A 53,218-nucleotide genomic window follows, 5' to 3' on the forward strand; every position below is an offset into this window, starting at 1 on the left:
GCAATCGCCCGTCCCGCTGCACGCGATGAAAGTTCCGCGCGCCGGGTGATTGCTCAACCCGCGCCGAAGGGCGTAGATCAGCTACCGGCTCCGGTCGCAACTGGATGATAGACCAGTGGCAGGTCAAGAGGAAGGCGATCAAGCGCAAGCTGGAAGGCCTCTACGACGCCATTGCCGACGGCCTGCGCTCGCCAGGCCTCAAGGAGAAGCTTCTTGAGCTGGAGGGACGGATAGCCGCCATCGACGCCGAGCTTGGGCGCCCTGCCCCGGCGCCCGTCCGGCTCAACCCGAACCTGTCGGAACTGTATCGGCGCAGGGTAACAGAACTGGCGATCACGCTGGCCGATCCGGCAATTTCCCGACCGGCACGCGAAGTCGTTCGCGGTTTGATCGAGCGTGTTTCGGTGACGTGGGAAGACGGCCAAGCGGTTGTTGCGCTGGACGGTGCTTTGACGGCGTTGATCGGGTTGGCCCAGAACGCCAAAGGCCCCGCTGTTGCGGGGCCTTATGGGAGTTCGGTAAAGGTGGTTGCGGGGGCAGGATTTGAACCTGCGGCCTTCAGGTTATGAGCCGGAATTGGAAGAATCCAGAAGTCCAAGGAAATCAATGATGGATGCCTCATAGCCCGGATAGTATGCACTACATTCGTCCGCAAACATCCATTCTGATCGTATTTGAACGGCTGCCACTGGATTGGAAGCGCAAACAACGGTTGAGGTGGCGTTGAGGTAAAGCATCGATGATCCTCATCATCAATCGTTCGACTCACCTCATCATTTCTGTTTGCCCATGTCCGTGCGAGATGCCACCACGGAGAGCAAAGCCCGCGCAAATGGTGGGCTGACACTGTTGCCTATCATCCTATGGCTATGCCACTTGGTTGCATGAAAATCGTACCAGTCCGGAAACCCCTGAATTCTAGCAGCTTCTCGGACCGTGATGACTCTATGATCACTAGGATGGATAGGTCTTGCCGCTTGGAAGGAACCACGATCAGCACCAGTGCCAGCTCTCAGAACATTCGCCGGCCGTTCCCAAGACAGTCTAACATAACGGCTCACGGGATCCTTACCGCCAGGTAGAACCTTTGCAAAACGATCAACCACTTCTTGGGTATGACGCGTTAACTGGAAACCAGATGTCGTTTCCCTTTGAGCATCTATATATTCCGGTCGACCCAGAAAGTCCGGCCGAACATAAGCGTTCAGCATCTGAACGTATGGATTATCCAATCCACTCTGATCAATCCGCAACACGTCAGAAACTGCTGGACCGGGTAGTCCCGCTATTGCATCGCGGACCGTATAGTGCACGGCCGACTTCGCTGCGAGGAGATCGGCAACCTGAATACAATCAATTTCGCTTGGGTCATAACCTAGGACCACCAACCTCTTCCTAGTTGTTGCAGCACCGTAATCTGCCGCATCCAGAACAATCGGATCCAAAATCACATAAGGATACTTTAGCGCAGAGATGGCCGTGTTTAATACTCGGGTGCCATCATCGAGTAAAAGTCCTGGTACATTCTCCATCAAGAAGAACTTCGGCTTGAGCTCCTCGACCAAATGGAAAAAACGATGCAGAAGCATGTTCCTCGGGTCATCACTGCGGCGCTTTCCGATCGAGCTAAAGCCCTGACACGGGGGACCTCCGATCACGCCCGATAGCCGACCCTGCGCTCCAGACAGCTCCTTCAGTTCCGATGCCTCACGCTGCGCAAGGTCGCCGATCAGCAACTTACATGCAGGATGGTTACGTCGGTGCCCGTCCCCAAGCACGGGGTCGACATCAACGGCAAGCCGCGGGGTGAAGCCCGCCTGCACCGCCCCCAACGACAAACCGCCGACTCCGCAAAAAAGATCAATTATATCAGTCATTTAGCGGTCATTTCACCGACCATCCGTTGTTCGCCGGTGCAGAAACGCACGTACCACCGCCCACGATCACCTTGAAAGGCGTCTTGTGCAAGACCACCAACGCGGCCAATGTAACAAGAGTGATCGAGTCGGAGAGTTTCATGACGTCACCTAATAGATTCTTTGGGGGTCCGACGAAAGACTTCTTCGTGTCGATGCTCACCCGCGACATCGCGCTGGATGATGCGATCCTCGACCTTGTCGACAACTCTGTCGACGGCGCGATGCGCACTAGGCAAGATCAACGGGGAACCGAGCAAATGTACGCCGGTTGTCAGTGCCGCCTTACCATAAGTGGAACCACTTTCGAAATATCCGACAACTGCGGGGGCATACCAAAGGCTTACTTAGAGAACGCTTTCCGGCTGGGCCGCCCCAAAATCGATCTCGACAAGGGTATCCCGACGATCGGTGTTTACGGCATTGGCATGAAGCGGGCTATCTTTAAGATTGCGTCTGAAGCAACTGTGGAGTCCCACTCGGCCGACGCTGCAGTACGTGTCACCTATACCGGCGACTGGATGGCATCAGAAGACGATTGGTACGTACCTTTCACTGAGCTAGGCAAAGATGCAACTCTCGGTGTAAAGATAACTGCCGTCACCATTAGACCAGAAATTTCATCGAAGTTCACCGATCCTGGGTTCCTGGATGGCCTGGAAACTCAGATTGCCGAGCATTTCGCATATCTGATGAAAATGGGCTTCGAGATATTTCTGAACGAAAAGAAAATCAACCCTAGGATCGTTCAAGTCGTCGACGGAGGCGCTGGAAGCGTTCGCCCATACGACTACGAAGGCGTAACCGATGGCGTAAAGATGAAGGTTACGATCGGTTTCTATCGCAAGCTTACAAGGGAAGCCGAACTAGAAGAAGCTACCCAGGAAGGTGATCAACCCGTCGACAAGGCTGGCATCACGCTGATCTGCAATGAGCGCGTTATCTTGCACTCGGACAAAACGAACCAGACAGGTTGGGGAGTCGCGAGCACACCCAGATATCACCCACAGTTTCGTGCGATTTCTGGAATTGTTTCCTTTGAGAGTGATGATGCGTCGAAGCTACCTGTTTCAACGACCAAGCGAGATATCGAGCATTCATCAGCCTTGTATATCAAGGCACTAAATCGTTGCATGGATGGGATTCAGATATTCACGTCATTCACGAACAAGTGGAAGGGGCGCGAAGCAGAGACGGACCAGTATCTTCAAGAAGAGAAGTTCACCTCCGCTAGGACAGTTGCCCTCGCAAATAGTGAAGGTACTGTTGTTAGGGGCTCTGGCGGAGCCGAGAAGGTTTTCACTCCGGAGCTGCCCAAACCGCCCACAAAAACCACGCTCCGGCGAATTGCGTTCTCCCGCGAAACCTCTGAAATCGAGCAATTGGGGCTAGCACTTCTTGACAACGCCCGGGCACTTCCGGGTGATGTTGGGTTGGCGGCCTGGACGCGTGCATTGAAAGAGGTTGGCAAGCCTTGAGTGGTAGCGGTTTACCTTATCGACTCCGGCCGAGAAAGCATGTGGATCGCGAACTGTTTTCAGAGTTTGTGGCATGCCTCCTTTCGGGTCGCGATCCGACGAAGTACGTCTACGCCTCTATGGGAGGCCAGCACCTTGCAGACCATCGCTCGATTTATCGTAGATCTGGTCTCAAGGCACTTTATTCTTTTGATGCCGAAGGGAACGTAGTCGGTCGTCAGCGATTTAACCGCCCGTTCAACTCTGTGGTATGCGAACAGCACTATAGCGGAGAACTCCCCGGAAAAATCGATGCTATTCTTTCGCGATTCAACGCGGATAATCTCATAGTTTGGCTTGATTACACCGACCCGCACACGAGGTTCGCTCAACTTGGTGAAGTGGAGTTGCTTTCGTCGCGCTTTGATGCTGGAGATGTGCTGCGTGTCACCTTCTGCGCTGATATAACTCGGATTGAGAAGCACAAATCGCAACTTCCTAAAGCTGAGCGAACCGCGGAAGAGGAAAGAGCGGCTGTGCTTAAGCTGCATCTTGGAGAATACTTTCCGAATTCAATACAGTCAGTTCTGCCCTCTGAAGTCCCAGGAGCTTTCTCGATGTGTGTTAAACGCGCTATCGAGAAGGGTGTGGCGGCTGGAAGTCGGAAGTTGGTTCCGCTGCCTGTGCTGAATACCAGCTATATCGACAGCACCGCAATGTGTGTGGTCACAGTTCTATTTCAAGATAAGGATGAAACAGTAAAAGTACCAACAGGATGGGGATATGCTCCTGCGAGCTGGACTGATTTCATGATTATCGACATTCCAGACATTACGCCAAGCGAGAAAGCGATATTCGACCAGCTCATGCATCAGGATCTTGAAGCGCTCCATCAGACGCTGGGCTTCCGTCTCGACGACTCCGATCAACGCGCCGAGGTTCTTCTGGCCAACTATCGCAAGTTTCATCGGTATTATCCTACCTTTGAAAGTATCGCGAGCTAGACGGACTTTAGGCGAATCTACGTTGTAGGCGAGCGTTTCGCCAATGTGCTCCTGCTGGCTTAGCCTCTCCTGATCGGCCGATCTAGGCTTAGACAATGAATCTGGAGCTCTTTTCCCCGGAACGCCCCTCCCCACCCCACTTCCGGTCTCCGCCTCCTTTCCGGTCCCACCGCCATGCTTGCCTTGATCCAGGCGCGAATTCACGCCTCATGTCAGGACGAGCAAGACGGAGCGATGCATGGTCAAGAGACTGAAACTGAATGAGAAAACCGTCCGGGAGGCGGCGAACCTGGGGCGGGACTACCAGATCTTCGACACGGATGTGCGGGGGTTTTCGGTCACCATCTACCCTTCCGGAAACCGGGCCTTCACGCTGGACTACCGGGTCGCGGGGCGCCAGAGGCGGATGACCATCGGGCGCTGGCCGGAGTGGACCGCGACGGCCGCCCGGGAGCGGGCCAAGCAGCTGCGGCGCGAGATCGACGAGGGCGGCGATCCCCTCAGCCAGCGCCAGGCGGCGCGCGAGGCGCCGCGGATCAGTGATCTGATCGAACGGTATCTGGCGGAACACACGCCCAACCTCGCGCCCCGCAGCGCGGCCGACCATCACACCATCATGCACAAGCTGGTTGGCCCCGACTGGAACAAGAAGCTGGTGACAGAGATCACCAAGGCCGATGTTGAGAAGCTCCTGAACAAGATCGCCGCAGGCCGGGCCCGGCCGTCGAAGGCGAAGCCCAACAACCGGGCGCGCAAGCTGCAGGGGCCGAAGCCCACGCCGGTGCGCGCCAACCGGGTGGGCGAGGTACTGCGCAAGATGTTCTCGCTCTCCATCGAATGGGGGATGCGCACCGACAACCCAGCCAGCGGCTTTCGCCGCCGGATCGAGACGGAACGCGAACGCTTCCTCTCGCCCGAGGAGATCGCCCGTCTGGCCAAAGTGCTGGACGCGGCCGAGGACCAGCGTGCGGCCGGGATCATCCGGCTCTGCATGCTGACTGGCGCCCGGGTGGGCGAGGTGCGGCAAGCACGGTTCGAACAGTTCAACCTCGACCTGCTCAGCTGGTCGAAACCTGCCTCGACGACCAAGCAGCGCAAGATCCACCGCATCCCGGTTTCCGACGATGTCGCCGCCATCGTCCGCCAGCGCAGCCTGCTGGTGCCGCGGGGCAATCCGTGGCTGTTCCCCGGCGACACGCCCGGCCAGCCAGTCAAGGAAATCCGCCGGTTCTGGGTCGGGATCCAGAAGCAGGCCAACCTGCCTGGTGTCCGGATCCACGACCTGCGCCACACCTTTGCATCGCTCCTTGTCAGTGGCGGGGCCTCGCTCGAGATGATCGGCAAGCTTCTGGGCCATTCGCAGATGACGACGACCCAGCGGTATGCACATCTGATGGACTCGCCCCTCCGCCATGGGGTGAATGTCGTCGCCAGCATCTTCCGGCCGCGGCCGCAGCTGGTCCATGACGCCGACCAGGAACAGAAAAGCGCCTGACCGCGGCGCTGGGCCGGTCAATCCCGCTCGCGCAGCACCCGCCAGATCGGCGCGATCTTCTTCCTGGTGGTGCTTTCCTCGGGGATGTCGCCGTTGGGCGAATTCTGGGCGAACCAGTCCTGCACTTCGTTGATCAGTTCGCCCTGCGTCGCGGGCAGGCCCCGTTCGTTGATGCGGCGGAACAGCATCAGGTTCACCCCGTCCCAATCGTAGCGCGGAGCGGATCCCGGCGGCGATGCCGGGCGCCGCAGCAGATCGCGCTCGTCCTCGAACTTGTGGACCTCGTCGGCCAGCAGCAGCAGGTCGGTGATCTTCACCAGCACCCCATCGGTCGGGTCGGTGATGAACTGCCACTCGGTGGTTCCTGCAAGCCGGATCCGGTAGACCCGGCATTCCTCGTCGCTCGGCCCATGGCGACGAAACATCCGCATCATGTCGGCCGCGCTGACCTGCACGATTCCTGCCACGGGCTGCCTGCCGCAGATGACCGAGGCGATGCTGGTGTTCAGCGAAAGAAGGCCGGTCGCGGACCACCCGGCGACATCGGCAGCAGCGCAACCCCAGCGAGCAGATATCTCGGTCAGGGAATAGAATGGGCGGGGCGGCAGGTTCATCGCGGCGGTCTCCTTTCTGCAATCGATAAAACCCAGGTCAGAAAGGCATGCGGCAGGGATGCTGTTTGCAAACAGAGACTTGTCGGCGCGTGTTTGGATGTCGGCACCATTTCCCCGCCCCTCCCACAGGCGTGCGTTATTGTTCGGGCTGATTGCCCGTCATTGGCCGTCGGGGATCATGGGAATCGCCTTGATCTGACAGGTTCAGGCTACTCGCCTTTCGCGCGAATTTGCACTATCTCACCCTGACAGGTTCGGTCAGGGATCAAGAAGTGTGAACAAGCGTCTGGGCAAGGCAATCGACATCATGCGGCTGGCAGAAGTGGCCGCCGCGCAGGCGGACGGGATCAGCCTGGTGCAGATCACCGAGACCTTCGGCGTGAACCTTCGAACCGCGCAGCGCATGTCGAAGGCGCTGGAGGCGGCCTTCCCCATGGTCGAGATCCGCATCGACAAGGACCGGCGCAAATGGTGGAAACTGAACGAACAGAAACTGCTCCATGGGCAGGGCATTCGGGACAGCGAATTGTCGGCGTTGGAGATGGGCATTCGCCGCGCCGAGCGGGACGGAGCCCTGACCGAAGTTTCGGCGCTGACCTCGCTGCGGGACCGACTTCTGGCCACCATGCCGTCCTCCCACGCACGCCGCGCCGAGGCGGATGCTGAGGCGGTGCTGGAAGCCCGTGGCCATGCCTGCCGCCCCGGCCCCCGGGCCAAATATGACCCTCTGATCCTCGGGACCATCGAGGCGGCGCTGAAAGGGCCGTTCACGATGCAGATCGAATATGCCGGGGCACAGGACGCCAGCCCGCGGACGCGGCAGATCGAACCCTATGGCGTCCTGTTCGGCATGCGTGGCTACCTGATCGCCCGAGAGATCGGGAACGGAACGACCTATAGGCATTTCCGCCTCGACAGGGTCCGCAAGGCTCAGCTGCTGCCATCGTCCTTCAAGCGCGATCTCGATTTCGACCTGCGCGCCCATGCCGCCCGCGCCTTCGGGTCGTTCCATTCGGAGGCAGAGTTGGCCCCGGTCGAATGGCGGTTCTCGCCTGCGGCGGCGCCTGTTGCGCGCGACTTCCTGTTTCATCCCGACCAGGAGGTGACGACCGAGGGCGACGGCAGCCTGACCGTCCGCTTCACAGCCGGAGGGTGGCTCGAGATGGCCTGGCACCTCTACCAGTGGGGCGACACCGTCGAGGTGATCTCGCCGCCCGAACTGCGCGCCATGGTCGAGGCGCACCGTCGACCGGACTTCCCCGCCCTACCCTGACACCGCACCGCAGGAACGGCAGCGTCCCGTTCCGGCCCACCGTCGCAGCCATGTGTCGATGATTGCGGATCGGCGCGGCGATCCGCGCCAATCCGCAGAATCAACGCGCGCGCAATCACCGGAAATGGCGGAATGGCGCTGGGCGCATCTGCAATTCCGGTTTCCGGGCAGGCCAGCAATCCCCAATGAAACTTGGGCCGGAATGGCCCTTGGCCTGTCCGTTCCGGTCTCCGCCTAGGTTCCGGTCCCACCGCTCTGCTTGCCTCGCCCCGTCTCCGGCATCGACCGGGATCTGGATGGGAGTACGAGATGCAGACCACGACCGCTGCCCCCGAGGGCCAGCCCCTGAACCTTTTGGCGGATTGGATCAGCCGCGACCAGCTTGCGGGTGAGCTGGGCGTTGCCAGCGACACCCTCGCCCGGTGGGAAGCCCGTCACGAAGGCCCGCCCTGCACCCGGATCGGGCGCAAGGTGTTCTATCGGCGCACCTCGGTCGAGGCGTGGATCCGCGCGCAGGAACAGGTCTGCCCTGCGCCGAAAACCCGGGGGCGGCGCTGATGGCCGCCCCGCATCGCCCCGCCCGGCGCCCTGCGGTCGATCCCGCCTGGCGCGCGCAGCGCTTGGCTGAGGCGCGCACCGTCGTCGCCAATGTCGCGCGCCATTCCGACCACCTCGTCCGCCTCGCCTGTCAGGTGCTGACCACCCACGGACAGTCGGAACGGGAACGCCGCGATGCGCGCGCCCTGCTCTTCGCGATCGAGGCTCGATGCCCGGCCCGCCATCGCCGCGCGCAGGCCCTCGATCCTGAGGTCCGCCGATGAAGCGCCGTGGCACCCCCGAGGCCGATCTTCAGCGCGCGGTCGTGCAGGCGCTGCGCATCGCCCTGCCCCGCTCCGCCATCATCCATCACTGCGCCAACGAGGTCACCGAGGCCGGGCCCCGCGGGGCCAAGCGCCAGGCGATCCTCGTCGGCATGGGCGTCCATGCCGGGTTCGCCGATCTGATGGTCCTGTGCGAGGGCCGTGTCCTGTTCCTCGAACTGAAGGCGCCGAACGGGCGATTGCGGCCGGAGCAGGAGGCGTTTCGCGATGCCGTGCAGGCGCAGGGGTTCGGCTGGGCGCTGGTGCGCAGCCTCGACGACGCCCTGGGCGCGCTCGCCGATTGCGGTTTCACAACGCGCATCGCCCCTGCCCCGCGGAGGCCCGCGCCATGAGCCACGAGGCCACCAACTGGGCCATCAAGCAGCGCGGGCTGAAGCCCACGACCAAGATCGTGCTCTGGCACCTCTGCGACCGGTTCAACCCGGATTACGGTTGCTTTCCCTCGCAGGACCGGCTGGCGCATGACTGCGAGATCAGCCGCTCGACGCTGAACGATCACCTTGGGCAGCTGGAGGCCGTGGGCCTGTTGCGGCGCGTGCCGCGACTCGATCCCGTGACCAAGCGCCAGCTGCCGACCCGCTACATCCTGGGGTTCGAACCGGGCTTCACACCCGTGGCTGTGGTGCCGTGTCCGGAAATCGGACACGGAGAAACCGCGGATGCAGAAAGCCCCGACATGGCAGAGGGTTCGCCCATGAATGCCGCGGCCGTCGCCCTGCCGTGTCCGGATTTCGGACACGGGGTTGACGCCGGAGCCGTGTCCGATTTTCCGGCCGAGCCGTGTCCGGAAAGTGCCGAAAGCCGTGTCCGGAATTCGGACACTAACCCTGTAAGGGAACCTCTAAGGGAACCAGTAAAGGAGGAGGAGGGCGCGCAAGCGCGAGCGGCGATTTCCGATGAGGTTTTCGGGAAACTGCTCACAGCGCTGGGCCTCGATCCCACCGCGCTGCCCGGCTGGTGGCAAGGCTGGCCGCCCCGGCTGCATGTCCAGCGCTGGCGAGACGAACTTGGCCTGACCGAGGCGGAGATCATCGCCGCGGCCGAGGCCAGCCGCCAGGAACACCCCGAACCACCCGATGGGCCGAAGGCGCTGGACCGCGCCATGCAACGCGCCGCCCAACGCAAGGTCGAGGATGCCGGGCGCAAACGGCGCAAGCCCAAGACACCCCCTGCCCCGGCTGCGAAGCCGATCACCGACCTCCCCGCCTTCTATGCCGATCTGGTCAACTCCGACCGCTACCTGCCGGTCAGCGCGATCAGCAACACGATGCGCGATGCCATGCTGGCCCGGGGGCTGGTCACGGCCGAACGCCTGCGCGAGCGCGGGGTGCGGTGAATGGCATGGTGTCACGTCCCCGGCACGGACTCTCCCTCTGCGCAGGCGGCGGAGGCCTTGATCTGGGCCTCATGCTCGCCGAACCCGGCTATCACACCCGCGCCTTCGTCGAGTGGGAGGACTGGCCAAGGGCGGTCCTCATCGCCGCGCAAGCAGCCGGATACTTCGCCCCGGCCCCGATCTGGACCGATCTGCGCAGCTTCGACGCCCGCCCCTTCCGCGGCGCGTTCGGTGCGGTCCTCGCAGGCTATCCCTGCCAGCCTTTCAGCGCGGCCGGAAAGCGCGGCGGCGTCGATGATCCCCGCCACCTCTGGCCCGACGTTGCCCGCGTCATCGGCGAATGCCGCCCGGAATGGGTCTTCCTGGAAAACGTCGCCGGTCACGTTACCCTCGGCCTCGAGACCGTCCTGCGAGAGCTTTGGGGATTGGGCTACACGCCTGCGGCGGGCCTGTTCTCGTCGGCAGAGGTCGGCGCGCCGCATGAGCGGCTGCGGATCTTCATCCTGGCCCACACCGATGAGCCTGCATCCCGGCACCGGCAGCTACAACCCGGCCGGGAACAGCGACTTCACGAGGAAGGCCGAGGCGCTGGCGCTGGGCATCGCGAAGGCCCTGCCAAACCACTGGCCGACTCCGGCGGCGCAGAACTGGAAGGGCAGCAGCGAGGCCAGCATCACCCGCACCGATGGCAAGTCCCGGATGGACCTGCTGCACTACCGGGCGGAGCAGGGCTTCATCCGCCCGGCCCCAGTGATTTCGCCGGATGGGCCGCGGTCCTCGCCACACGCCCCGATCTCGCGCCCGCTCTGGGCTTCGATGATTGCCTCGCATGGGCGCGTCGCCTCGCGGCGGATCCTGAAGGGCCGGTCGCGGCGGCGGCTGAACCCGCTCTTCGTCGGATGGCTGATGGGCTGGCCCATCGGGCACGCGCTCTGCGCCTGCTCGGCAACGGAGTTCACCCTCTGGCAGCGGCACATGCGTGGCGCTCTCTCGCAGCTGCCCACGGCATCGGGCCCGTGGATCTGGCGGCCGACGGATGCCGCCCAGCGCCCGGCCCAGATGGATTTTCTTGAAGGATTGCAGCCATGAGTTTCCACGGCCGCGTCAGCGGCACCAAGGTCAAACGCGCGCTGGGCGTGCAGGCGGCGCTGGAATGGGCGTTCCGGATCGAACAGGCGCAGCTGGAACTGCCGCTGCCCCCGGACGTCACCGAGGAAGGCTTCGGCTTCGGCCTGGAATACGTCCTGCTGCAGCGCGCCGTGCTTGGCTGCAAGATCGATGGCGGCCAGCACAAGATCGGCGGCTACACCCACGAGGATGCCGAAGTTATCGCCGCCACCGTCGCCGGGATCCCCGACAGCCTCGGCGGCAAGCGCATGGCGATCCGCATCGCCGAACTTGCTCGCGCCGGGCTGACCCCGGACTGGATGCCTGGTGCCGTCCCGCGCTGCGTGCCGACCATCGTCAAGCAGAACCAGCACGGCACGCATGCGGGGGCCATCGTCGTCGGCACTGAGCGCATCCGCGTGCGTGGCGCGGGTGCGCGCGCCACATGGAAGACCATCGACATCTTGGCATGTCCGGTCACGTTCTCGCCCCATCCACAACAGATCGAGGCCGCCCGGCGCGGCTATGACGACTGGTGGCAGGCGCTGGGCTGGGTCCGCGAGGGACTGATCGCGGGCGGGATGCTGCGGGAGGTCGAGGTGACGGCGGCGATGCCGAGGGCGCGGCCTTGGCTGCCTTCGCAGCCCGAACCAGTGTCACCGCCTATGCAAACTTGATGAAGAGCTCCTCTTCCATCCCCAATTCAGATAAGGCCAGCTTCATTCGTTCAAACTTGTTGGTGGAGTCGATGTTGCCCTCGACGAAATATCCTTCCGCCACCCGAACGGCTTGCCGCAGCGTATCAGGCTCAGACGTCAGCTGTATGCGTTCACCAAGCTTGGTGCCCTGAAACGCCTCGGGCTGAAGCACCAAAAGCTGTTCAAGTACCTCGACGTACAGCTTGGCTACTTGCGTCACATTCAAGCGGGCACCAAGGAACACGGCATACTCCAGGCGCTTGAAACGGGGCTCCTCTGCATCGAAAATGTTGATCTCATCTCCGTTCGTCTCTGCGACGACTTCGATGGCTGGCGCAGGCCAGACCTCCAGAAAGCGCTTTGCGATACGATCTGCCCGGGCTTCGACCTGCTTGACGCCCCACCCGTCGAGGGCCTGAAGGTCGCGGTTGAGCCAAAGGCGACTGAACCGGTAACCCTGTTCGCCACCGTCTTCATTCATGTCCCGCTTGTCGACGAAGAGCTTGTTCCCCAAACGGCCGTTGTTCCCAGACAGCGTGAGGTTTCCAATCGTGTTGAGGTACTTCTCGCCGAGCAAGGCGTATTCGTCAGCGGCCAGAGTACTTCGCCATGCAGGCTCTGGGTTCTGCGGGAAGATATGCTCGACGGTGATTCCAGGAACCGTGACGTCCACCAGTTCCCTGTTGTTGTGGTTTTCCAAGCGGTCGAAGAAGTATGTCCTCGTCCGGCTTTTCGTGCTGTAGATGTCCTTCTCCCGCAACATCGCGATTACCTCGGCGTCCCGCGGGAAGCGCTGGCTGCCGCCGCGTTGCATCAAGGAACGTTCGATCGATATCAGATACTCTGCGGGGTCCACCCGGTCGTACAAACTCATGAAAATTTTGTTCAAGGCGTTTGTCGGCAAGCTTAGGATGAACCGGCGCCAGACGTAGCTCTGAACCAGCCGCAGGACGGCCGCGAACACGTCGCGGGAGATGATCCCGGCGGTGAAATCCCGATAGACTGGCATCAGAAACGGGAAGGCCACGTTGACCTCCAGCGTCCGGATGTAGCCCAGCTCGCGTCGGATCTCGGGGTCGCTTTCAAGGTCAGGGTTCAGCAGGCGCGCGTAGACATGGGAGAATTCGCGCAGCTCTTCGAGGGCATCCATAAGGTCGGCCGAGTTCGGCACTGGGTAGCGTTCCTTGAACTTGGCATAGACTGCCCCCTTGTTCGGAATATCCTTCTGCTTCAGCGTCAGAAAATCACGGATGAAATCTGACACTCGGCTCTCGTTCACCTCTCGATTCCGGGCGTTCGCCTCAATGGGCTCCCAGAACTTCCGGAAAACCTGCTCCTGCTCCTTCCGGGGCAATCCCATCAAAATGTAATTTCTGATCAGATCAGCCTGCGACAGCTCAAGGCCCGTCGAATTCAGGCTTTCGAAGATCCGCTGCGGATTGTCCTTCTGTCGATCGAGTGCGATGTCGACAAAGATCAGCTTCGACACGCCGCGCAGAACGACATCGAAATTGGGATCAGTTATGCGCGCTTGGAAGAAGCGGAAGTTTTCGATGAGCCGGGAATAGCCGCTCGCCTTGATCGCTTCTTTCGGATCCATGATCTGCGCCAGGGCCACCTTGTTGTTGTCAGTGGGCTTCAGCTTCAGTTTCTCGGCGTCTTCGGCGAATTCGTTGATCAAATAGGTCTTGTAAATGCGCTGGGCTTGCTGGTCCTTCCCCGTCGCCATAGCGTGCCGGTAAAGCGCTATGAAAATCAACGTCAGGGTGGTGAGGCGCTGCTGCCCGTCGATGATCGTCAGTTCGCGAAGACCCGAAGCCGTGTAAACGTCGTCATGGACATAGACGATGCTGCCGATGAAATGCCCTGACTGGGTGTCGTCTGCGCCGATAGCCAGGATATCGTTGAACAGCTGCTGGCACTGCACCCGGGTCCAGTCGTAGTTCCGTTGGTAGACGGGGATGGCGAAAGCTGTCTCGCTGCTGGCCAAGAATCGGTCGATGCGGGTTTCGGCAGCTTTCATGCAGTGGCTCCAGATTGCTCATGTTTTCTGGACCCTACGTGATTGATGGCATCGAGTCACCAGCTCGGCCGCCTGTTGGATCACGGTAAAGGTCGTCGGCGGCAATGCCGCCGCCGTCTCGAGGAAATCGAGGCTTGCCAAATGACACCCGTCGACCATGCTGGCGGCAGAAGAAGGGAGCGTCATGCGCCGCGCATCGGTTCCATCAGTTTCGAAGCAACCCGACTTCCCCGTCATCACGGACGAGGAAGCAGCGGCCCTCGCGCGCACCACCGTCAACCTGTTCCACGCCTGGGTCCTGACGGATGGCGAGGCGCGCGTGCTGCTCGGCGACATGGACGAGCATACATGGGAGCGCTGGAAGACTGGCGACATCGGTCCGATCGACCGTGACCTTCGAGCGAGGATGGCAATCCTGATGGGCATCCACAAGGCGTTAAGGTACCTCTTCACCGAGCCTGGCCGCGGCTACACATGGGTCTGCAAGCCAAACGCGGCCTTCGGAGGGCACAGCGCGCTGGACATCATGATGCGCGGCGAGGCCACCGACCTGATAAACCTTCGCAACTATTTGGATAGGGAACTGCTGAGTTTCTGAGGGCTCCTACGATACCATCAGCCCATCATGACAGCGACGTCTCGGCCGGTTGCAGCCCTCTGCAGGCATGGAGAGAAGTCTCTCCCTCGCTGCCAGTCAGCAGCCGTACGACACTTGTCGGTGTTGAAAGTTTCGACTAGGAAAGGAAGGCTACCCTTAGTGCATCGCACGCCATTGGCCACATTCTGTTGCTTGGACGCGGACGGTTGACGCAAGTAGAATTAACTGAATTGTGAGCCAACCATGACACGATGGAACAGTTCGCCCAGACCCGAGAAGGTAAGAAACTTTGGTTGACTGCATCAGTATCTTCTCTGGCGCCGGGGGCTTGGATGCAGGTGCACAGCAAGCTGGTGCGCGGATTGTTGCAGCGATCGAGATCGATCATGATTCTGCAGAAACGCTCCGGCAAAATGGTATTGGCCTCGAACAGAACGTCCTAGAAATCGACATTCGTCAGGTTGACTTCACTCAATGGCGTCAACAAGCCCCAAGTATTCTGATCGGCGGCCCGCCTTGCCAGCCGTTCTCGAAGAACGGTTACTGGGTGCGCAATGACAATCGTCTGATCGCCGATGATCCACGAAACATGCTGGGTCAATTCCTTCGTGCTGTCAGCGAAATGCAACCGTCAGGCTTTCTCTTCGAAAACGTTGACAGCATACTTCACCCTACGAACAAGTCATCACTCGACGGCTTCTTGGCCGTGGCAGAAGAACTTGGTTACACTTGTACATTGTTCAGGGCCAATGCATTGGACTTTGGCATCCCACAGCGCCGACGGAGGGTCTTTGTGTTCGGTATTCGTGGGAAGCACGCACAACTGCCTGATCCGCGGCCGACCCACACCGATCCAGTCGACCACAAGCGCAACGCCGATTTACCCCACTATGAGGGCGTTGGCAGGTTCATATTGCCGTTTGCCGGAGAAGCTTTCCGCGAACCGCAAGAGGACGCTTCTGCGGGAACGTATTTCGAGGAACTGCTCAACGTCCCTCCTGGAAAGAACTATATCGCACTCTCATCACTAGAACACTATTCCGGGCGAACTTTTCGTTCTGGCGGTCGCTTCTGGAACTTCTTGTTCAAACTGCACCCCGAGATGCCTTCGATTACCATCGCTGCCCAACCTGGACCATGGGTGGGTCCTTTCCACTGGGAAAACCGTCGGCTGCGAGTCCCAGAGATTGCCGCGATACAGACATTCCCGGAGGGCTATCGCTTCTTTGGCAGTCGACGCTCGGTGCAACGTCAGATCGGCAACGCAGTGCCGACGCTGTTGGGTCGCAGGATGATCGAACATCTCTTGAACCACCTTTCCTAACGAACGTGGGAGTTTCGTGAATGCTGGATCAAGGAGGAGTCACTACATCTCGTCAACGCGACCTCCCGTGCGCGTCAACGGACAGAAACAACCTGCTTCGCTCTTCCCTAATCCGCGCAATGCAAGCCTCGGAAAAGGCAGAGATGGAACTGTCCTATGTCGGGGCTGATAACAATAGTGGGACCGAAGATCATCGCCTTTCAACAGGATCCTACTACACGCCCTTTGACGCCACAAAGTTCTTCTGGAACAAATTCTTTGCTCAGAGTTACGAAGCACGCGGCGACAATCTCGACGAATGGATACATCGCACCCATTTCATTGAGCCCGCAGTGGGAGCGGGTGCCTTGGTCTTTGGATTGCTACTCAAACTTTGTGAACTAGGCGCTTCCGAAAATGTGCTTTCTCAGATTCGGATGGACCTTTGCGATATCAACTCATCGGCCCTTGATTTCGTGCGTGACCAGATCGACCAGATCGAAAGAGTCGCGCAATTCACGCTTCCAAATGTTAAACTGCACCACTCAGACTTTCTGCACTGGGAGCCAAAACTCGAAGAAGCGAGTGAACCTTTTGTCTTCGCGAATCCACCCTTCGTAAAGAATCCGCCAAACGCCTATTGGAAGAACTCGTTTGCAGACTTTTCGGAGAAAGCACTGCATATCACGCACCCACGTGGCTATGTAGCATTTATTGTGCCATTGTCCTTGTGCTTTTCCAGAGAATACTCCAATCTTCGCCGTCAAATCCGCGATGATGGGCGGGCGTTCGCGTTCAGTAATTTTGACAATATTCCTGACACGCTATTCAAGTCAGGTAAGCCGAAAAGTAAGAACAGCAACAAGTCGAATAGCCAGCGCTGCACTATCTTCACAGGCGTCCCATCCAAACATCCATCCCTTCAAGCAACTCGCTTGCTTCGTTGGCAAGCGGCTGAACGAGAAAATTTACTTTCTAGTCAGCCTGAACTCGTCGATATTTCTGGCTATGAAAGAGACGATCAATTTCCAAGGCCGGTTAGACAGGATCAAGTCCTAAGCTACAGCCGCGCACGTCCGTCGGGAACTCTAAGTGACCTAGTGACACCAACAGGTGAGTTTCTGGTCGCAGTTTCCACTGTTGCCCGAAATTTCATAGGCGTTCGGGAAGCCTACAGTCCGGGAACAAATCTGTTCAGTTTCCCCAAGGACCAAGACAGACTGCGATTCCTCGCTGCTATTTCCACTGACGAGTTCATGAACCACTGGCTGATGCTTGGGGATGGATTTCATGTCACTAGAGATAACGTGCTTAGCTTCCCGATGAATGCTTCTCTGGCAGCAGTCATTGATAGCAAGCTAGAGTGCATGGCGAGAGCGTGGGCGAATCGTGCGTTGTACCGTTCCGAAAAGCTGAACTCTGGTAGAGTTGTAACGTCGTACAATTTCCGGCCTGTCATGTCGTTGATGGCCTGAGGTCATTCCTGGAGACAATCCATGCCTTTGCAGACTAACGCCACAGGAGAAATCTTCCAAGGAAACGACCCCGCTCACCCAAATCCTGAGCAGGTACTTGAATTTCTCCGTCAATCCTTGATTTCAAACGGCTGGACTGGACAAGTATCGCCTGCTGAGCGCGCAGTGGGAAGCCGCGGGGTGAAATTCCTTGCGAACATTTCCAAGGCGGGGACGGCGTACACTTTGGAAATCTTCGTTTTTCGAAATCTTGCTTGGGCGCACCGGCGCGACAGTGAAAAGAGAATACAGCTTACGGAGGATTACGATCATCACGCAGATGAATTTCAGCGCGCGTATGACGGTAATCGATATTGCCTATTGCTTGGCATTTACGCACCAAGTCCGGATGAAGTAGTTTTTTGCGCGTGGAAGCCTTCCGGGTATCTTGAACATGCTAATCCAACTTCGTGCTATACAACAGTTGAAGTAATTCGCGATGCGTATCTGTTTGGATTCGGCAGCACACTCGATAAGAAACAGCGCCGAACCTATGCCTTTCGGCCGAACTTCTTTCATTACTACATAAGCAATATTTCACGTTTGCACTCTGAAGGTGCGATCGGCGATCCGCCGGATGAGCCAGAGGAAGATGCAGATCAGGCGCCCAGACTGTCTGGCGGATCCAACATCATCCGATATGGTGCGCCAGGCACTGGCAAGAGTTATGCGATTGACCAAGAGATCGAAGGGCATCGAAACTTTCGAACGGTTTTCCATCCCACCTTAGAACAGTCCGATTTTTTTGGATCGCTCAAGCCCGTAGTTGTTGATGAGAAGGTGCTGTATCGGTTTACTCCAGGCCCCTTCTGTTTGGCACTTGCTGACGCAGTTAACAATCCGACCCAGAGAGTTAACCTGATAATTGAGGAGTTGAATCGCGGTCCAGCTGCCGCGATCTTTGGCGACATCTTTCTATTGCTGGATCGCCAATCAAACGGCTCGGGCGTGTACGACATTGCGTCGCCGAGCCCTGAATTTACGCAGTGGTTCGAGACCACGACAGGAAGTATCGACGGACGGGTTCGGATGCCCTCCAATCTTTGGTTGCTTGCTACGATGAACAGTGCAGATCAGGGTGTTTTCCCTTTGGACACGGCATTCCGTAGGCGTTGGGCACAAGTCTATGAGCCTCTGAATTTCGACCAGGCCCCTGAAATAAGTTTCAACGTGGCTATACAAGGCGGAGGCAGTAACGAAGTGCCTTGGCGCGTGCTTGCCGTCGAGATAAATGCAATACTGACGCAGCGCCTTATGATCGCAGAAGACCGGCTGCTTGGACCTTGGTTTGTCAAGGCCGAGGACCGGAATGCTGATGGTTCCATTCCAGGTAAGGTACTCCTGTATCTGTGGGATGACGTGCTACGGCACCATGGTCGCGAAGAGATCTTCAGTTCCGATGTTCATACATACGGTGAACTAGTCTTGTTTATGTTGGAGGGTCGTCCAATTCTATCCAACGGCCTTTTGCTACGGCTTGCAGAGAGAGTTGTGGATGCTGGCCCAGCTGCATTGGGCGCTGATATCGCTGGGCGCCGGATAGGTGCTGATCCGGCCGAGGCTCAAAAAGATCCTGTGGCGCCTCCGCCCGAGGCGCAATGACTCAAGTAAATATTCTCGAGGATCGCTCTCCCTTGAGATGGCTCTCGAGCCAGCACCCTAGCGTGTTTCGTAACCTCTCTGAATTGGGCAGGGGTAGGATTGAGGACCGGGATAAACTCCATTTCTGCGGCCTTGTTCACCCGCCTGGTGAAGTACCAACTGTCTTCTTGCCGCGTGCTGCGTTACGGAACGTCTTTGCAGAAGATCTTGTTACAGCTCAACTGACAATGCGGACGCTGGCAAAGTTCAGTTACAGCAGTCGCATGCGGACGGATATGTCGTCCCGCGGCGTCCTTGGGGTTAGCCAGCTAGGCGTGGTGTTGGATCTTGCTGCCGACTACCGGGACTACGGTATCTATTACGAAACAGAGCGATACCCGACGATAGGAGCCGGAAAGCCAAACTGGTCAAAGACGCTTCGAAGAGAGTTTGGCTTTTGCGACGAGAATGGGGAATTGTGCCCGCCGCTCCGTATCCGAGGCCAGCGATCGCTGGATAGTCACGGCAGTGTCCTCTCCCAAGTTCAAGTCGCTGTTCTTCGCGAAATCCTTAACAGCCATGGTTGGTGGCTCACTCAGTTCGGCATGCAGAGTCTTTTGCGAAGTCGACAGGGTACCATGGTTCTGCCCCGCAACCGCTGGGCCACACTACTAAAGCAAGTTCGTCAATCACTCTACTCAGTGCGAGCACTGCGACTGTGCGGGCTTTTGATAGAGTATCTCGAAGAGCAGGCAAAGGCACAGGAGTCGAGTCTTCTCATCGGAGTTGAAGACTTCCACATTGTTTGGGAGGAGGCTCTTAGGCAGGTAATTCCAGGCGTGGAGCGTAGTTGGAACAGCCTACTGCCTGTACCTTTCTATATTTCTCGCGAAAGTCAGCTTGCAAATGAGGCCCGCGCGGGTCTGCGTACCGATATTGTTTTTAGAATCTTCGGAAAACTAATGTTGGCTGACGCAAAGTACTACGCTGCGGAAAATGCTAGTGATAGTCCCGGCATTTCAGATATTGTAAAACAACAAGCCTATCAGCGCGCCATCGAGTTTATCGACGGGAAGCCACTCGCCGGAAGCATGTTCATTTTCCCCGCGTCACAGTCGAGATCTGGAAAATTCACTCACATTGAGTTTAGAAATCAGAGCGGTGCGCGGGCGGATAATTTTCCAATAGTATCATGTCTGTATTTGTCGGTTTACGATGTCCTTCAGAACTACGTCAACAACAAGACTTTGCCTGCTGACTTGTTTGACAGCCAGATCCAAGCGATGCCCGTTTGATCCAAGTGGATTGGCGCTTTTTCTACCCGTTTGGCCACAGGTCTCGCTTAAAGATAACTCTCTCGGGTGACCTCCCCCCCTCCTCTGGTTCCTCCCCGGCCTTGATCGTATGCGGGGGGGCGCAGCGCGGTGGTTCGCTAGCGTGAGGCAGTTTCACCGGGGAAGCCAGGCGGAAGCCACCTTGGGTGCTGATGCCGGAATTCGTGAGTCAGATCAGCGGCTTGCGGAATCACGATCTGGCTAGGGTGGATTCCCGGCGGGAAGCCAGGGAAGCCACCTTTGGGGAAGCCAGGTGGCCAGAAGCCACCACAGAAAGCCAATTCATTAGAAGCCGTTGAATTCGCTTCACTTTTCGGCTTGACAGACCTGCCCCCATTGACCTACCCCTTGATCATCGAAGAATTGCGCCCGGAGGAACCCCCTCGCGGGCGCTTTTCATTTTCCGTCCCCCACATCCCGAGCCCGCCCCATGGACCTCGTCTTCGCGCCGAGCCAGGTAGAGTCCTGGCCGATTGCCCGGCTGCGCCCCTATGCCCGCAATGCCAAGATGCACGGCGACGACCAGGTGGCGAAGATCGCGGCCAGCATGGCCAAGTTCGGCTGGACCGTGCCCTGCATGGTGGCCGACGACGGCGAGCTGATCGCGGGCCATGGCCGGGTGCTGGCCGCGACCATGCTCGGGCTGACCGAGGTGCCGGTGATCCGGCTCAGCCATCTCGACGAGGCGGAACGCCGGGCCTATCGGATCGCCGACAACAAGCTGACCGAACTGGGCGAATGGGACGAGGCCCTGCTGCGCGACGAGATCGCCGGGCTGCTGGCCGAGGATTTCGACCTGACGCTCTTGGGCATCAGCGACGATGACCTCGACGCGCTTTTGCGGGATCCCGAGGCGCTGGGCGAGGATGGTCCGGTCGAAGGCGAGGACGAGGTTCCGGAGCTTCCGGTCACGCCGGTGTCGGTGCCGGGCGACATCTGGCAGCTCGGGTCGCACCGTCTGATCTGCGGCGACAGCACCGCGGCTTATGTGGTGGGGCGGCTGCTGGGCGATGTGCGCCCCCTGTTGATGGTCACCGACCCGCCCTACGGCGTGGAGTACGATCCCTCCTGGCGCAATCAGGCGGGTGCGGCAAAGACCAAGCGCACCGGCAAGGTGCTGAACGACGACCGCGCCGACTGGCGCGAAGCCTGGGCGCTGTTCCCCGGTGATGTCGCATATGTCTGGCACGGCGCGCTGCACGCGGCGACTGTGGCGGACAGCCTGGTGGCGGCGGGTTTCGCCATCCGGTCCCAGATCATCTGGGCGAAGGACCGGCTGGTCCTCAGCCGCGGCGACTATCACTGGCAGCACGAACCCTGCTGGTATGCGGTGCGCGCCAAGGGCAAGGGTCACTGGGCGGGGGACCGCAAGCAGACGACGCTGTGGCAGATCGCCAACCGGGATCAGGATGCCGACACGGTGCACGGCACGCAGAAACCGGTCGAATGCATGCGCCGCCCGATCCTGAACAACTCGTCCCCGGGTCAGGCGGTCTATGAACCCTTCATGGGTTCCGGCACCACGCTGATCGCGGCCGAAACCACCGGCCGGGTCTGCCTCGGCGTGGAACTGAACCCGGCCTATGTCGATGTCGCCATCGAGCGCTGGCAGTCCTTCACCGGTCAGGAGGCTGTTCTGGCGGAAACTGGCGAAACCTTCGCCGCCATCAAGGCCAAGCGGCTCCCGGCATGAACGCGCGCCTCCTGCCCGGCCGGATCGAACACTGGCCGCTGTCCCGCCTCCGTCCCTATGCCCGCAACGCCAAGACCCACGATGCCGATCAAGTGGCAAAGATTGCCGCCAGCATGGCCGAATTCGGCTGGACCGTCCCTTGCCTCGTCGCAGGCGACGGCGAGCTGATCGCAGGCCATGGCCGGGTCCTGGCCGCGGCCCAGCTAGGGCTGGCCGAGGCGCCGGTGATCGTGCTCGGCCACCTGACCGAGGCACAGCGGCGCGCCTATCGCATCGCCGACAACAAACTGACCGAACTGGGCGGGTGGGACGAGTCGCTCCTCCTCGAGGAACTGCGCGGGCTGCTGGCCGAGGATTTCGACCTCGGGCTGATCGGGATCCCCGAGGACGAACTGGACGCGCTGCTGCACGATACCGACGACCGTACGTCCATCGACGATGACACCGCCGACACCATCCCTGACGCTCCGGCTGACCCGATCACCCGCCCCGGCGATATCTGGGCGCTGGGCGACCATCGTCTGGTCTGCGGCGATGCCACCGACCCGGCCGTGGTGGCGCAGTTGATGGACGGTGCGCAGGCCGCGCTGCTGTTCACCTCCCCGCCCTACGCCCAGCAGCGCGACTATGGCGCGGCGAAAGAGAAGGTCGGCGATTGGGATGCGCTGATGCAAGGCGTCTTTACCGCGGCGCCTGTCACCGCCGGTGCCCAGCTGCTGGTGAACCTCGGCCTTGTTCACCGTGACGGTGAGTGGATCCCCTATTGGCAGGGCTGGCTCGACTGGATGCGCGCGCAGGGCTGGCGGCGCTTCGGCTGGTATGTCTGGGACCAGGGGCCCGGCTTGCCCGGTGACTGGAACGGCCGCCTCGCGCCCTCGCACGAGTTCATCTTCCACTTCAACCGCCAGCCCCGAAAGCCGAATAAGACCGTGGAAAGCAAGCACGCGGGCGAAACCCTCGGTGGCGGCGGCCTGCGCGGGGCCGACGGCACGGTCCATCGCAAGACCGGCACCGGCAACGCGATCCAGAGCCACCGGATCCCGGACAGCGTGTTCCGCATCATGCGGCACAAGGGCGGGCTGGGTGCCGCCGGATCGCACCCGGCCGTGTTCCCGGTGGCGCTGGTCGAGGCTGTGCTGGAAGCCTTCACCGACCCCGGCGACCTGGTGTTCGAACCCTTCTGCGGCTCCGGCAGCCAGCTGATCGCCGCTGAACGCACCGGGCGGCGCTGCTGCGCGGTGGAACTGGACCCAGTCTACTGCGACGTCGCCGTGCGGCGGTGGGAGATGGCGACGGGACGCAAAGCGAACCTCATAGGAGGCGATTAGCTTTCAACTTTCGAGGGCTTGGCCCATAAAGCACTTGGTGCAAACGGAATTCGAAGCTGACCTGCAAATGGAAGATGACCCCGCCATCAGTCCCGTCTCCTTCGTGGAAATGAAGGCGAGCGTCGGCTCTCTCCTTTTTCTATGGTCGTCCATCGAACGAGAGATCACCAAGCGCATCGAACAACTGGACGACGGGAAAAGCCGGATCGCGCCGCATACGCTGGCGCAGAAGATCGCGCGTTGGGAAAGCTTGCAAGCCGTCGTCTGTGACGAACGCCCCGAACATCGCGAACTGCTCACCGAGGTTCGCGCCCGACTCGTGATGGCGCTGGAACTCAGGAACCGCATCACCCACGGCCTGGTCGGTATCACGGCCGATCCGTTCGGCAATCGCAGGGACGCGCATCTTGAGACGGAATTGAACGGCGAGAAACGCCAGCATGCGCATTCCGACCTTGAGCACGTGATGCGCATCCTCTCCCATATGGTCTCGGCGATTGGCGCGTTGAGCGATGCGGCCAAGCAAAAGGATCCCCGAAAGGCTGAAAACGCCTATATCGGGATCCGGTTGAACCATCTGCCTTGACCGCCTAGCCTTGTCTCATGTCCGACGGCTGGCAGCACATCGAAATCAACGATCACGGGACCATCGTGGTCCTGCGTCCGATCTCGGACGAGGGTCGGGCGTGGTTCGAGGACAATGTGGGCGAGCCGGAACCGGGCGGGATCTACACCTGCGAGCCACGGATGGCGCAGGACATCCTTCAGGCCGCGGCCCGCGATCTGCTGTCGTGGCAATAAAGTACCGCCGCCCGGGCGGGGCGGCGGGGTAACGCGGCTGGCAGGGAATGATCAGGCGGGCAGCTTGTAGACCGTCCCCCTGCCCTCGACCTTCTCCGCGGCGATGGGCAGGCCCAGATTCTTCTTCAACGCTCCCGAGATCGAGCCACGGACAGTGTGCGCGAGCCATCCAGTCGCGTCGACCATCTCGGCAACCGTCGCGCCCTCGGGGCGCTGGAGCATGGCGATGATCTGGGCCTGCTTGGTGCCAGCGCGGATGGCGACCGGTTTCGCGGTGTCGGTATCGTAGGGCGTTTGAGCTGGTTGCGTTTTCGGCCTCGCCTTCCGCGCGTTGGCAACGGCGCTTGCCACCAGCGGTTCGATCCCGATGGCTTCCAGCCCGGCCTCGGTGGCAATCAGCGTGGTGCCGTGGCCGTCGCCGGTCTCGCGCCACATCGGCTCGCCGCGCCGCAGGTTTGCCTCGACCTCCTCGAGCCAGCCGCGGGCGATCATCTTGCCGACGACCATCTTGGCGGCGGCGCCGACCAGCCCCTCGGGCAGCGGCAAGGCAAGGTTGCCCGGCCGGGTCGCGGCGCGGGAGAGGATCAGGGATTGGGTGTCGGACGGGGTTGTCATGGGGGCCTCCGGGCGTTGCGGCGCGCGATGTGCACGCCTTCTACGGAGGCAAGCCCCGTCGTCGGACGGGGCGTCCGTTGCGCCACGCGGACGCGTCAGGCGGCGTGTTCGCCTTCCTTGAAGGCGCTGTCGGTGATCTGGCGCAGCAGGCCCGCGTAGTGCTCCAGCGTGCCGACATGGCCCCAGTGGATCTCGTCGGGGTGGGTCTCGAAATGGTCGTCGCTGAGGGCCTTCAGACGCTCGAGCATCGTGTCGATTTCGGCCTTGGCTGCGATGAAGGCGTCGAGGGCTTTGGAGTTGTCGTTGGCGCGGCGGGTCGTCATGGCGGGGCATCCTTCGGTGAGTTGCATCGTTCTGGTGCCAACACCATCGCTCTGACGGGCGAATGATCGTAGGCAAATCGGAGCAATATCTGTGCTTTCTGATCGTTCCGGTCAGATCAGGCGCATCTCGGCCAGCGCACGGCTGGCGGCACCCAGCTGGGCGGTGGGCAGTTCGATCTTCAGGTGCGACAGGACGTCGGACGCCTCGGCCGGGATCCCGCTCTCGCGCAGCGCCTGCTCAATGACCTCGGCGATGGCGTCCGGGCGGCTCAGATCGAACCCCTCGGGAAGGGCGGAATAATCGATGCGGATGGTGGTGATGGCCATGGTCATGTGTTTGGCTCCCTCAGCGCTTGGCCGCGGCGAGGCCCGCGACATAGGCCTCGATCAGCGCGGCGCGGATCGACCAGATGGCAACGTCGTGGAAATCCAGCCCGTCGCTGTTCCGGGTATCCAGCGTCTCGACGAAGAAGTGGCGCTTAGCGATGTCGAGCATCAGCGCATCGGGCGCGGTGGTGGCGGGTTTGGCGGTTTTGGTCATGGTCTGATCTCCGATCCGGGGGTGAGTTCCTGATCGCAGAATCGCTCTGACGGCGGAGACAATCAACGGGGATGATTGTCTTTTCCTGTTTATTTTCAATATCTTGATAGGCATCACAGCGCCATGAAAGGCATGAGCGAACGCGAGTACGCGGCGCATTCCGGCCTGTCCCGCGGCGGGGTGCAAAAGGCGCGCAAGAACGGGCGGCTGGTGGTCCATGACGACGGGTCGATCAACGCCGCAGCCTCGGATGTGCGTCGGGCCGAGATGACGGATCCCGACCAGCAACGCCGGTCTCTTGGTGGCGATGGGCTGGCCAGCGGCCCCGGGGACACGACTTCGTATATCAAGGCGCGCACGGCGCTGACGGTTTACGCGGCGCAGGAACGCCAGCTGGCCGTCCAGAAGAAGAAGGGCACGCTGGTCGACCGTGCGCGGGCGGAGACCCTCGTCTTCCGGCTCGCGCGGCAGGAACGGGATGTCTGGGTCACTTGGCCCGGACGGGTGGCCGCGCTGATGGCGGCGCAGATCATGGCGGAGGTGGAACGGCAATCCGGGGCATCGGTGACGATCGAGACCGCGATCATGCAGAGGGTGCTGGAAGCCCATGTCCGCGAACAGCTCGACGCCCTCGCCGACCTCCGGGTCTCCCTCGGATGACGACAACGATCTGACCGCGGGTCTCGACCTCGGCTTCGACGGCGCCGAGGACCTGCTCCGGGTCTGGCGGCAGGGGATGCGCCCCGATCCGAACCTGACGGTGTCGGAATGGGCGGATCAGCATCGCTGGCTGTCGTCGCGCGGCGCGGCCGAGCCGGGGCGGTATCGCACCGCCCGCGCGCCCTACCTGCGCGAGATCATGGATGCGCTGTCGCCCGGCCATCCCGCCCAGCGCATCACCTTCATGAAGGCCGCGCAGGTCGGGGCCACGGAGGCGGGCAACAACTGGATCGGCTTCGTCATCCACCACGCGCCGGGGCCGATGCTGGCGGTGCTGCCGAGCCTGGAACTGGCGAAGCGCACCTCACGGGGCCGTTTGGACCCGTTGATCGCGGATAGCCCGGCGCTGCGCGAGCGGGTGAGCCCGTCGCGATCGCGCGACGCGGGCAATTCGATGCTCTCAAAAGAGTTCCCCGGCGGCATCCTGGTGCTGACCGGCGCGAATTCCGCCACTGGCCTTCGGTCGATGCCCGCGCGCTATGTGTTTCTGGACGAGGTCGACGCCTATCCCGCCTCGGCCGACGAGGAAGGCGATCCGGTCACGCTGGCTGAGGCGCGCACCACCACCTTCTCGCACCGGCGCAAGGTGTTCATGGTCTCGACGCCCACGATCCGGGGGCTGTCGCGGATCGAGCGGGAATTCGAGGCGTCTGACCAGCGGCGTTACTTCGTGCCCTGCCCGCATTGCGGGACGATGCAATGGCTGCAGTTCGACCGCCTGCGCTGGGCGAAAGGAAAGCCCGAAACCGCCGCCTATCACTGCGAGGGCTGCGAACGCCCCATCGCCGAGCACCACAAGACCGACATGTTGGCCAAAGGCGAATGGCGGGCGACAGCGGTTTCCAAGGATCCGAAGGCCATCGGCTTCCATCTCTCGGCGCTCTATTCGCCCTTGGGCTGGAAAAGCTGGTCCGACGTCGCGCGGGAGTGGCTGGCGGCCCAAGGGTCTGACGAGACGCTGCGCGTCGCGCGCAACACGCTTCTGGGCGAGACTTGGGTCGAAAGCGGCGACGCGCCGGAATGGCAGCGGCTGGCGGATCGGCGGGAGGCGTGGAAGCCGGGCACCGTGCCTATGGCCGGGCTGTTCCTGACGGCCGGGGCAGACGTGCAGAGGGACCGGATCGAGGTCGATATCTGGGCCTGGGGTCGGGGCATGGAAAGCTGGCTCGTCGATCACATCGTCATCCCGGGCGGCCCCGACGACCCCGCCGCGTGGGACAGGCTGTCAGCCCTCCTCGGCCGGTCTTGGCAGCATGCCAACGGCGCCTTCATGACCGTGGCAAGGCTCGGGATCGACACTGGATACGAAGCGGCAGCCGTCTATGCCTGGTCGCGCAAGGTCGGCTTCGAACAGGTGGCGCCCCTGAAGGGCCTCGAAGGGTTCAACCGGTCGGCACCCGTGTCTGGCCCGACCTATGTCGATGCCACCATCGGCGGGAAAAGGCTCCGCCGCGGGGCGAGGCTCTGGTCTGTGGCCACGGCGACGTTCAAGGCGGAAACCTACCGGTTCCTGCGGATCGAACGCCCCTCGGACGAAGACCGGGCGCTGGGCGTTCTCGATGCGCCAGGGACCGTGCACATCCCCGGCTGGGCTGACACCGAATGGCTGAAGCAGCTGGTGGCCGAGCAGCTGGTCACGATCCGCAACAAGCGCGGCTATGCCCACCAGGAATGGCAGAAGATGCGCGAACGGAACGAGGCGCTGGACTGCCGGGTCTATGCCCGCGCTGCAGCGTGGATCCTCGGCGCCGACCGATGGGACGAAGCCACTTGGCGGCGACTCGAGGCGCAGGCGGGCGTCGAAACGCGCATGCCCTCGGCCACCGCGACCGACATCGCGACACAAGACCCGGCCCAGCCCAAGGCCGGAACCCTGACCACGCCACGTCGGAAACGGCGGGCCTACACCCCGAACTTCATGAGGGACTGATGGACCTGGAACGCATGCAGGCCCTGCTGACCGCGCTGCAGGAAGCCCGCTTCGCCGGGCTGCGCAGCGTCAGCTACGACGGCAAGACGGTGACCTATGGCTCGGATGCCGAACTGGCGGCGGCCGTTCGCGATCTCGAGGCACGGGTTGCAGCGGCTTCGGCCACGCCACGCCGCCGCCGCTGGGGCACGGTCGCCACGAAGGGTCTGTGACCATGGTGCTGGATGCCTTCCGCGCGCGGCTCGGGTCCATCATCGGTGGCTTCGACGCCGCGCAGTCCCACCGCCGGATGCGCGGGTTCCGTGCCACGCGGGCGCATGTGAACACGCTGATCGCCGCCTCGGGCGAGACGATCACCGCCCGGGCGCGCTGGCTGGTCAGGAACAATGGCTACGCCGCGAACGCTGTCGACGCCTTCGCGAACCATGTCGTCGGCGACGGCATCAAGCCCTCGTCGAAGATCGCGGATCAGGGGAAGAAGGAAGAGTTGCAGAAGCTCTGGCTTGCCTGGACTGACGAGGCGGATGCGGAAGGCTTGACCGACTTCTTTGGGCTTCAGCGCCGGGCCGCGCGGGAGGTGTTCCTGGCAGGTGAGGTGTTCCTGCGCATCCGGACGCGACGGCCGGAGGACGGGCTGACCGTGCCGATGCAGCTGCAGATGCTGCCCTCAGAAATGCTGCCCCAGGACATGACGCGCATCCTGCCCGGCGCGGGTTCAATTCGACAGGGGATCGAGTTCGACGGGATCGGCCGCCGCGTGGCCTATCACTTCCTCCGCCGCCATCCGGGCGACAGTACCGATCCGGGACTGGTGGGCGATACGGTGCGCGTGCCCGCGTCCGAGGTCATCCACATCCTCGACCCGGTCGAGGCGGGCCAGCTGCGCGGGGTGTCGCGCTTCGCCGCGGCGGTGGTGAAGCTCTTCACCCTCGATCTCTACGACGATGCGGAGTTGGAGCGAAAGAAGACCGCGGCGATGTTCGCCATGTTCATCACGTCGCCCGCCCCGGAAACCGCCCTCGATCCCGCCGAGGATGATCTGGAGGTGGAACCGGGCCAGGTGGTGCGCCTTGATCCGGGCGAGGATGTCACCACCCCTGCGACGCCGGATTCCGGGTCCACCTATGAACCCTTCCAGTACCGCACGCTTCTGCAGATCGGCGCGGCGCTGGGCGTGCCCTATGGCTATCTCACGGGCGACACGGCCAAGGGGAACTTCTCCAACACCAGGATCGCCCTCGTCGACTTCCGCCGCCGGATCTCGGCCTTCCAGCATTCGGTGATGGTCTATCAGCTCTGCCGCGCCGTCTGGACCCGCTGGATGGACATGGCCGTACTGGCAAGCGCCATCGATCTGCCGGGCTATGCGACGGAGCGGCGCGTCTGGCTCGCTTGCGACTGGCTCCCCACCAAATGGGACTGGATCGACCCGGCCAAGGATGCCGCGGCCGAGATCCTGCAGATCGAAGCGGGCCTGAAATCCCGCACGCAGGCCATCGCCGAACGCGGCTACGACGCAGAGCAGGTCGACAGGGAAATCGCGGCAGAACGGAAACGCGAGGCGGACCTAGGGCTCGACTTCCGGCGGCCGGGATCACCGGCGCAGGCGGCCGGTGGCAGTAGCGCGGATCAGGGCGGCGCAACGGACCCTGACAAGCAGGACCAGGGACAGAATGACGAGGGTGAGGACCGGGAAACCCGGCCCGCGGGGGACGAATGATGCACCACACCCAGATCGCCCAGCGCGTCTTCAACACGCCCTTGATGGTCGATCCCGCCAAGGCACTGGCCTTCCTGACCGGGCTTGGTCCCCGGATCACCGGCAGGGAAATCAGAGTCGAGGGGGTCGAAATCGCCTCCGAAGCGCAGGAGGCCGCCAGCCTGCCCGTCCGGGCGTCGTTGTTTGGTGATGACCTGACCAGCCGCCAAGCGCGGAACGGAAGCCAACCCTTCGGGGTCGTGGACGGGATTGCCGTGATCGAGATTGCAGGCACGCTGGTCCATCGCGGAGCATGGATCGGGCAATCCTCCGGTCTGACCTCCTATGAGGGCATCGCCGCCCAGCTGCAGGCGGCAATCTCCGACCCCGCCATTCGTGGCATTGCCCTCGACATCGACAGCTTCGGCGGCGAAGTCGCGGGTGCCTTCGACCTCGCCGACCGCATCCGGGCCGTGCGTCAGGTCAAACCCGTACAGGCTTTCGTCGCGGATCACGCGCTGTCCGCAGCCTATGCGCTGGCCTCCCAGGCCGACCGGATCATCCTGCCCCGCACCGGCGCTGTCGGCAGCATCGGTGTCGTGGCCATGCACAGCGACATGAGCGAGGCGCTCGACCAGAAGGGCATCGCCGTCACGCTGATCCATGCCGGGGCCCGCAAGGTCGATGCGAACCCTTACCAGCCGCTTCCCGAGGCCGTCCGCGCCCGGATCGCGGGCGAGTTGGAGGACCTGCGCCAGCTCTTCGCCGAAACCGTCGCTGAAGGGCGCGGCCGACGCCTGGACACCCTACGGGCGCTGGGCACCGAAGCCGCCGTCTTCCGCGGCGAGGCGGCGGTCTTCGCCGGTCTCGCCGACGAGGTGGCCGATCCGGTCACCGCCTTCCGCGCTTTCGCCGCCGCACCCCGCGGCACATCCACCCCCAGAGGAAAGGGCCCGATGATGACCACTGCCCCCGAAGATCATGCGCAGCCTCCGGTCGCGCCTGCTGCCAGCACGCCGCCGGAACCGGCCCCGCCCGCGGCAATCGCACCGCCGCAGACCGCGGCGGCCGCGATGTCGCCCGAAGCGATCCGCGCCGAGGCGGCCGAGGTCGCGCAAGTCTGCGCGCAGGCCGCGCGCCTCGGCATCCAGATCGATGCCGCCGATGCCGTGGCCAAGGGCGTGAAGCCCGAAGCGCTGCGCGCCAAGGTGCTCGCCGATCTCGCAGCCCGCAGCGATGCTGCGGGCATCATCGCCACCGCCCCGGCCGCGGGCGCGAAGGAAAGCCCCATCGTGGCGGCCGCCAAGAAATCGGCCGCCGCTTCGCGCTGACGCGCACCGCCCAGATCGGGCGCCCCCATCCCCCAACATCCTGGAGACTGAACCATGCCCGTCCTGACGGAACCGCCCAGCATGGGCGATGTCCTCAAATACGAGGTCAACCCGAACTACACCCGCGAGGTGGTGACGCTGCTGATCGGCACCAACTACCCCTCCGGTGCCGTCCTCGGCCGCGTCACCGCGAGCGGCAAGTACACCCTCTCGCCCGCGACCGGCGCCGACGGTTCGCAAACCGCAGTCGCCGTCCTGCTCTATCCGGTCAACGCCACGCTGGCAGACGCGGTGGGCATCATCGTCACGCGTGGCCCCGCCATCGTGTCGCGCGCCGCCCTCGCCTACGAGGCCACCGTCAACGACGCGGCCAAGATCGCCGCCAAGATCACCCAGCTGGCCGCGGTCGGCATCATCGCCCGCGACGGTGTCTGACGCTGCCCAACTGGCCGCACCAATCCCCTCATTCCCCCGGAGCCCCATCATGACCCTCGTCCGCAATCCCTTTGACGCTGGCGGCTATTCGCTGGCCGAGATGACGCAGGCCATCAACATCCTGCCCAACCTCTACACCCGCCTCGCCCAGATCGGCCTCTTCCGCTTCGAAGGCGTCAGCCAGCGGTCCGTCATCATCGAGCAATACGAGGGCGTCCTGAGCCTTCTGCCCTCCGTCCCCCTCGGCGGCCCCGCCACCGTCGGCACGCGCGAGGGTCGCTCGATGCGCAGCTTCGCCCTGCCGTGGATCCCGCATGATGACGTGATCCTGCCCGCCGACATCCAGGGACAGCCCGGCCTCGGGGCCTTCGACGCGGCCGATCCCCTCGTCGAAGTGATGAACCGCAAGCTGCTGCTGATGCGGCGCAAGCACGCCCAGACCCGGGAATACATGGAGATGAACGCACTGCGCGGCATCGTGAAGGACGGCGCCGGGACGACCCTCTACAACTACTTCACGGAATTCGGCCTGGCGCAGATCTCGGTCGACTTCGTTCTCGGCACCGCAGGCACCAACGTGCAGGGCAAGGTCCGCGAGGTGCTGCGCGCCATCGAGGATAACCTTCTGGGCGAGGCCATGACCTCCGTCCATGCGCTGGTCAGCCGCGAGTTCTTCGACAAGCTGATCGCGCATCCGAAGACCGAGGAAGCCTACAAGTTCTACGCCTCGACCGGCGCCCAGCCGCTGCGCGAGGATGTCCGCCGCAACTTCCCCTTCGGCGGCATCCTCTTCGAGGAATACTCCGGCACCGTCACCCTCTCGACCAAGGCCACCGAACGGCTGGTCCCGGCGAGCGAGGGGATCGCCTTCCCCTTGGGCACGATGGACACCTTCACCACCTATGGCGGCCCCGCGAACCTCCTGGAAACCGCCAACACCATCGGTCTGCCCCTCTATGCCCGACAACATCTCGACGAAAAGGGCCGCTGGATCGACGTCATGACCGAGGCCTCGATCCTGCCGGTGAACAAGCGACCCCGGCTGGCGATCCGGCTGCACACGTCGAACTGACGGATCAACCCATGTCCGTCTTTGCCGCCGCCATGGACCGCATCTTCACCCATGCCTCCATGGCGGCCCCGGCCCTCTGGATATCGGCCACGACGTCCGAGGAACGCCCGATCCGCATCATTCGCCGCGCCCCGGATCGCGTGACCGACTTCGGCGCAGGCCGGTTCGTCAGCGACACGATGGTGGTCGATGTGCGCGTGGCCGACCTGCCCGCCCCGCGGCCGGGCGACGTGATCGTCATCGGTGCCGACAGCCATGTCATTCAGGGCGAACCGCTGCGCGACCGGGAACGGCTGATCTGGACCCTCGATCTGAGGCCAGCATGAGGTTGAAGCTGGAAATCAGCCCCGACCTGGCCGCCCTGATGCAAGCGGAAATCGCTGCTGGCGAAAAGGCCGTGACCACCGCCATGCGCGAGGCGGGCGCGGGCCTGAAATCCGCCTGGAGCGGCCAGATCACCGGCGCTGGCCTTGGGACCCGGCTTGGAAACTCGATCCGGCTCGCCACATATCCGAAGGGCGGCGAAAGCCTGAACGCCGCGGCGCTGGTCTGGTCGAACGCCCCGGTGATCGTCGGCGCACATGACATGGGGCCGCTGATCCGGTCGCGCAACGGGTTCTGGTTGGCAATCCCCACCCCGGCCGCAGGTAAATCCACGCGAGGCGGTCGCATCACACCCGTCGAATGGGAACGCCGCACGGGGCTGCGGTTGCGGTTCATCTACCGCCGCAGGGGGCCGAGCCTGCTGGTGGCTGAGGGACGGCTGAACAGCAAGGGACGCGCGGTGGCGTCACGGTCGAAAACCGGCCGGGGCGTCGTCACCGCGCCGATCTTCCTCCTCGTACCGCAGGTCAAGCTGCGCAAGCGGCTGGACCTGGCGCGGGATGCCGAGCGGGCCATCGACGGCGTGCCGGGGCGGATCGTGGCGGGGTGGGTGGAGAGCAGGTTCTGAAAGAGACCGTCGACACATGAGCCGGATCGGCAAATATTGCCCATGATCCACACGGAGATTCCCATGGCCACCCGGAACGTCGTCCTGACAGAAGCGGAGTCCAACCTCGTCGACCGTCTGGTCTCGACTGGCCGGTATCAGAACGCGTCCGAGGCCTTGCGCGCGGGACTTCTTCTCCTCGAACGCGAAGAGGCCGAGATGACCGATATGCGTGCTCGCCTGACGGCGGGTCTGGACGAGGCCCGGCGCGGGGATCTGGCCGAGGGACGTGGCGAGGATGCCATCCGTCGGGCTTTTGCCACGGCGCGTGCCGGGACTTGATGCCGAAACGCTGACACCGAGCAGGTGGGCTTAAACCGCGTTGATCGACAACAACCCGCCCAAGGATCTGCGCTTCGCGCGGCCAGCCCAGCATTTTGTGGTGTTCGTTGATGACATCAAGCAGGTGATCATCATCGATTTCCTGCACTGCCGCGCTGAGCTGCCGCGACGACTGACCAGCCTGCCCCTCCCGAAAAGCGGCGGTGAACACTGACCCGGGCCTGAATCTGGCTAGGGGATGCACCAAGAGGAGATGGGTGACAAATTCGGACAGGGACTTATTTCGGACCTGCCATGTTCGCTTGATGGTTGAAATCTCCGTCGTTAGCCTGACGACGGACCGGTAAAGGAAGAGTCACTATAGCGATGCGCAAGTTCATGCTTTCCCTGCCTGCGATGGCGCTTCTAGCGTTTCCTGTCAGCGCAGATCCTTCTCAAGAAGATGTCGATGCTGCCCGCTCAGAGTGCCGCGACGCGTTTCTGGCTCGGGATGCTGAAGCCTATATGGACGCGGCAGCAGTCATGATTGCTTGGGGCTCTTTGCAAAACCCTGAGTGGACGAGAGAAGTCGAACTGTGCCTCGCTTTTGCCGACGCAATTGAAGGAGCGAACCTCGAAACGGCTCGTGAACGCGCCGCCGCTCTGGCCCGTGAGGGCGACCCGATGGTCGCGACAGAGGCGCCTGCATCACCTGCAGAATTGCCTGAGGCCGATACCCGGCTTGCAGATTACCTAACTCGGCTTCAGGCAGATGGGGCAGACATCGATGCGGTTGTGCGCGAGATCGCGGCGGATCAGACTTTCGCCCCATCCCCAAGTCCTGAACGCGACGCACTTGAGGCAGCCGTCACCGCTTACGTCCGGCCCATTCCCGCCGCTCAGGCCGAGCGAAATTTGATCGCCTATCAGGCGCTGGCAAGGATCGATCCAGAAGACCAGACGTACCGAGACAGAGTTGCTCGTTACGAGCAGGCCATCGAAGCCGAACGCGAGCAGTTGCAAAGAACCGCCAGAGCGCTGGAGGGGCGCTTGGTCAGGACAACTGCCGAGTTCGATGGATCCTCCTGGGCTCGGCATCCGTCTTCGCCGCGCTATCAGGATATCCGAAACTACGTGACCCTGTACCTGATTGAATCCGGCACCGGTCAGCAGACCATGGAACTGTTCTTCAACTACACCTCCCGGAGTGGTTGGCTGTTTGTGGAGAGCGCATCGATCAATATCGATGGCGAGACAACCCGGGTACCGGTCGGTCAGTGGTTTCGCGACAACGATACCGAGATTTGGGAGTTCGCGAGCTTGCGTGGTGATGCGGCCGTGTCCCTTGCGCGCCGAATTGCCGAAGCTGACCGCGCCGTGGTGCGCTTCAATGGGCAGCAATTCTACGATGATTACGTTGTGTCCGATGCGGACAAGCGCGTAATGCGTGAAATGCTGGCTATGTGGGACGTGATTTCTTCGAACTAGATTCAGTACCTTCAGCGTCTAGCCAGGTCGGCAATTCTTCGACTTGGTGGGATGAAGCGTCACTTCTGCTCGATCAAAGCGGCAAGCTGACCGGAGGCTGACCGAACGCTGGCGAGCAGTGCTTTCCAATCGCTGGGCGGGTCGCCGTCCTCCAGCATGCCCTTGAACACCCGATAGGCATCCGTGCGGCTGTCATGGGCGCGCAGCGTGGTGTCGTCGTTCACCCAGGCGAAGATGATGATGCGGCTCTCGGCGTGAAAGCGGAAGAAAAGCCGGTACTGCTGAAAGAACTTCGCCCGAAACCAGTGGCGGTGCTCGTCGCCAAGCGTATTGCCCTGCCGAAACTTCGGGTCGGCCGGATCAGAAGGGATTTCTTCGAAGATCAGCTTGTTGATCGCAGCAAGGCGCTTGGTTGCGTTCTTGCTGCGATAGCCAGCCAGGTTTGCAGCCTTCAGGGCCGAGACCTTTTCGGCAAGTTCCGACACCTGATCAAGAAACAACGGGTGCGCGAACAGGGTCCAGCCGTTCACGACCAACGGCACGTTGGAGGCATCCGTCATTCATCTTCGGGCGACAGCGCCGCATCAAGATCCACTTCGACACCGTCAACGAGTTCGGCCAGCTTGGCCCGCAGCGGCGCGTCCAGGCCACGGACATGGCCGGGATTCTGGCGAATGTCCTCTACCAGAAACGCGAGAAATGCGCCGATGGCAGGGTCTTCCGCGGTATCCGAGGCGCGGCGGAGGAGGACGTCACCCTCAGGCAGGATGGTGTAGGAGATGCGATCGCGCTTTTTCAGGCCAAGCGCCTTGCGCACGACGCCGGGCATCGTGGTCTGATACTTGTCCGTCAGCGTGGACTCGACCTTGAGTTCAGCCAGCATGTGATTCTCCTTCACCTCGCTGACACAAGGTAAGGCAAACGCATTACCCATTCAAGAACTCAGCGGCTGTATGGCCCGGATCGCGCTTCAGGCCACCCGCAACATTGGTGCACCCATGCCCGCCACCCGCGAAACAGTCCTCGCCGCGTTGCACGCGCGGCTGCTGCCGCTTTCTGCCCTCATCCTGCGTGACGAGGTCCTGCCCGAGCGGATCCCGGCGGCCGGTCTGATCATCCTGCGCGACGGACAGCCGGGCGAACCGGAAGTGACGCTGTCGCCGCTGCGCTATCACTACCAGCATCGGGCCGAGCTGGAGGTCGTCGTCCAGGCAGGCATCGGCCGGGCCAGCGCCTTCGATAACCTGATCGCCGCCATCGGCGCGGCTCTGGAGACCGACCGGACACTTGGCGGCCTCTGCGACTGGGTCGAACCCGAAGCCCCGGCCTCAGTCGACGTGCCCGTCGAGGGCGCCGCTGCCCTGAAGGCGGCGGTGATCACCGTCGTCCTGCATTACACCACGACCGGCCCTCTGGCCTGACATCCCACTCACAAGGAGACTCCCATGGCACGCGCACACGGCGCGCGGGCGCAAATGGCGCTTGCGTTCGAGACGGTTTACGGCACCCCGCCCGCCTCTGGCTATCGGACGGTGCCCTTCGCCAGCACCACGCTCGGCTCCGAGCAGCCGCTGATCGCCTCGGAACTGCTCGGCCAGGGGCGCGATCCGCTTGCCCCGATCAAGGACGCGGTCACCGCCGACGGCGATGTCGTGGTGCCGATCGATGTCGAGAACTTCGGCCTCTGGCTGAAGGCGGCCTTCGGTCAGCCGACGACCACCGGCACGACGCCCAAGACGCACACCTTCCAGTCTGGCAACTGGACACTGCCGAGCATGGCCATCGAGACGGCGATGCCCGAGGTGCCGCGCTATGCAATGTACACCGGCTGCGTCTGCGATCAGCTGTCCTGGCAGATGGTGCGGTCTGGTCTGCTGACGGCCACTGCCCGACTGGTGGCGCAGGGCGAGAGCGTCGCGGCCACCACGGCCGCTGGCACGCCCACCGCATTGGCGCTGCAGCGCTTCGGGCACTTCAACGGGGCGATCACTCGCAATGGCACGCCGCTCGGCAATGTCATCTCGGCCGAGGTCACCTATTCCAACGGCCTCGATCGGATCGAGACCATCCGATCGGACGGGCGCATCGAGGGGGCCGACCCCGGCATGGCCGCGCTGACCGGCCGGGTGGAGGTGCGTTTCGCAGACACCACGCTGATCACGCAGGCCATCGACGGCACGCCGTGCGAGCTGGTCTTCGCCTGGAGCCTCGGGGCCAACGCCAGCTTCACCTTCACCGCGCACGCCGTTTACCTTCCGCGTCCCCGGATCGAGATCCCGGGCCCGCAGGGCATCCAGGCCACCTTCGACTGGCAAGCGGCCAAGGCCACCAGCCCGGCCCGCATGTGCACTGCCGTCCTCGTCAACACCGTCGCAACCTATTGAGAAGGCCCGCCATGCTGACCCTCGACCTCACCAACGCGCCGCAGTGGTGCGAACTCATTCCCGGCGTGCGTGTCAAGCTGCGCCCACTTACCACAGCACTGATGGTCTCGGCGCGGGGCGATCCTGCGATTGCCGACCTGCCCGAGGGGGCGGCGACCGAGGAAGCTGCACTCTTGATGGCCAAGGCGCTGGCGCGGCGCGCGATCCTCGAATGGGAGGGGATTGGCGACGCCGATGGCAGTCCCATCGATCCGAGCCCCGAGGCCATCGATGCGCTCCTCGACCTCTGGCCTGCCTTCGAGGCGTTCCAGACCCTGTACGTCGCCAAGGCTCTCCTGCTGGACGCGGAAAAAAACGCCTCATCGCCCTTGCCGACTGGTCCTTCGGCGGGGGCGAAAGCTACTGCGCGGCCTGCGCCGGACCCTGTCCTGACTGCCCCGCACGACTGAACCGGCCGCTGACGCTGGAGGGCGCGCAGGTCTGGGACCTGGCGCAGCGCCTTGGCGGGCAGATGCGGGTCATCCCCGGCGCGGTTATCGGCTGGGACATGGGCGCGGCGCTGGCCTTGGGAGCGGCCCTCGGCATCTCCCCGCCTGCTATCGCCGAACTGCTGCCCGCCCTCGAGGCGGTGATGGTCCGCCGCGTGAACGAGCAGATCGCAGCCAACCGCGACTGACCCCATCTGGAGCTCTGATCCCATGGCCGAGAAACGCGTCTCCGTCCGGCTCGCCGCCGTGGGCGGCCGCCAGGTGCGCGCCGAACTGGAAGGCGTGGGTGAGGCCGGGGCCAAGGGCTTCGGCCGCCTGTCGCGCGAGATGGAATTGGCCAACACCCGTCTGGCCAGCTTCGCCCGCCGGGCGGGCCTCGCACTCGGGGCCGCAGCAGCGGCAGCCACAGCCTCGCTTGGGCTGATCGTCCGTTCCACGGCCGAGAGCGCCGCCCAGATCCGGCAGTTCGCGCAGGTCGCCAATGCGACGCCCGAGGCCCTGCAGCGCTGGTCGGCCGGGGCGCGTACGGTGGGGATCGAGCAGGAGAAACTGGCGGACATCCTGAAGGACGTGAACGACCGGGTGGGCGACTTCCTCCAGACCGGCGGCGGGCCGATGGCGGATTTCTTCGAGAATGTCGCGCCCCGCGTGGGCGTGACGGCCGACCAATTCGCACGTCTGTCAGGGCCGGAGGCTTTGCAGCTCTACGTCGACACGCTGGAACGCGCCGGTCTCAGCCAGCAGGAGATGACCTTCTATCTGGAGGCGATGGCCTCGGACGCCACGCGTCTGCTGCCGCTCTTGCGCAACGGCGGGGCCGAGATGGCCCGTCTGGGTGACCAAGCCTCGGACCTCGGGGCGATTCTGGACAGCGATGCGCTGGAAGCCTTGCGCCGCACGCAAATGGCGCTGGGTACCGTATCCCTCGTGTTCGATGGTCTCCGGAACCGCATCGCCGTGGCTGTCGCTCCGACCATCGAGGCGCTCGCCAATGCCTTCGTTGCCCTGGCCTCCGATGGCGGCATCCTCCGTTCGGCCATCGACGGGCTGATCGGCAATCTCCGCCGTCTCGCCTCCTATGCCGCGACCTTTGCGGCCGTCATGGCCGGGCGCTGGGTGGCAGGACTGGCGGCGGCGGCCCTGTCGGTGCGTGGTCTTGCGACGGCACTCGTATTCCTGCGCGGTGCCCTGATCCGGACCGGCATCGGCGCGGTGATCGTCGGGGCGGGCGAGCTGGTCTACCAGTTCTCGCAGCTGGTGACGCGTGTCGGCGGTGTGGGCGAAGCCTTCCGGCTGCTCGGCGATCTGGCCCGCGAGGTCTGGTCGCGGATCGGTCTGTCGCTCGACGCGGCGCTGGCGCGGATGGCGGCCGGATGGGAGGGGCTGAAGGCGGCGGGGCTATCGGCCCTCGAGGGCACCATCGCGGGCGTCGTCAGCTTCGGCGACCGGACAGCCGCGATCTTCCAGGGGGCCTATGACGCGGCGGTCGCAATCTGGGGCAGTCTGCCGGGGGCCATCGGCGACTTCGCCTTCCAGGCCGCGAACGGGCTGATCTCCGGTGTCGAGGCAATGCTGAACGGCGTCGTCACGCGCATCAACAGCTTCATCGAGACCCTGAACGCGGCGCTGGCCCTGCTGCCAGAGTGGGCCACCGGTGAAGGTGGCGTGAGGATCGGTATCCTCGATCCGGTGGAACTCGGCCGCATCAGCAACCCCTTCGAGGGCGCGGCAACGGCTGCAGGCGCTGCCGCTGCAGACGCCTTTTCGGCCGCGCTGTCGCGGACCTATCTCCAACCGCCCGATCTCGGGCTTGGCGCGATGGCCGACGATGCCCGCGCCCGTGCCGATGGCTATCGCGAGGCGGCCGGGATGCTGGCTGATGCCGCCAGTCGGCCGCTCGCCAGCTGGCAGGCGCTGAAAGATGCGGTGACCGGCACGGGGACGGAAGCCGAGACCGCGCTTGCGGATGCGGCTGGTGCAGCCGACGCGCTGACCACGGGGCTGAACGACACGGCGGCCGCCGCCGATGGCGCTGGCAGCGCTACACGCGACGCCGGGGCGGCTGCGGCCGAGGGTGCCGACGCGGCCCTCACTGGCTGGCAAGCCGTCACGGCGGCCCTCTCCGACTATGCCGCCAAGGCGCGCGACATCGGCGGGGACATCGGCAGCGCGCTGGTGGGCGCGTTCCAGAGCGCCGAGAATGCCATCGGCGATTTCGTGAAGACCGGCAAACTCGACTTCCGCGATCTGGTCACCTCAATGATCGCCGATCTCGCCAAGCTCGCGGCCCGTCGCTTCATCCTCGGTCCGATCGCCAATGCCCTTTCCGGCGCCATGGGTGGGGCGGGCGGGATCTTCGCCAACATCCTGCATGCGGGCGGCATTGTCGGTGCCGCTGGCCCCGGCCGGATGGTCCCGGCGCTGGCCTTCGCCCATGCGCCGCGCATGCACAGCGGCGGTTGGGCCGGGCTGCGGCCCGATGAGGTGCCCGCGATCCTGCAACGTGGGGAGCGGGTTCTCTCCCGGCGCGAGGCGGCGGGGTACGGCCAGGCGGGCGTCTCGACCGTCAATGTCACGTTCAACGCCCGCGACGCCGAGAGCTTCCGCCAGTCCCGGACACAGGTCGCCAGCGACATCGCCCGCGCCGTGTCGCTGGGGCGGCGCGGCATGTGAGGATCAGCCATGGCGTTTCACGAGGTCCGCTTTCCGGACAACATCAGCCGAGGCGCGCGCGGTGGCCCGGAACGGCGCACGCAGATCGTCGAACTGGCAAGCGGTGCCGAGGAGCGCAACGCGAGCTGGGCCAACTCGCGCCGCCGCTACGACGTCGCCTATGGTATCCGCCGCGCCGACGATCTGGCGGCAGTCGTCGCCTTCTTCGAGGCCCGCAACGGCCGCCTCCACGGTTTCCGCTTCAAGGACTGGGCCGATTTCAAGTCCTGCCTGCCGTCGCAGACCCCGGCGTCAACCGATCACCCCATCGGCACCGGCAACGGCAGTACGAACACCTTTCAGCTGGCCAAACGCTACACCTCCGGCGCGCAGTCCTGGACGCGCGCCATCAGCAAGCCCGTCGCCGGGACCGTGACCATCGCCCTGAACGGCACGCCGCAGGCTTCCGGCTGGTCGGTCTCCACCGCAACCGGCCTCGTCACCTTCACCACCGCCCCGGCCCTGGGCGTGGCCATCACCGCGGGCTTCGAGTTCGACGTCCCCGTCCGCTTCGACACCGACGCCCTCGACGTCACCCTCGACCTCGAACGTCTCGGGTCAATCACCTCGATCCCCCTCATCGAACTCCGCCTCTGAAGGACCGATCCCATGTCCGAACCCACGACCGTGCGCATGGGCGCACTGGCCGCCTACCTGAGCCTTGCCCTTGCGCTCTCGGCACAAGCCGGGGCCGCGATCTGGTGGGCCGGCACGCAGAACACCCGCCTGACCTCGCTCGAGGCACGGGTGGCCGAACTGCTCTCCGCCTCACCGCTCTACCACCGCCAGATCGTCGAGGCCGACCGCCGCATCGCCGTCATCGACGAGCGGATTGCCAACATCCTCGCCCGGATCGAAGCGCTGACCGCCGCGCTCGAGCGCCGCCACGACGCCCCCTGATTTCCCCAAAAGGACCACCGCTATGCAGACCACCGACCGGGGGCTTCTCGCCCTGATCCGGCACGAAGGGGTCGTGCCCGGACCCTATCTTGACGTGAAGGACGTCTGGACCTTTGGCATCGGCCACACCGCCGCCGCTGGTCCGCCCGATCCGGCGCGCATGCCACGTGGCATGCCCGCCGACACGCAAGCCGGGATCCGTGAAGCCTTCCGGCTCTTCCGCGCCGACCTTGCGGCCTACGAGGCCGAGGTGTTGCGCGCCGTGAAGGTGTCGCTTCAACCCCACGAGTTCGATGCGCTGGTCTCCTTCCATTACAACACCGGCGGCATCGCCAAGGCCGCGCTGACGCGCCACCTGAACGCGGGCAACCGCGGCGCGGCCGCAGCGGCCTTCATGGGCTGGCTCAAGCCCGCCGCGATCCGGTCCCGGCGCGAGGCGGAACGCGACCTCTTCGGGAAAGGTATCTACCCGACCGGCACCATCCCGGTCTGGTCGGTCGACAGCAATGGTAGGGTCGATTTCTCGCGACCGATCCGTCGGCTCAGCGAGGCCGAGGCGCTGTCCTTGCTACGCCCGGCGAGCCCGCCGGTGCCGCCGCCCCTGCCAATATCGGTGCCAAACCAATCGTCTGGCACCCGGCCGTGGTGGCAGCGGCTGATGGAATTTTTCACAGGAAAGGCAAGATCATGAACTGGACCTTCGCCCGCGGCCTCGTCTATCTCGCTTGCCTTGTCGCCTCCGGCCTCGCCATGGCGGGGCTGGCGGATTTCGACCTGGCGACCGGGACCTTCGACCTCAGACCCTTCAACCTCTACGCCCTGATCGGTGCGGCAGGCGGTGTCGTGTCCTCGGCGCTGGCCTCGATCGCGCTCTGGCGGGGTTGGGGGCGCAGATGAAGGCCCTTTCATCCGCGCTGCAGGCCCATCTCGACGAGCGCACGACAACGCTCGCCTGGTGCTGGAGGATCACCCGTTCCGATGGCGTGACCTTCGGTTTCACCGACCATGACCGAACGCTCACCTTCGACGGGACCGAGTTCGAGCCGGAAAGCGGGCTGACGGCGTCAGAGGTGCGGTCTGGCTCTGACCTGTCCGTGGATGCACAGGATGCGCACGGCGTGCTCTCCTCCGACCGGATCACCGAGACCGATATCCTCGACGGCCGGTGGGACAATGCGGCGGTCGAGGTCTGGCGCGTCAACTGGACGGAGCCTGCCGAGCGGGTACTCCTTCGCGCCGGGGCGATCGGCGAGATCCGCAGGGGACGCGTGGCCTTCACGGCAGAGATGCGATCCCTCGCACATCTCCTTGGCCAGACGGTCGGTCGGACGTTTCAGGCGAGTTGCGACGCGGCGCTGGGCGATGCGCGCTGCGGGGTGAACCTGGCTACACCCTCGAACCGGGCGACCGGCACCGTGCTCGTGCCGCTCCGGGATCGGACCTTCACGACCGCAGGGCTTGGGGGTTTTGCGGCGGGCTGGTTCACCTTCGGCATTATCGAATGGACCTCGGGCGCGAATGCCGGGCGACGGGTCGAAGTCTCAGGCCACGAGGTGACGGGCGGGGCGGCGATCATCACCCTGCTGGAAGCCCCCGTCCGCGCCGTCGCCGCCGCGGATGCCTTCACCATCCTCGCAGGCTGCGACAAGAGTGCTGCGACCTGCCGGACCAAGTTCGCCAATATCCTGAACTTCCGCGGCTTCCCGCATATTCCGGGGCAGGACACGGTCCTGCGCTACGCGACGAAGTCGGGCGGGAACACCGGGGGTGTGTTGTGACCGGCGCCGACCCTATGGCGGTAGTTGCGGCGGCGCGGCGCTGGCTCGGCACGCCCTATCATGATCAGGCAAGCCTCTGCGGCGTGGGCTGCGACTGCCTCGGCCTTGCCCGCGGCGTCTGGCGCGAGATTGTCGGGGATGAACCCTTCCCGATCCCGCCCTATTCCCGCGACTGGGGCGAGATCGGCCAGCGCGAGGTTCTGGCTGATGGCGCGCGCCGCATGATGCCCGAGATTGCCCCGGGCGATGCCACGACGGGCGCGCTTCTTCTTTTCCGCATGCGCCCGCGCGCCATCGCCAAACATGTGGGCATCCTCACCGGCCCTTCCGACTTCATCCACAGCTACGAGCGGCTGGGCGTGATCGAACAGCCCTTCACCGAGGCCTGGCAGCGGCGCCTGGCCTTCGCCTTCCTTTTTCCCGCATCAGGGGCCTGACATGGCAACACTCGTCCTGGGCGCGGTCGGCGCTGGCATCGGCGCAGGGTTCGGCGGGGCCGTCCTCGGTCTTTCCGGGCAGGTGATCGGCGGGCTGATCGGCTCGGCGGTGGGTTCGGTCGTCGACAGCTATATCCTTGGCGGGCTGATGCCCGATCAGACCCAGCAGATCACCGGCCAGCGGCTTGAGAGCCTGAAGGTCACAAGCTCCACCGAAGGTGTGGCCATCCCGCGCCTCTTCGGCCGCATGCGCCTTGGCGGGAACATCATCTGGGCCACGGATTTCCGGGAAGAGACCCGCGTGACCACCGAGACCCAAGGCGGCGGTGGCAAGGGTGGCGGGGGCGGCGCGAACGTCACCACCACCACGACCGAATATCTCTACTACGCCTCTTTCGCCGTGGCCCTCTGCGAAGGGCCAATTGCCGGGATCGGGCGCGTCTGGGCGGATGGCGACCTGCTCGATATGTCGGGGATCACCTGGCGCTGGTATCCGGGCAACGAAAGCCAGGGCGCGGACCCGCTCATCGCCGCCCGGATGGGCGCCGGTGCCGCGCCCGCCTATCGCGGTGTCGCCTATGTCCTCTTCGAAGACATGCTGCTCACCGCCTTCGGGAACCGCATCCCGCAGATCACCTTCGAGGTCTTCCGCCCCCTCGTCGATCCGCAGACAGTCGAGGGCATCCTGCCCGCCGTCACACTGATCCCGGCCTCGGGCGAGTTCGCCTACGCAACCGAGCCGGTCCGGCGGCAGGTCGGATCGGGTTTCGCCGTCCGGTCGGGCGTGGCAGAGAACTTGAACGCCGACCCCGATGTGCCGGATATCCTGCTCGCGCTCGACCAGCTGCAGGCGATGCTGCCCGCGGTGAAGAGCGTCACGCTGGTCGTGTCCTGGTTCGGAACCGACCTGCGCCTCGGGTCCTGCCAGCTGAAGCCGGGGGTGGAGACCGCCTCGAAGGAGACCACACCGGTCTCATGGTCGGTGAACGGGCTGTCGCGTGCCGAGGCGCATCTTGTGTCGCAGGATGCCGAAGGCCGCCCGGTCTATGGCGGCACGCCTTCGGACCTTTCGGTGGTACAGGCCATTCAGGCGATCAAGGCGCGCGGGCTGCGCGTGACCTTCTACCCCTTCATCCTGATGGACGTCCCCCCCGGCAACAGCCTGCCCGATCCCTACAGCGCCAATGCCGCAAGCATCGGCCAGCCCGCCTTTCCGTGGCGCGGCCGGATCACCTGTTCTCCGGCCGCAGGCTTTGCCGGGACCGTGGACAAGACGGCGGCGGCTGGCGCGCAGGTTGCGGCCTTCATGGGTTCTGCCACGGCGGCGCAGTATTCCGTCTCAGGCACGACCGTCGCCTTCACCGGGCCGCCCGGTGAATGGTCCTTCCGGCGCATGATCCTGCATTACGCCCATCTCTGTGAAGCGGCGGGCGGGGTCGATGCCTTCGTGATCGGCACCGAGATGCGCGGCCTCACACGGGTGCGGAGCAGCGCGACGGGGTTTCCGGCGGTGGCGGGGCTCGTCTCGCTTCTCGGGCAGGTGCGCACAGTCATCGGGGCCGGGACGAAGCTTGGCTATGCCGCGGATTGGTCGGAATACTTCGGCTACCATGCCGGGGACGGTACGGGCGATGTGTTCTTCAACCTCGACCCGCTCTGGTCGAACGGCAATCTCGATTTCATCGGGATCGACAATTACATGCCCCTTTCGGACTGGCGCGACGGTTCGGGCCATCTCGATGCGCTGGCTGGCTGGTCCTCGATCTACGACCGCAACTACCTCAAGTCCAACATCGCCGGTGGCGAGGGGTTCGACTGGTTCTACGCCTCGGACGCGGCACGGGCCGCGCAGATCCGAACGCCGATCACGGACGGGGCGGCGGGGAAGCCGTGGGTGTTTCGCTACAAGGATCTGATCTCCTGGTGGTCGAACCCGCATGTCAACCGCCCCGGCGGCGTTGAAAGCGGCGCACCGACCGCCTGGGTGCCACAGTCCAAGCCCATCTGGTTCACCGAACTGGGCTGCCCCGCGATCGACCGCGGCACGAACCAGCCCAATGTCTTCGTCGACCCCAAATCGGCCGAGAGCCAGCGCCCCTACTTCTCGCGGGGGTTCCGCGACGACGCGATCCAGCGCGCCTATCTCGAGGCGACCTATCAGCATTGGATGGACCCGTCGAAGAACCCCGTCTCCTCCGTCTATGGCGGGCGGATGGTGCATGTGTCGAACTGCGCGGCCTGGACCTGGGACGCGCGCCCCTATCCCTTCTTCCCCGAACGGTCGAACATCTGGTCGGATGGCGAGAACTGGCGCCTTGGCCACTGGTTGCCCGGCCGCATCGGCTCTGGCCTCGGCGCGCTGGTGCGCGCGCTCTGCCTGCGCGCGGGGCTGCAAGAGGCGCAGATCGACGTCGGCAACCTCACCGGCTCGGTCGATGGCTATGTGATCGGCAACCTTGAGAGCGCCCGCGCCTCGCTTTCCATGCTGGGCAGGCATTTCGGGTTCGATGCGGTGGAAAGCGAAGGCGTCATGCGCTTCCTGATGCGCGGGCGACCCGCCCTTGTGACGCTCAGCGTGGATGACCTCGTCGCCGCCCGTGATGGCGAGCCCTTCGAACTGACGCGCGGGCAGGAGACCGAGCTTCCCCAGGCCCTCAAATGGTCCGTCGCCCGCGCCGACGAGGATTATGACACCGCACAGGTCGAGGCGCGGCGGATCACGGTCGCCTCCGCACGGATCGCCTCGGAGTCCTTCCCCCTCGCCGTCGCACCAGACCTCGCTGAACAGCGCTGCCGCCGCGCCTTGATGGAGGCTTGGGTGGGGCGCGAACGCGCTGCCTTCCGCCTTCCGCCATCCCGCCTCGCGCTCGATCCGCTCGATGTGGTGAGCCTCGACCATGACGGCCGTCTGATGGAATTCCGGCTGACCGGCATTGCGGACGGCACGTCCCGCACGGTCGAGGCGACACGGCAGGATCAGGGGTCCTACGATCCCGTGCCCGGCAATCGCCGCGGGTCCGTGCCTGCAACGCCCGCGCTGGTCGGATCGGCGGCCATAGCGCTTCTGGACCTGCCGCAACTGCGCCCCGATCAGGCGCCCCACCAGCCGCTGGTTGCGGCCTTTGCCGATCCATGGCCCGGAAGCCTCGCCGTTTATCGCAGCGCGACGCTCGATGCTTTTGAACTTGCCACGATCATCGGCGCGCGCGCCCGGATCGGCACGCTTGCCGCCGACCTCTTTGCCGGTCCGACGTCACGCTTCGATCTTGGCAATACGATGGTCCTCGACCTCGAAGGCGGGACGCTCGATTCCGTGACGGACCAGCTCCTCTTCTCCGGCGCGAATGCCTTCGCCCTCCAGAGTTCGGAGGGACGTTGGGAAGTCCTTCAGGCGGGCGCGGCGCAACTGGTGCAGCCGGGCCGCTATCACCTGACGCGGCTTCTGCGTGGCCAGCGCGGAACGGAGGCCGCCATCCGCAATCCCGCGCCCGCAGGCACGCCTGTGGTGGTGCTTGACGGGGCGCTTGTGCCCTTGGGCGTCGCGGAGACCGAAATCGGCATGCCCTGGAACTGGCGCATCGGCCCGGCATACCGGGCCGTGAGCGACACCTCCTATGTCGCGCAGACCTTCACGCCCACCGGTCAGGGCCTGATGCCCTTCGCCCCCGTCCATGTCGAACAGCCCTGGCGACGGGCGCGCCTCCCCGGTGATCTGACCATCCGCTGGACCCGCCGATCCCGCGCACTGGTCGCCGATGCCTGGGAACAGGTCGAGGTGCCGCTGGCCGAGGACATCGAGAGCTACGACATCCAGATCCTAGACGGGGCCGCCGTCAAGCGCACGCTGACCAGCAGCACGAGTTCCGTCCTCTACACCGCTGCTCAGCAGATCACAGACTGGGGCGCACCGCTCGGGCCCGGCCAGACGCTGGCCATCCGCATCTACCAGCTCTCGAACCGCCTCGGCCGCGGCACGCCTGCGTCCGTGACGCTGCAATTCTGATCCCAACCCACGGGAACCTCCATGTCCGACACCACGACCCATCTGGGCCTGCCCTACCTCTTGGCGGCCCAAGCCCAGAAGCATGTCACCCACAACGAAGCTCTGCGCTTGCTGGACGCCATGGTGCAGCTCTCGGTCCTTGACCGGACGCGCACCGTGCCCCCGGCCGGTGCGGCCGACGGCAACCGCCATCTGGTGGCCTCCGGCGCGACCGGCCTCTGGTCCGGGTGGGACCTGAACATCGCCTTCTGGGTCGATGGCGGATGGATCAGGCTGGTGCCACGCACCGGCTGGCTGGTCTGGGTCGCGGCCGAGGGGCTGTTCCTCGTCTGGACCGGCGGCGCCTGGGAGGTCGTGGGCGAGCCGCGCGACGTCTCGGACGCGGTCTTCAGCCTGGTGAACGATGCGGACCCGACGAAGAAGGCGACCTTTTCGCTGGCAGGGATCAGCGCCGGGACCACGCGGAGTTTCACGCTGCCCAACACATCGTCCGAACTGGCGATCCTCGCGGGGACGCAGACCTTCACCGGGAACAAGACGTTTTCCGGGACGCTGACTGCATCCGGAACCGTGACGGTGTCGGCGGCAAGCGCCACCATCGGCACGGCAACGACGACCGCCACCTACGGCATGGGCACCGGGGCCACAACGACCGGCGTCACGAAGACGGTGAACCTCGGCACCGGCGGCGCAGCCGGATCGACGACGGTGATCAACCTCGGTTCAACCACGGCCGGGGCGCTGGGAAGCACGATCATCAACACGCCAACCGTCACCTTCGCCGCCAGCGTCACAGCGATCGGCGCGGCCGCCGCGAATGTCACTGCGCTGGGCTTGGGCCTCGGTGGGGCGTCGGCTGACAGCTTCAACCGTCTGTCGATCAACACACCCGCCGTGCTGATGAACAATGCGGGCGCAGGGATCGAGGCGACGGTTAACAAGGCCGCTGCCGGGAACGATGCCGCCTTCGCCTTCAAGACCGGGTTTTCGGCGCGGGCGCTGATCGGGTTGCTCGGGAATGACGATTTCAGCTTCAAGGTCAGCCCGGATGGCTCGGCCTTCTTCGACGCGATCCGCATCGACCGGACCAACGGCCAGGTGGAACTGCCGCAGCCCACCGTCTTGCCAGGTCTGGCCGCAGCGCCATCGCCGCCGCCCGCAGGCAAGGCCGCCCTCTATGCGCGCAACCGCGCCGGGGCGCCGTGGATCGACGTGATGCGCCCCTCTGGCCGGGACTTTCCGCTCCAGCCGCATTTCGGGGTGAACCGCATCGCCAACTGGTCCCCCTCCGTCAGCACCACGATCACGACCGAGGGCCTACCCATCACTTCGGTTGGCACCGTGTCGCACCCAACGCTGGCTGCCACGAACCTGGCCGCCTCGATGCGACGCTGGCGCCTGACCTCGGCGGCCGTCGTGGATTCGGTCGCCGACCAGCGATCCGCAGGCTGGGCGTGCTGGCGCGGCAATGCGGCGGGCTTAGGCGGCTGGACCTTCGTCACGCGGATTTCGCTGACGACGCTGCAGGCGACCGGGATGGGGTTCTTCGGCCTCTATGGATCGACCGCCGCGCTGGCCACAACCCTGACGCTCGCCGCGGCCATCAACTGCATCGGCATCGGCTTCCAGCGCGGGACGCACACCCGTTGGCAACTGGTCGCAAACGACGGGACCGGCGCGCCCACCCTGACGGACATGGGGACGAGTTTCGGTATCGCCACAGGCGGGGTGCTGACCCTGTTCATCGCCGCGCCGCCGAACGGAAGCTCCGTCTGGGTGCGCGTCGTCGACGAAGTGTCCGGCGCGGTCTTCGAGCAGGAGATCACCGCCGATCTGCCCGCCAACACGCAGTTCCTGTCGCCGCGGCTGTTCCTGAACACCGGCGCGACGGCCGCCGCCGTCGCCTACGACTGCGCCGGGGTATACGTCGAGACAGACTTCTAAAGGCGGCGATCTGCATGATCGAGCCGCTCTCCTGCAGGCGACGAGGTAGAGGCTTTTCCGGCAGGCGCGGTCATGGTCCAGATGCTGAGCGATTACGCTCTCTTGCTTGATCAACCGCGAGCGTGCCAATGATGACAAAGCGTGGGCCTAGGCACCAATTTCTCAGCCGAGGCGCGTTTTTCTCGATCAGCGGTATTGTCTCATGATTGAATGGCCCTTTGAGTTCCAGCGTGTTCAAGACGCCCTCGACAAGCGGACCATGACGGGCCAGGAAGCTGCGCGCGAAATCTTCGTCGCAAGACGGAAGCATGGCCCGCCTTGGCACTGGAAAAACTGGAAGCGCACCAGGGTTCAATTCCTTGGCTCGGAATGCGCAACATGCGGCGCCGACCATGAAGCTGTACTTGTTCTGCAGCACACGGTGAGAATACCCCGCGTTCAGCCCTATTTGGACAAGGCCAAGGCTGAATATGAGTCACGGGAACCTGCCCACGACTATCGCGCTGAGTTGCGGGAAGAATGCTACGCGATCCGAGACGCCGTAGTTCCGGAAATTCGGGACTGCTGCCCTCTATGCTTTAGCCTTTCGATTCAGTTTCGCAAAAAGGCGGCGACGTGGATATGCAACAGCCCGGTCGGTCGGGGCTACTGCGGTCACGTTTTCGAAGTTCCGGGAAAGAAGGAGGCCCTCACAGCAGCGCAGAAACGCGGTATCCGCGCGCGAAAGTATATGGCTTGGCGTGAGAAGGCGACAAACTGGGACGGCGATTGGAAGCGCGGAGCGATTCTCGCATGGCTTGCGGATTTCCGGGAGTATCTGTCGCTGAAGCACACAAAGACGCTGTGTAAGCGTTGTGCTTTCCTGGAGGACATGACTGATCTGAAGCCATGCCTCGAGTGCGGATTTGCGTTTTCAAGGACAGAGACTGCGTGTCCCGACTGCGGCCGTGAGGTCGCCGAGGCTCAAGCTGACAGCGCGGAGGGAGAGACCAATGGCGGCCCAACCCAGAACGATGACGCTGGAAATCGATGATGAGCTGCACGAGTTCCTGGCGTTGATGGTAAGCGACGCAGGGCCCTATCAATCCGTCAGCGCCTATGTTGAAGACCTGATCCGGCGCGACATGGCAAGCCAGGAGGCCGCGGCCTTTACGCAGCTGCAGGTGGAACTTCTCACTGCGTTCAGCGCCCCAGAAGCCACCTACCACCCGTCCTCGGCCGCGGAGGTGATCGCGCGCAACCGCATTTGACGGATCAGCCGTTTCTCGTGATCCGGGTGCCATCCGCTCCAAGGGTCATGGAACGGAGAAATCCGCCTACGGAGCGGTCGTGCGGAGAATAGCGGGTCTAATCTCCGCAATATTTGCGGTGATTGATCATGATGACGCCGTAGAATGGGGATCTGCGCAGGTTGCTTGAAGCCGAGCAGAATGTTACAAAACCCAGGACAGGATGCACTTGTGTCCGAGGTTTTGTAACCATGCTTGCGACGGATCAGGGCCAGCGCGCCCGCATGATCGACTACATGGAAGTTCATACGCCAGCCCGTTCAAGGGATCTGGCCTCCATCGGCGTGAGCAGAACCACCATCGCCAGAGCGGTGGCAGACGGCGTGGTGCTGCGGATCGGGCGGGGACTGTATCAGCTGCCCGACAGTGAGCCAGACCTGCATGCTGGGCTGATCGAGATCGCCAAGCTCGCACCCAAGGCCGTCATCTGCCTGACCTCGGCTCTATCCTTTCATCAGCTGACCGACCAACTTCCACGCCGGGTATGGATCGCGATCGGCGCCAAGGACTGGGCACCAAAGATCGAATACCCGCGCATCCGCATCGTGCGCTTCCGTGAGCCCTACCTGACCAATGGCACTGAGGTCCATCGGATCGGGGAGGCGGAGGTTCGGGTCTATTCCATCGCCAAGACGATTGCAGACGCATTCCGGAACCCGAAGCTTGTTGACCGATCTGTAGCCGTTGAAGCGATCAAGGCCGCCCTGAGTGCCAGGAAGGCAACAGCAGGCCAGCTTGCTGCAGCCGCTCGCGAGAACGGCGCGTGGAACCAGATGCGCCCCTATCTGGAGGCCCTGACATCCAATGGCTAAGCAGCCAAAAGATATCGCGGCGTCTGTGCGTCAGCGTCTGCTGAACTTTGCCCGTGCTGAAGGTCAGCTGTTCGATGTGGTGCTGGTGGCCTTCGGCCTCGAACGACTGGTGTACCGGCTGTCGGTCTCCGAATATCGCGACCGCTTTGTCCTGAAGGGTGGCATGCTCGTCACCTTGTGGACGGCCGACACTGGCCGCTTTACCCGGGACATCGACTTCCTGGCGTTCGGCTCGGATGAGGAGGCCGAGCTCAAGATCGCTTTCTCTCGGATCCTCGCCATCGATGGAGGCGATGGGCTGGTCTACGACGTGGCCAGCCTGACGGCCGTCGCCATTCGGGAAGACCAGATCTATGGAGGGATGCGGCTTAGGACTGATGCATATCTCGGGAGCACGCGCATACCGATCACCGTGGACCTCGGCTTCGGCGATGCCCTGGCGGATCCGCAATTCGAGATTGAGTATGGATCCCTGCTCGACTTCCCTGCCGCATCAATCCGTGCCTACTCCCCGGCAACAGTCATCGCCGAGAAGTTTCAGGCCGTGGTGGCGCTGGGCTTGGCGAACAGCCGGATGAAGGATCTATATGATCTGTGGACGCTGCCGAAGTCCGTCAACATCGACATGGGCGACCTCACTGCCGCGATCAGAGGAACCTTCGCTCGACGCGATACCATTGTTCCAGCCGCCTGCCCTATCGGTCTGTCGGTGGAGTTCTCGACCGACCTAGCGAAGATGACGCAGTGGCGGGCCTACTCTGGGGGCACGGCTCTCGACGGGCGGCCGCTCGCGGAGGTCACTGCGGAGATCTGGGCTTGGCTTGAACCGGCATGCAGGGCGGCGGCATGATTGCCGCGTTCTGCGCGATCATCTGGCCCGTCGATGGGGGCCTCGTGTAACGTTGAGTTGTTGTTGAGGTAAACGCGTTTGCTTATACACAAGCGAAACGCTCAACATTGAAGTCTTTGGTTTTATTGAAGATTTTGGTTGCGGGGGCAGGATTTGAACCTGCGGCCTTCAGGTTATGAGCCTGACGAGCTACCGGGCTGCTCCACCCCGCGACAGGTGGTGTCTGACTTGACTGTTTTGTTATCGCTTAGGGAGAGGA

At 63.5% G+C, this 53,218-nt stretch carries 58 protein-coding genes, 1 tRNA gene and 1 pseudogene; 50 read left to right on the forward strand and 10 right to left on the reverse strand.

Going from position 1 to position 53,218, the window contains the following annotated elements; all coding sequences use genetic code 11:
* Positions 1 to 104: 104 nt before the first annotated feature.
* Positions 105 to 569 carry a hypothetical protein gene (locus GU920_RS18730; RefSeq protein WP_161768638.1) on the forward strand — a complete coding sequence of 155 codons (465 nt, stop codon included), beginning with the start codon at positions 105 to 107 and terminating at the stop codon, positions 567 to 569.
* A 204-nt stretch (positions 570 to 773) separates the two neighbouring features.
* Here GU920_RS18730 and GU920_RS18735 read toward each other — a convergent pair whose 3' ends face one another.
* A complete protein-coding gene (locus tag GU920_RS18735) occupies positions 774 to 1,877 on the reverse strand; it encodes a DNA cytosine methyltransferase (RefSeq protein WP_161768639.1) in 1,104 nt (367 codons plus the stop codon).
* 83 nt (positions 1,878 to 1,960) lie between these two features.
* Between GU920_RS18735 and GU920_RS18740 the strand changes: the two genes are divergently transcribed.
* The 3 genes from GU920_RS18740 to GU920_RS18750 all read left to right on the forward strand — a co-directional run bounded on the left by GU920_RS18740 (position 1,961) and on the right by GU920_RS18750 (position 5,872).
* Positions 1,961 to 3,394 carry an ATP-binding protein gene (locus GU920_RS18740; RefSeq protein WP_235933418.1) on the forward strand — a complete coding sequence of 478 codons (1,434 nt, stop codon included), beginning with the start codon at positions 1,961 to 1,963 and terminating at the stop codon, positions 3,392 to 3,394.
* Positions 3,391 to 4,377 (forward strand): O-methyltransferase, encoded by a 987-nt coding sequence (locus GU920_RS18745; RefSeq protein WP_328799325.1) that lies wholly within the window; start codon positions 3,391 to 3,393, stop codon positions 4,375 to 4,377. The genes GU920_RS18740 and GU920_RS18745 overlap by 4 nt, the downstream gene beginning before the upstream one ends.
* A gap of 238 nt (positions 4,378 to 4,615) precedes the next feature.
* Positions 4,616 to 5,872, forward strand: a complete 1,257-nt coding sequence (locus GU920_RS18750; RefSeq protein ID WP_161768642.1) for a tyrosine-type recombinase/integrase — start codon at positions 4,616 to 4,618, stop codon at positions 5,870 to 5,872.
* A 17-nt stretch (positions 5,873 to 5,889) separates the two neighbouring features.
* Here the strand turns inward: GU920_RS18750 and GU920_RS18755 are convergent, their stop codons facing one another.
* Positions 5,890 to 6,486 (reverse strand): hypothetical protein, encoded by a 597-nt coding sequence (locus tag GU920_RS18755; protein WP_161768643.1) that lies wholly within the window; start codon positions 6,484 to 6,486, stop codon positions 5,890 to 5,892.
* A 274-nt stretch (positions 6,487 to 6,760) separates the two neighbouring features.
* On the opposite strand from GU920_RS18755, the gene GU920_RS19850 reads away from it, so the two are divergent.
* The 8 genes and pseudogenes from GU920_RS19850 to GU920_RS18790 all read left to right on the forward strand — a co-directional run bounded on the left by GU920_RS19850 (position 6,761) and on the right by GU920_RS18790 (position 11,760).
* The gene (locus GU920_RS19850) at positions 6,761 to 7,759 is read left to right on the forward strand and encodes a helix-turn-helix transcriptional regulator (protein ID WP_161768644.1); all 999 of its coding nucleotides are present in this window, start codon (positions 6,761 to 6,763) and stop codon (positions 7,757 to 7,759) included.
* 309 nt (positions 7,760 to 8,068) lie between these two features.
* Positions 8,069 to 8,317, forward strand: a complete 249-nt coding sequence (locus tag GU920_RS18765) for a helix-turn-helix transcriptional regulator (protein WP_161768645.1) — start codon at positions 8,069 to 8,071, stop codon at positions 8,315 to 8,317.
* On the forward strand, positions 8,317 to 8,580 hold the full coding sequence (locus GU920_RS18770) for a hypothetical protein (RefSeq protein ID WP_113900834.1): 264 nt from the start codon (positions 8,317 to 8,319) through the stop codon (positions 8,578 to 8,580). Before GU920_RS18765 ends, GU920_RS18770 begins: the two co-directional genes overlap by 1 nt.
* The gene (locus GU920_RS18775; RefSeq protein ID WP_161768646.1) at positions 8,577 to 8,972 is read left to right on the forward strand and encodes a VRR-NUC domain-containing protein; all 396 of its coding nucleotides are present in this window, start codon (positions 8,577 to 8,579) and stop codon (positions 8,970 to 8,972) included. Before GU920_RS18770 ends, GU920_RS18775 begins: the two co-directional genes overlap by 4 nt.
* The gene (locus tag GU920_RS18780; RefSeq protein WP_161768647.1) at positions 8,969 to 9,976 is read left to right on the forward strand and encodes a helix-turn-helix domain-containing protein; all 1,008 of its coding nucleotides are present in this window, start codon (positions 8,969 to 8,971) and stop codon (positions 9,974 to 9,976) included. The genes GU920_RS18775 and GU920_RS18780 overlap by 4 nt, the downstream gene beginning before the upstream one ends.
* A 71-nt stretch (positions 9,977 to 10,047) precedes the next feature.
* Positions 10,048 to 10,461, forward strand: a pseudogene (locus GU920_RS19895) (DNA cytosine methyltransferase); the annotation flags it as partial.
* Positions 10,462 to 10,492: 31 nt separating this feature from the next.
* A complete protein-coding gene (locus tag GU920_RS19650; protein ID WP_235933420.1) occupies positions 10,493 to 11,065 on the forward strand; it encodes a DNA methyltransferase in 573 nt (190 codons plus the stop codon).
* Positions 11,062 to 11,760, forward strand: a complete 699-nt coding sequence (locus tag GU920_RS18790; RefSeq protein ID WP_161768649.1) for a hypothetical protein — start codon at positions 11,062 to 11,064, stop codon at positions 11,758 to 11,760. The genes GU920_RS19650 and GU920_RS18790 overlap by 4 nt, the downstream gene beginning before the upstream one ends.
* Here GU920_RS18790 and GU920_RS18795 read toward each other — a convergent pair.
* Positions 11,747 to 13,804 (reverse strand): DUF262 domain-containing protein, encoded by a 2,058-nt coding sequence (locus tag GU920_RS18795; RefSeq protein ID WP_161768650.1) that lies wholly within the window; start codon positions 13,802 to 13,804, stop codon positions 11,747 to 11,749. The two genes, GU920_RS18790 and GU920_RS18795, sit on opposite strands and share 14 nt — an antisense overlap.
* 157 nt (positions 13,805 to 13,961) lie before the next feature.
* Between GU920_RS18795 and GU920_RS18800 the strand changes: the two genes are divergently transcribed.
* The 9 genes from GU920_RS18800 to GU920_RS18840 all read left to right on the forward strand — a co-directional run bounded on the left by GU920_RS18800 (position 13,962) and on the right by GU920_RS18840 (position 23,956).
* Positions 13,962 to 14,402, forward strand: a complete 441-nt coding sequence (locus GU920_RS18800) for an MbcA/ParS/Xre antitoxin family protein (protein WP_328799326.1) — start codon at positions 13,962 to 13,964, stop codon at positions 14,400 to 14,402.
* A 289-nt stretch (positions 14,403 to 14,691) separates the two neighbouring features.
* Entirely contained in the window at positions 14,692 to 15,726 is a 1,035-nt protein-coding gene (locus GU920_RS18805; RefSeq protein ID WP_161768651.1) for a DNA cytosine methyltransferase, read from the forward strand.
* 143 nt (positions 15,727 to 15,869) lie between these two features.
* Positions 15,870 to 17,180 (forward strand): hypothetical protein, encoded by a 1,311-nt coding sequence (locus GU920_RS18810; RefSeq protein WP_161768652.1) that lies wholly within the window; start codon positions 15,870 to 15,872, stop codon positions 17,178 to 17,180.
* 21 nt (positions 17,181 to 17,201) lie between these two features.
* Positions 17,202 to 18,821 carry a hypothetical protein gene (locus tag GU920_RS18815; protein WP_161768653.1) on the forward strand — a complete coding sequence of 540 codons (1,620 nt, stop codon included), beginning with the start codon at positions 17,202 to 17,204 and terminating at the stop codon, positions 18,819 to 18,821.
* Positions 18,822 to 18,988: 167 nt separating this feature from the next.
* Complete coding sequence (locus GU920_RS18820) at positions 18,989 to 20,095, forward strand: LlaJI family restriction endonuclease (protein ID WP_161768654.1); 1,107 nt, start codon at positions 18,989 to 18,991, stop codon at positions 20,093 to 20,095.
* Positions 20,096 to 20,564: 469 nt separating this feature from the next.
* On the forward strand, positions 20,565 to 21,827 hold the full coding sequence (locus GU920_RS18825) for a site-specific DNA-methyltransferase (RefSeq protein WP_161768655.1): 1,263 nt from the start codon (positions 20,565 to 20,567) through the stop codon (positions 21,825 to 21,827).
* On the forward strand, positions 21,824 to 23,155 hold the full coding sequence (locus tag GU920_RS18830; protein ID WP_161768656.1) for a site-specific DNA-methyltransferase: 1,332 nt from the start codon (positions 21,824 to 21,826) through the stop codon (positions 23,153 to 23,155). The genes GU920_RS18825 and GU920_RS18830 overlap by 4 nt, the downstream gene beginning before the upstream one ends.
* Before the next feature lie 37 nt (positions 23,156 to 23,192).
* Positions 23,193 to 23,741, forward strand: a complete 549-nt coding sequence (locus tag GU920_RS18835) for a hypothetical protein (RefSeq protein ID WP_161768657.1) — start codon at positions 23,193 to 23,195, stop codon at positions 23,739 to 23,741.
* A gap of 17 nt (positions 23,742 to 23,758) precedes the next feature.
* On the forward strand, positions 23,759 to 23,956 hold the full coding sequence (locus GU920_RS18840) for a hypothetical protein (protein WP_161768658.1): 198 nt from the start codon (positions 23,759 to 23,761) through the stop codon (positions 23,954 to 23,956).
* Positions 23,957 to 24,007: 51 nt separating this feature from the next.
* Here GU920_RS18840 and GU920_RS18845 read toward each other — a convergent pair whose 3' ends face one another.
* The 4 genes from GU920_RS18845 to GU920_RS18860 all read right to left on the reverse strand — a co-directional run bounded on the left by GU920_RS18845 (position 24,008) and on the right by GU920_RS18860 (position 25,435).
* Positions 24,008 to 24,571: a DUF3489 domain-containing protein gene (locus GU920_RS18845; RefSeq protein WP_161768659.1), complete on the reverse strand. Its 564-nt coding sequence runs from the start codon at positions 24,569 to 24,571 to the stop codon at positions 24,008 to 24,010.
* Positions 24,572 to 24,666: 95 nt separating this feature from the next.
* Complete coding sequence (locus GU920_RS18850) at positions 24,667 to 24,894, reverse strand: hypothetical protein (RefSeq protein WP_161768688.1); 228 nt, start codon at positions 24,892 to 24,894, stop codon at positions 24,667 to 24,669.
* A 111-nt stretch (positions 24,895 to 25,005) separates the two neighbouring features.
* The gene (locus GU920_RS18855; protein ID WP_201744254.1) at positions 25,006 to 25,227 is read right to left on the reverse strand and encodes a hypothetical protein; all 222 of its coding nucleotides are present in this window, start codon (positions 25,225 to 25,227) and stop codon (positions 25,006 to 25,008) included.
* A gap of 13 nt (positions 25,228 to 25,240) precedes the next feature.
* On the reverse strand, positions 25,241 to 25,435 hold the full coding sequence (locus GU920_RS18860) for a DUF6900 domain-containing protein (protein ID WP_161768660.1): 195 nt from the start codon (positions 25,433 to 25,435) through the stop codon (positions 25,241 to 25,243).
* A 123-nt stretch (positions 25,436 to 25,558) separates the two neighbouring features.
* Between GU920_RS18860 and GU920_RS18865 the strand changes: the two genes are divergently transcribed.
* The 12 genes from GU920_RS18865 (at position 25,559) to GU920_RS18920 (ending at position 35,362) form a co-directional block, all read left to right on the forward strand.
* Positions 25,559 to 26,095 (forward strand): hypothetical protein, encoded by a 537-nt coding sequence (locus tag GU920_RS18865; protein ID WP_161768661.1) that lies wholly within the window; start codon positions 25,559 to 25,561, stop codon positions 26,093 to 26,095.
* Positions 26,043 to 28,085 carry a phage terminase large subunit family protein gene (locus tag GU920_RS18870; protein WP_161768662.1) on the forward strand — a complete coding sequence of 681 codons (2,043 nt, stop codon included), beginning with the start codon at positions 26,043 to 26,045 and terminating at the stop codon, positions 28,083 to 28,085. The genes GU920_RS18865 and GU920_RS18870 overlap by 53 nt, the downstream gene beginning before the upstream one ends.
* Positions 28,085 to 28,297 (forward strand): phage head-tail joining protein, encoded by a 213-nt coding sequence (locus GU920_RS18875; protein ID WP_028720889.1) that lies wholly within the window; start codon positions 28,085 to 28,087, stop codon positions 28,295 to 28,297. The genes GU920_RS18870 and GU920_RS18875 overlap by 1 nt, the downstream gene beginning before the upstream one ends.
* Before the next feature lie 2 nt (positions 28,298 to 28,299).
* On the forward strand, positions 28,300 to 29,805 hold the full coding sequence (locus GU920_RS18880; protein ID WP_161768663.1) for a phage portal protein: 1,506 nt from the start codon (positions 28,300 to 28,302) through the stop codon (positions 29,803 to 29,805).
* Positions 29,805 to 31,115, forward strand: coding sequence for a S49 family peptidase (locus GU920_RS18885; protein WP_161768689.1), 1,311 nt, complete (start codon positions 29,805 to 29,807; stop codon positions 31,113 to 31,115). The genes GU920_RS18880 and GU920_RS18885 overlap by 1 nt, the downstream gene beginning before the upstream one ends.
* A 54-nt stretch (positions 31,116 to 31,169) precedes the next feature.
* Entirely contained in the window at positions 31,170 to 31,550 is a 381-nt protein-coding gene (locus GU920_RS18890; RefSeq protein WP_161768664.1) for a head decoration protein, read from the forward strand.
* A 49-nt stretch (positions 31,551 to 31,599) separates the two neighbouring features.
* Complete coding sequence (locus GU920_RS18895) at positions 31,600 to 32,622, forward strand: major capsid protein (RefSeq protein WP_161768665.1); 1,023 nt, start codon at positions 31,600 to 31,602, stop codon at positions 32,620 to 32,622.
* 11 nt (positions 32,623 to 32,633) lie between these two features.
* On the forward strand, positions 32,634 to 32,948 hold the full coding sequence (locus GU920_RS18900; RefSeq protein ID WP_161768666.1) for a head-tail joining protein: 315 nt from the start codon (positions 32,634 to 32,636) through the stop codon (positions 32,946 to 32,948).
* Positions 32,945 to 33,574: a DUF6441 family protein gene (locus GU920_RS18905; RefSeq protein ID WP_161768667.1), complete on the forward strand. Its 630-nt coding sequence runs from the start codon at positions 32,945 to 32,947 to the stop codon at positions 33,572 to 33,574. The genes GU920_RS18900 and GU920_RS18905 overlap by 4 nt, the downstream gene beginning before the upstream one ends.
* 63 nt (positions 33,575 to 33,637) lie before the next feature.
* A complete protein-coding gene (locus GU920_RS18910) occupies positions 33,638 to 33,895 on the forward strand; it encodes a type II toxin-antitoxin system ParD family antitoxin (protein WP_161768668.1) in 258 nt (85 codons plus the stop codon).
* Positions 33,896 to 33,935: 40 nt separating this feature from the next.
* Positions 33,936 to 34,109 carry a hypothetical protein gene (locus tag GU920_RS18915; RefSeq protein ID WP_201744255.1) on the forward strand — a complete coding sequence of 58 codons (174 nt, stop codon included), beginning with the start codon at positions 33,936 to 33,938 and terminating at the stop codon, positions 34,107 to 34,109.
* Positions 34,110 to 34,261: 152 nt separating this feature from the next.
* Complete coding sequence (locus GU920_RS18920; protein WP_161768669.1) at positions 34,262 to 35,362, forward strand: hypothetical protein; 1,101 nt, start codon at positions 34,262 to 34,264, stop codon at positions 35,360 to 35,362.
* A gap of 59 nt (positions 35,363 to 35,421) precedes the next feature.
* On the opposite strand, the gene GU920_RS18925 is transcribed toward GU920_RS18920, so the two are convergent.
* Entirely contained in the window at positions 35,422 to 35,922 is a 501-nt protein-coding gene (locus tag GU920_RS18925) for a type II toxin-antitoxin system YhaV family toxin (protein ID WP_161768670.1), read from the reverse strand.
* Positions 35,919 to 36,245, reverse strand: a complete 327-nt coding sequence (locus GU920_RS18930) for a type II toxin-antitoxin system PrlF family antitoxin (RefSeq protein ID WP_161768671.1) — start codon at positions 36,243 to 36,245, stop codon at positions 35,919 to 35,921. Before GU920_RS18930 ends, GU920_RS18925 begins: the two co-directional genes overlap by 4 nt.
* Positions 36,246 to 36,360: 115 nt before the next feature.
* Between GU920_RS18930 and GU920_RS18935 the strand changes: the two genes are divergently transcribed.
* The 17 genes from GU920_RS18935 to GU920_RS19010 all read left to right on the forward strand — a co-directional run bounded on the left by GU920_RS18935 (position 36,361) and on the right by GU920_RS19010 (position 52,959).
* On the forward strand, positions 36,361 to 36,783 hold the full coding sequence (locus tag GU920_RS18935) for an acyl-CoA transferase (RefSeq protein ID WP_161768690.1): 423 nt from the start codon (positions 36,361 to 36,363) through the stop codon (positions 36,781 to 36,783).
* A gap of 24 nt (positions 36,784 to 36,807) precedes the next feature.
* Positions 36,808 to 37,746, forward strand: coding sequence for a phage tail tube protein (locus GU920_RS18940; protein ID WP_161768672.1), 939 nt, complete (start codon positions 36,808 to 36,810; stop codon positions 37,744 to 37,746).
* Between the two features lie 11 nt (positions 37,747 to 37,757).
* Entirely contained in the window at positions 37,758 to 38,195 is a 438-nt protein-coding gene (locus tag GU920_RS18945) for a hypothetical protein (RefSeq protein WP_161768673.1), read from the forward strand.
* A 62-nt stretch (positions 38,196 to 38,257) separates the two neighbouring features.
* Positions 38,258 to 38,422 carry a DUF7697 family protein gene (locus GU920_RS19390; protein WP_187644699.1) on the forward strand — a complete coding sequence of 55 codons (165 nt, stop codon included), beginning with the start codon at positions 38,258 to 38,260 and terminating at the stop codon, positions 38,420 to 38,422.
* A 22-nt stretch (positions 38,423 to 38,444) separates the two neighbouring features.
* A complete protein-coding gene (locus tag GU920_RS18950) occupies positions 38,445 to 40,907 on the forward strand; it encodes a phage tail tape measure C-terminal domain-containing protein (RefSeq protein WP_161768674.1) in 2,463 nt (820 codons plus the stop codon).
* 9 nt (positions 40,908 to 40,916) lie between these two features.
* Positions 40,917 to 41,543, forward strand: a complete 627-nt coding sequence (locus GU920_RS18955; RefSeq protein WP_161768675.1) for a DUF2460 domain-containing protein — start codon at positions 40,917 to 40,919, stop codon at positions 41,541 to 41,543.
* A gap of 12 nt (positions 41,544 to 41,555) precedes the next feature.
* Positions 41,556 to 41,846 (forward strand): hypothetical protein, encoded by a 291-nt coding sequence (locus GU920_RS18960; RefSeq protein ID WP_161768676.1) that lies wholly within the window; start codon positions 41,556 to 41,558, stop codon positions 41,844 to 41,846.
* Between the two features lie 22 nt (positions 41,847 to 41,868).
* Entirely contained in the window at positions 41,869 to 42,537 is a 669-nt protein-coding gene (locus tag GU920_RS18965; protein ID WP_161768677.1) for a lysozyme, read from the forward strand.
* On the forward strand, positions 42,534 to 42,743 hold the full coding sequence (locus tag GU920_RS18970; protein ID WP_161768678.1) for a hypothetical protein: 210 nt from the start codon (positions 42,534 to 42,536) through the stop codon (positions 42,741 to 42,743). Before GU920_RS18965 ends, GU920_RS18970 begins: the two co-directional genes overlap by 4 nt.
* On the forward strand, positions 42,740 to 43,624 hold the full coding sequence (locus tag GU920_RS18975; protein WP_161768679.1) for a DUF2163 domain-containing protein: 885 nt from the start codon (positions 42,740 to 42,742) through the stop codon (positions 43,622 to 43,624). Before GU920_RS18970 ends, GU920_RS18975 begins: the two co-directional genes overlap by 4 nt.
* A gap of 14 nt (positions 43,625 to 43,638) precedes the next feature.
* Positions 43,639 to 44,061 carry an NlpC/P60 family protein gene (locus GU920_RS18980; protein ID WP_201744256.1) on the forward strand — a complete coding sequence of 141 codons (423 nt, stop codon included), beginning with the start codon at positions 43,639 to 43,641 and terminating at the stop codon, positions 44,059 to 44,061.
* A 1-nt stretch (position 44,062) separates the two neighbouring features.
* Complete coding sequence (locus GU920_RS18985) at positions 44,063 to 48,064, forward strand: baseplate multidomain protein megatron (RefSeq protein WP_161768681.1); 4,002 nt, start codon at positions 44,063 to 44,065, stop codon at positions 48,062 to 48,064.
* 21 nt (positions 48,065 to 48,085) lie between these two features.
* Positions 48,086 to 50,008, forward strand: coding sequence for a DUF2793 domain-containing protein (locus GU920_RS18990; protein ID WP_161768682.1), 1,923 nt, complete (start codon positions 48,086 to 48,088; stop codon positions 50,006 to 50,008).
* 202 nt (positions 50,009 to 50,210) lie between these two features.
* Complete coding sequence (locus GU920_RS18995; RefSeq protein WP_161768683.1) at positions 50,211 to 51,041, forward strand: hypothetical protein; 831 nt, start codon at positions 50,211 to 50,213, stop codon at positions 51,039 to 51,041.
* Positions 51,022 to 51,258, forward strand: a complete 237-nt coding sequence (locus GU920_RS19000) for an addiction module antitoxin (protein ID WP_235933421.1) — start codon at positions 51,022 to 51,024, stop codon at positions 51,256 to 51,258. The genes GU920_RS18995 and GU920_RS19000 overlap by 20 nt, the downstream gene beginning before the upstream one ends.
* A gap of 263 nt (positions 51,259 to 51,521) precedes the next feature.
* A complete protein-coding gene (locus GU920_RS19005; protein ID WP_201744257.1) occupies positions 51,522 to 52,109 on the forward strand; it encodes a type IV toxin-antitoxin system AbiEi family antitoxin domain-containing protein in 588 nt (195 codons plus the stop codon).
* On the forward strand, positions 52,102 to 52,959 hold the full coding sequence (locus tag GU920_RS19010) for a nucleotidyl transferase AbiEii/AbiGii toxin family protein (protein ID WP_161768686.1): 858 nt from the start codon (positions 52,102 to 52,104) through the stop codon (positions 52,957 to 52,959). Before GU920_RS19005 ends, GU920_RS19010 begins: the two co-directional genes overlap by 8 nt.
* Positions 52,960 to 53,094: 135 nt before the next feature.
* Here the strand turns inward: GU920_RS19010 and GU920_RS19015 are convergent.
* A tRNA-Met gene (locus tag GU920_RS19015) sits at positions 53,095 to 53,171 on the reverse strand.
* Between the last annotated feature and the right edge of the window lie 47 nt (positions 53,172 to 53,218).

The organism is Paragemmobacter ruber (genome assembly GCF_009908315.1).
Classification (GTDB): domain Bacteria; phylum Pseudomonadota; class Alphaproteobacteria; order Rhodobacterales; family Rhodobacteraceae; genus Paragemmobacter; species Paragemmobacter ruber.

Bases quoted from the DNA above. Each gene is read 5' to 3' on its own strand.
- GU920_RS18775 (WP_161768646.1), top strand. From the start codon at position 8,577: ATGAAGCGCCGTGGCACCCCCGAGGCCGATCTTCAGCGCGCGGTCGTG.
- GU920_RS18855 (WP_201744254.1), bottom strand. From the start codon at position 25,227: ATGACCATGGCCATCACCACCATCCGCATCGATTATTCCGCCCTTCCC.
- GU920_RS19390 (WP_187644699.1), top strand. From the start codon at position 38,258: ATGCGGGTCATCCCCGGCGCGGTTATCGGCTGGGACATGGGCGCGGCG.
- GU920_RS18880 (WP_161768663.1), top strand. From the start codon at position 28,300: ATGGTGCTGGATGCCTTCCGCGCGCGGCTCGGGTCCATCATCGGTGGC.
- GU920_RS18980 (WP_201744256.1), top strand. From the start codon at position 43,639: ATGGCGGTAGTTGCGGCGGCGCGGCGCTGGCTCGGCACGCCCTATCAT.
- GU920_RS18990 (WP_161768682.1), top strand. From the start codon at position 48,086: ATGTCCGACACCACGACCCATCTGGGCCTGCCCTACCTCTTGGCGGCC.
- GU920_RS18875 (WP_028720889.1), top strand. From the start codon at position 28,085: ATGGACCTGGAACGCATGCAGGCCCTGCTGACCGCGCTGCAGGAAGCC.
- GU920_RS18780 (WP_161768647.1), top strand. From the start codon at position 8,969: ATGAGCCACGAGGCCACCAACTGGGCCATCAAGCAGCGCGGGCTGAAG.
- GU920_RS18975 (WP_161768679.1), top strand. From the start codon at position 42,740: ATGAAGGCCCTTTCATCCGCGCTGCAGGCCCATCTCGACGAGCGCACG.
- GU920_RS18965 (WP_161768677.1), top strand. From the start codon at position 41,869: ATGCAGACCACCGACCGGGGGCTTCTCGCCCTGATCCGGCACGAAGGG.
- GU920_RS19000 (WP_235933421.1), top strand. From the start codon at position 51,022: ATGACGCTGGAAATCGATGATGAGCTGCACGAGTTCCTGGCGTTGATG.
- GU920_RS18860 (WP_161768660.1), bottom strand. From the start codon at position 25,435: ATGACCAAAACCGCCAAACCCGCCACCACCGCGCCCGATGCGCTGATG.
- GU920_RS18985 (WP_161768681.1), top strand. From the start codon at position 44,063: ATGGCAACACTCGTCCTGGGCGCGGTCGGCGCTGGCATCGGCGCAGGG.
- GU920_RS18795 (WP_161768650.1), bottom strand. From the start codon at position 13,804: ATGAAAGCTGCCGAAACCCGCATCGACCGATTCTTGGCCAGCAGCGAG.
- GU920_RS19005 (WP_201744257.1), top strand. From the start codon at position 51,522: ATGATCGACTACATGGAAGTTCATACGCCAGCCCGTTCAAGGGATCTG.
- GU920_RS18730 (WP_161768638.1), top strand. From the start codon at position 105: ATGATAGACCAGTGGCAGGTCAAGAGGAAGGCGATCAAGCGCAAGCTG.
- GU920_RS18810 (WP_161768652.1), top strand. From the start codon at position 15,870: ATGGAACTGTCCTATGTCGGGGCTGATAACAATAGTGGGACCGAAGAT.
- GU920_RS18995 (WP_161768683.1), top strand. From the start codon at position 50,211: ATGATTGAATGGCCCTTTGAGTTCCAGCGTGTTCAAGACGCCCTCGAC.
- GU920_RS18895 (WP_161768665.1), top strand. From the start codon at position 31,600: ATGACCCTCGTCCGCAATCCCTTTGACGCTGGCGGCTATTCGCTGGCC.
- GU920_RS18885 (WP_161768689.1), top strand. From the start codon at position 29,805: ATGCACCACACCCAGATCGCCCAGCGCGTCTTCAACACGCCCTTGATG.
- GU920_RS18960 (WP_161768676.1), top strand. From the start codon at position 41,556: ATGTCCGAACCCACGACCGTGCGCATGGGCGCACTGGCCGCCTACCTG.
- GU920_RS18815 (WP_161768653.1), top strand. From the start codon at position 17,202: ATGCCTTTGCAGACTAACGCCACAGGAGAAATCTTCCAAGGAAACGAC.
- GU920_RS18755 (WP_161768643.1), bottom strand. From the start codon at position 6,486: ATGAACCTGCCGCCCCGCCCATTCTATTCCCTGACCGAGATATCTGCT.
- GU920_RS19010 (WP_161768686.1), top strand. From the start codon at position 52,102: ATGGCTAAGCAGCCAAAAGATATCGCGGCGTCTGTGCGTCAGCGTCTG.
- GU920_RS18925 (WP_161768670.1), bottom strand. From the start codon at position 35,922: ATGACGGATGCCTCCAACGTGCCGTTGGTCGTGAACGGCTGGACCCTG.
- GU920_RS18930 (WP_161768671.1), bottom strand. From the start codon at position 36,245: ATGCTGGCTGAACTCAAGGTCGAGTCCACGCTGACGGACAAGTATCAG.
- GU920_RS18910 (WP_161768668.1), top strand. From the start codon at position 33,638: ATGGCCACCCGGAACGTCGTCCTGACAGAAGCGGAGTCCAACCTCGTC.
- GU920_RS18865 (WP_161768661.1), top strand. From the start codon at position 25,559: ATGAAAGGCATGAGCGAACGCGAGTACGCGGCGCATTCCGGCCTGTCC.
- GU920_RS18830 (WP_161768656.1), top strand. From the start codon at position 21,824: ATGAACGCGCGCCTCCTGCCCGGCCGGATCGAACACTGGCCGCTGTCC.
- GU920_RS19650 (WP_235933420.1), top strand. From the start codon at position 10,493: ATGAGCCTGCATCCCGGCACCGGCAGCTACAACCCGGCCGGGAACAGC.
- GU920_RS18970 (WP_161768678.1), top strand. From the start codon at position 42,534: ATGAACTGGACCTTCGCCCGCGGCCTCGTCTATCTCGCTTGCCTTGTC.
- GU920_RS18935 (WP_161768690.1), top strand. From the start codon at position 36,361: ATGCCCGCCACCCGCGAAACAGTCCTCGCCGCGTTGCACGCGCGGCTG.
- GU920_RS18920 (WP_161768669.1), top strand. From the start codon at position 34,262: ATGCGCAAGTTCATGCTTTCCCTGCCTGCGATGGCGCTTCTAGCGTTT.
- GU920_RS18735 (WP_161768639.1), bottom strand. From the start codon at position 1,877: ATGACTGATATAATTGATCTTTTTTGCGGAGTCGGCGGTTTGTCGTTG.
- GU920_RS18750 (WP_161768642.1), top strand. From the start codon at position 4,616: ATGGTCAAGAGACTGAAACTGAATGAGAAAACCGTCCGGGAGGCGGCG.
- GU920_RS18940 (WP_161768672.1), top strand. From the start codon at position 36,808: ATGGCACGCGCACACGGCGCGCGGGCGCAAATGGCGCTTGCGTTCGAG.
- GU920_RS18945 (WP_161768673.1), top strand. From the start codon at position 37,758: ATGCTGACCCTCGACCTCACCAACGCGCCGCAGTGGTGCGAACTCATT.
- GU920_RS18840 (WP_161768658.1), top strand. From the start codon at position 23,759: ATGTCCGACGGCTGGCAGCACATCGAAATCAACGATCACGGGACCATC.
- GU920_RS18800 (WP_328799326.1), top strand. From the start codon at position 13,962: ATGCTGGCGGCAGAAGAAGGGAGCGTCATGCGCCGCGCATCGGTTCCA.
- GU920_RS18890 (WP_161768664.1), top strand. From the start codon at position 31,170: ATGCCCGTCCTGACGGAACCGCCCAGCATGGGCGATGTCCTCAAATAC.
- GU920_RS18825 (WP_161768655.1), top strand. From the start codon at position 20,565: ATGGACCTCGTCTTCGCGCCGAGCCAGGTAGAGTCCTGGCCGATTGCC.
- GU920_RS18770 (WP_113900834.1), top strand. From the start codon at position 8,317: ATGGCCGCCCCGCATCGCCCCGCCCGGCGCCCTGCGGTCGATCCCGCC.
- GU920_RS18765 (WP_161768645.1), top strand. From the start codon at position 8,069: ATGCAGACCACGACCGCTGCCCCCGAGGGCCAGCCCCTGAACCTTTTG.
- GU920_RS18950 (WP_161768674.1), top strand. From the start codon at position 38,445: ATGGCCGAGAAACGCGTCTCCGTCCGGCTCGCCGCCGTGGGCGGCCGC.
- GU920_RS18900 (WP_161768666.1), top strand. From the start codon at position 32,634: ATGTCCGTCTTTGCCGCCGCCATGGACCGCATCTTCACCCATGCCTCC.
- GU920_RS18790 (WP_161768649.1), top strand. From the start codon at position 11,062: ATGAGTTTCCACGGCCGCGTCAGCGGCACCAAGGTCAAACGCGCGCTG.
- GU920_RS18845 (WP_161768659.1), bottom strand. From the start codon at position 24,571: ATGACAACCCCGTCCGACACCCAATCCCTGATCCTCTCCCGCGCCGCG.
- GU920_RS18955 (WP_161768675.1), top strand. From the start codon at position 40,917: ATGGCGTTTCACGAGGTCCGCTTTCCGGACAACATCAGCCGAGGCGCG.
- GU920_RS18905 (WP_161768667.1), top strand. From the start codon at position 32,945: ATGAGGTTGAAGCTGGAAATCAGCCCCGACCTGGCCGCCCTGATGCAA.
- GU920_RS18850 (WP_161768688.1), bottom strand. From the start codon at position 24,894: ATGACGACCCGCCGCGCCAACGACAACTCCAAAGCCCTCGACGCCTTC.
- GU920_RS18870 (WP_161768662.1), top strand. From the start codon at position 26,043: ATGTCCGCGAACAGCTCGACGCCCTCGCCGACCTCCGGGTCTCCCTCG.